Here is a 55200-nt window from a genome sequence, read left to right on the forward strand (position 1 = left end):
TCTAATTTTGTTATTCGAAAAAAGAATATACAAGTTCCAAAATAGTATTTTTCGCTATATCAATTTCCCCTCTAATATCTCCTCCGTCGATACCCCAGGTATCCAGCCCAACCCGCAAACGGAGCAGAGAACATGTCAGCAACAACCCAACTGCATGCGGCGGTGGACGATCAGAAGGTAGTGGCCGTCATCACTGAAGCGCTGCGAAGCATTCAGTTCGGTGCAGTGGAGATCACCCTGCACAACGGCCAGGTGGTGCAGATCGAACGGAAGGAAAAGATCCGTTTCCAGCCCCCGACCCGAGCGTCCTGACACCCGACCACGGGACAGTCCAACTCGCATTTTCATTACTGCCGACTGGATTACCAGAGGTGGCTTACAACATGGATCACATGGAGAGCCCCATGACACGGTGTGCCCTGAACAGTCAGACCAGCTCCTGTAGAAATCTGACCGCACGAATGTGCCGGTAACAGGAACGACTCGACCCGACTTCACATGAAACAGATTTCTACGAGAGTAATGAAAATGAAAAACATCCTGAAAAATACCCTGGCGGGCGCACTGGCCACCCTGATCGCGGGCTCCGCCCTGGCAGCTGACATCAACCTGCTCAACGTGTCCTATGACCCGACCCGTGAGCTGTACCGTGAATACAACGCGGCCTTCAGCAAGTACTGGCAGGCCGAGACCGGGCAGAGCGTCAATGTGCGCCAGTCCCACGGCGGCTCCGGCTCCCAGGCCCGTGCGGTGATCGACGGTCTTGACGCCGATGTGGTTACCCTGGCGCTGGCCTATGACGTGGATGCGCTGCGTCAGCACGCCGACCTGATCCCGGAAAACTGGCAGAGCCGCCTGGCAAACAACAGCTCGCCCTATACCTCCACCATCGTGCTGCTGGTGCGCAAGGGCAACCCGAAGAACATCAAGGACTGGGATGATCTGGTCCGTGACGACGTGGAAGTCATCACCCCCAACCCGAAAACCTCCGGCGGTGCCCGCTGGAACTACCTGGCCGCCTGGGGTTATGCCCTGAAGCAGAACGGCGGTGATGAGGAGAAGGCCTACGAGTTCGTGCGCAAGCTGTTCGCCAACGTGCCGGTACTTGACCCGGGTGCCCGTGGCGCGACCAATACCTTCGTGCAGCGTGGACTGGGTGATGTCTTCATTGCCTGGGAAAACGAGGCCTACCTGTCGGTGGAGCAGCTGGGCAAGGGTGAGTTCGAGATCGTGGTGCCCTCGGTGAGCATTCTGGCCGAACCGCCGGTGACCGTGGTGGACAAGAACGTCGACCGCAAGGGCACCCGTGAGGTTGCCGAGGCGTACCTGCAGTACCTGTACAGTGAGGAAGCCCAGCGGATTGCCGCGCGCAACTACTACCGCCCGAGCAACCCGGAGATCGCCAGGGAGTTTGCCGACAAGTTCGTCGATGTCGAGCTGTTCCGTATCGATGACGTGTTTGGCGGCTGGGAGAAGGCACAGAACGATCATTTCAACGACGGTGGCAAGTTCGACAGCATTCTGGAGAGTCTGACCAAGCGCTGAGGCGCAGGGTCCCGGCTGCCGTAGGAGCGCGGCAGTCGGATACACCAGCTGTTTGATGGATGCCAACCCGGACGCCAACGCCCGGGATCATTTCGAGGTGAACATGTCTACTGCCACCAGAAAACGTAGGGTCATACCCGGTTTCGGGCTGACCATGGGCTTCAGCCTTCTGTATCTGGGTTTCATTTTCCTCATCCCCGTCGGGGGCCTGCTGCTGTACACCTCGATGATGAGCTGGGAGGACTTCTGGAGAGCCGTCAGCCATCCCCAGGTCGTGGCCTCCTACAAACTGTCCTTCTCCGCTTCCCTGATCGGCGCCAGCATCAATCTGGTGTTCGGTGCGCTGGTCGCCTGGGTACTGGTGCGTTACAGCTTCCCGGGCAAGAAAGTGGTCGACGCCCTGGTGGATCTGCCCTTCGCGCTGCCCACGGCGGTAGCCGGGATCGCGCTGGTCACCCTGTACGCCTCCACCGGGTGGGTCGGTCAGTACCTGACCATCTTCGGCATCAAGGTCGCCTATACCCAGCTCGGGGTGGTGGTCGCGCTGACCTACATCGGACTGCCCTTTGTGGTGCGTACCGTGCAGCCGGTGCTGGAGGACCTGGAGGCCGAGCGTGAGGAAGCCTCCGCCAGCCTGGGCGCCAGCCGCTTCACCACCGTCCGCCGGGTGATACTGCCGTCGCTGCTGCCGGCACTGCTGACCGGCTACGCGCTGGCCTTTGCCCGCGCCGTGGGCGAGTACGGTTCGGTGGTATTCATCTCCGGAAACATGCCCTATCGCACCGAAATCACGCCGCTGCTGATCGTCGCCAAGGCTGAGCAGTACGACTATCCGGGTGCTGCCGCCATCGGCACCGTGATGCTCATCGCGGCCTTCCTGTTGCTGCTGCTGATCAATGGTCTGCAGTGGTGGACCCAGCGTCGCGGACTCTGAGGACGACCCCATGACGACACAGACACTTGTACATGTGGCCAATCCGGAGCTGGCCGCGCGCTGGCGCCGCGCCACCGAGGAGCCGGCCTGGGTGCGCTGGACCCTTATCGGCGTTGCGCTCACCTTCCTTGCCCTGTTTCTGGTACTGCCGCTGGCTGTGGTGCTGTACGGCGCCTTCGAGCAGGGCCTGCAGGTCTGGTGGGCGGCGATCAACGAACCCGATGCACTGGCGGCCATCCGCCTGTCGCTGATGGTGGTGCTGATAGTGGTGCCCATCAATCTGGTATTCGGTGTGGCGGCGGCCTGGGCCATCGCCAAGTTCGAGTTCCGCGGCAAGCCGATACTGATTTCGCTGATCGACATGCCCTTTGCCATCTCGCCGGTGGTGGTGGGCCTGATCTTCGTCATCCTGTTCGGCTCCCAGGGCTGGCTGGGCCCCTGGCTGGCCGCCCATGACCTGCGCATCATCTTTGCCGTGCCGGGCATCGTCATAGTGATCGCCTTCGGCACCCTGCCGTTCATTGCCCGGGAGCTGATCCCGCTGATGCAGCAGCAGGGCAAGGAGGAGGAAGAGGCTTCGCTGACCCTGGGCGCCAGCGGCTGGAAGACCTTCTGGTACGTGACCCTGCCGAACATCAAGTGGGGACTGATCTACGGCGTGATCCTGTGCAACGCCCGCGCCCTGGGCGAGTTCGGCGCGGTGGCGGTAGTCTCGGGACGCATCCGTGGCGAGACCAACACCATGCCGCTGCATATCGAGGTGCTCTACAACGAGTACATGTTCACCGCCGCCTTTGCCGTGTCCTCGCTGCTGACCGGCCTGGCGCTGGTCACCATCGCGGTCAAGAGTTTCATCGAGTGGCTGGACGAGCGTCAGCGCCCGGCCGGCGACAGTCATTGAGAGAGCCGACATGAGTATTGAAATCGATCAGGTAAACAAGCGTTTCGGTGATTTTGTCGCCGTCGACAATGTCAGTCTCAGCCTCAATGACGGCGAGCTGACCGCGTTGCTGGGGCCGTCCGGCTCGGGCAAGACCACCCTGCTGCGCATCATTGCAGGGCTGGAGCAGCCCGACAGCGGACGCATCCGCTTCCACGGCCAGGACACCACCGACCTGCACGTGAGTGATCGCGGGGTCGGCTTCGTGTTCCAGCACTACGCCCTGTTCAAGCACATGAGCGTGTTCGAGAACGTCGCCTACGGGCTGACGGTCAAGCCGCGCAGCCAGCGGCCGAGCAAGGCCGAGATCCGCCGCAAGGTCATGCACCTGCTGGAGATGGTGCAGCTGGACTGGACCGCCGACCGGCTGCCGTCGCAGCTCTCGGGTGGGCAGCGTCAGCGTATCGCCCTGGCCCGGGCGCTGGCAATGGAGCCCAGGGTGCTGCTGCTCGACGAACCCTTCGGCGCGCTGGACGCCAAGGTGCGGGCCGAACTGCGCCGCTGGCTGCGCCGTCTGCATGACGAGATCCACGTCACCAGCGTGTTCGTCACCCACGATCAGGAGGAGGCACTGGAAGTGTCCGACCGCGTGGTGGTGATGAACAAGGGCAGGGTGGAACAGGACGGCAGCCCGGAGGAGGTCTACGATAATCCGGCCAACCCCTTCGTCTACGAGTTCCTGGGTAACGTCAATCTGTTCCACGCCCGGGTGCAGGATGGCGTGGCACGTATCGGCAACCTGAATTTCTCGGCACCGGAGTATGCCGGCCAGCGCGAAAGCCGGGCCCTGGCCTACGTCCGTCCCCATGATATCGAGGTGCTGGGCGAACGCCGTGAGGATGCGCTGCACGCGCAGATCGAGCTGGTTTCGGTGGTCGGCCCGACCGTGCGCCTGGAGCTGCGCACCGACAACAGCGAGAACGTGGTGCAGGCGGAACTGAGCAAGCACCGCTACCGCGAACTGGGACTGGTGCAGGGCGGCGATGCCTGGATCCTCCCGGTGAACAGCCGGGTGTTTCTCGAGGACGGTGAGCTGCAGGCCGGCTGATCTGTTCCCCGGCCGGTGGCCTGTGCCGGCGGCCGGGGGTACCATGCTTCCCAAGAGTGTTGCCGGTCGATACCCGACCGGGCGCAAACCGGGAGGATCAGATGAGCAAAGACAGCTACGTACCACCACGGGTCTGGACCTGGGACAAGGACAACGGCGGCCAGTTTGCCAGCATCAACCGGCCCATTGCCGGGGCCACCCACGAGCGTGAGCTGCCGCGTGGCAAGCATCCGCTGCAGCTGTATTCGCTGGCCACGCCCAACGGGGTCAAGGTCACCATCATGCTCGAGGAGCTGCTGGAGGCCGGCTTCAGCGAGGCGGAATACGACGCCTGGCTGATCCGCATCAGCGAGGGCGATCAGTTCGGCAGCGGCTTCGTCGAGATCAACCCCAACTCCAAGATCCCGGCGATGCTCGACACCAGCATGGACCCGCCGCTGCGGTTGTTCGAGTCCGGCTCCATCCTGCTGTATCTGGCGGACAAGTTCGGCGCCTTCATTCCGCAGGACATCCGTGGTCGTACCGAGTGCCTCAACTGGCTGTTCTGGCAGATGGGCAGTGCGCCCTTCGTCGGCGGCGGCTTCGGTCACTTCTACGCCTACGCGCCGGAGAAGTACGAGTACCCGATCAACCGCTACACCATGGAAACCAAGCGTCAACTGGACGTGCTCGATCGGCAGCTGGCCAACAACCCCTATATCGCCGGGGACGAGTACAGCATCGCCGACATGGCCATCTGGCCCTGGTATGGCGGCATAGTGACCAACCAGGTGTACGGCGCCGCCGAATTCCTCGATGCGCAGAGCTATACCCACCTCATGCGCTGGGCCGAGAAGATCGCCGCACGGCCCGCGGTACAGCGCGGCCGCAAGGTCAACCGTACCTGGGGCGAGCTGGACGAACAGGTGCCCGAACGGCACTCCGCCGAGGACTTCGACTAGTTTGTTGTAGGAGCACCCGCCCCGGGTGCGAAGGGTGTAGGCTCGGTGGTTGGGGTTTGGCTCCGCTTTCGCACCGTGGGCGGTGCTCCTACATGAAACCGGGGCTGGCGCAGGAGGCCGGACGGTAGGAGCACCCGCCCCGGGTGCGAATGGGGGCGGGCTCGGGGGTTGTGGTTTGACTCCGCTTTCGCACCGTGGGCGGTGCTCCTACATAAACCAGAGCCGGCGCAGGACCCCGGACGGTACCCGCCCCGGGTGCGAAGGGGGCGGGCTCGGGGGTTGTGGTTTGACTCCGCTTTCGCACCGAGGGCGGTGCTCCTACATGAAACCGGGGCTGGCGCAGGACTCCGGAGGGTAGGAGCACCCGCCCCGGGTGCGAATGGGGGCGGGCTCGGGGGTTGTGGTTTGACTCCGCTTTCGCACCGGGGCGGTGCTCCTACATAAACCAGAGCCGGCGCAGGACCCCGGACGGTACCCGCCCCGGGTGCGAAGGGGGCCGGGGTCGGTGGTTGGGGTTTGATTCCGCTTTCGCACCGGGGCGGTGCTCCTACAGGAAACTGGGCTGGCGCAGGACTCCGGAGGGTAGGAGCACCCGCCCCGGGTGCGAAGGGGGCGGGCTCGGGGGTTGTGGTTTGACTCCGCTTTCGCACCGTGGGCGGTGCTCCTACATGAAACCGGGGCTGGCGCAGGAGGCCGGACGGTAGGAGCACCCGCCCCGGGTGCGAATGCGGGCGTGCGCGGGGGCTACCGGGTCTGGAATCGCACCGACTGCATTTCCCGCAAGCGGCTGAGGGTGCGCTGGAAGGGGAAGGTGAGGGCGCCCTGGGTGTACAGCTCGTCCAGAGGCACTTCCGCTTCGATGTACAACGGCACCCCACGGTCGTAGCACTCATCCACCAGGCCAATCAGCCGGCGCACGCTGTCATCCTGCCTGGACAGCGGAGGCAGCACCCGGTCGCCGGCCTGCACCTGCTCCACGGCATCCTCCGTACCCCGGGCGATACGCACTTCCCGGGCAGGCGCGCTCAGGCGCGGGACCTTGCCCAGCAGCACTGCCGGAAAGCGATCGCACAGGTCGATGAAGTCCAGCGCCGCCAGGGGCCTTTCGCACAGCTCGTCGAAATCGAACCACACAGCTCTGGCGCAGTGGTATCTGGGCCTGACCAGCTGGTGATTCAGCTCGATCGGCTCGTAGTTGCTGTCGATACCCTGGCTGAGCCGGCGGAAGGTCCTTTCCAGCGCCTCCGGGTTCTTTACCCAGTAACGCTGGACCTGCTCGGCCGGGTGCAGGCGGTGGTCCTGGCCGCCGTCCACATTGATCACCTGCATGTGCTTCTTGATGGCATCCAGCGCCGGCAGCAGACGTTCGCGGTTATGGCCGTGCTCGTACAGGCGCTCCGGAGGGATGTTGGAGGTCAGCACCAGCACCAGTCCCTCATCGAACAGGGTGATGAACAGCCGTCCGAGGATGCTGGCATCGCCGATGTCATTGATGAACAGCTCATCGAAGCACAGCACCTTCACCTCGGCGGCCAGTTCCCTGGCGATCACCTTCAACGGATCGACCGTGCCGGTCAGCTCGAACAGGCGCCTGTGCATCCACTGCATGAAGTGATGGAAGTGCTGGCGCCGACTGGGCACCTGCAGACTGCGGTGGAAGATGTCCATCAGCCAGGTCTTGCCCCGGCCGACCGGGCCCCACAGATAGAGGCCACGGCCCTTCAGCCGCCACTTGCCGTGGAGTTGCTGCTGCAGCTGGTCCAGGGCCAGCGCAGCCTGTTTCTGGGCCGGGTCTTCGACGAAGCCCTGTTCAATGGCGGCCTGCCAGCTCTGCAGCGGGCCGGGAATCTGGGTAAGTGCATTCATGGGGCGCTATGGTCGCCCAGGGCGGGAATAAAGCCAAGCGGATCCGGGTTGCAGGTAACGCACGACGGCCGCCCGCGCCGGGCGGACAGCCGTAGCTGCAAGCACGCCTCCGGTGCGAGGAAGTTAATCGCCATCATGGCCAGCGCACGTGTGCCCACTACCAGTGGACTCTCATCGCCGAAGAACGCCGGATTATGGTTGGGCGCGTGCAATGCAGGTTCCTGGCGGTCCCGGATGAGATTTTGCAGTACCATTCCCTTGAAGGTTGACCAGTCTAACCAATAGAAGTCCCGAGGTTTTGTCGGGGGAGTAACTGAATGTGTGAATTGATGGGCATGAGCGCCAATGTGCCGACGGATATCTGTTTCAGCTTTTCCGGGCTGATGCAGCGCGGTGGGCGTACCGGTCCGCATTGCGACGGCTGGGGAGTGGCCTTCTACGAGGGGAGTGGGGTGCGCTGCTTCCATGATCCGGCGCCCTGTCACAGCTCGGCCATTGCCCAGCTGATCGAGAGCTATCCCATCAAATCCGAAAACGTCATCTGCCACATCCGCCAGGCCAATGTCGGACGGGTCACCCTGGCCAATACCCATCCCTTCACCCGGGAGCTGTGGGGCCAGTACTGGACCTTCGCCCACAACGGGCAGATCAATGACTTCGCAGCGGGGGAGGGGCCCTTCCAGCCGGTGGGCAATACCGACAGCGAGGCCATCTTCTGCGATCTGCTCAACCGCCTGCGGGCGCGTTTCACGCAGCACCCGAGCCAGCAGGAGATTCTCGACTGCCTGACCGGCGCCTGTGCCGATTACGCCCGGCGCGGTGTCTGCAACCTGCTGCTGAGCAACGGCGAATGGCTGTTCAGCCTGTGCACCACCAAGCTGTCCTGGATCACCCGCAGGGCGCCGTTCGGCCCGGCGCAGCTACGCGATGTGGAGATGGTGGTGGACTTCCAGGAACACACCACGCCCAATGATGTGGTGACGGTGATCGCCACCGAGCCGCTGACCAGCAACGAGCAGTGGAATACCTGCGAGTCAGGGGAGTGGCGCCTGTGGCAGGGTGGTGAGACCCTGCAACAGGGCAATGTCCTCAAGGACTGATCAGTCGGTGCAGGGCCGGTTCTTCAGGCTGGCCTGGGATACGTTGCTGCCCGGCGGCAGACTGCGGGTAACCCAGACATTGCCGCCGATGATGGAGCCGGCACCTATGGTGATGCGGCCGAGAATGGTTGCTCCGGCGTAGATCACCACATCATCCTCGACGATCGGGTGGCGGGGCTGACCCTTGAGCAGCTTGCCCTCATCGTCAGATTCGAAACGCTTGGCACCCAGGGTCACCGCCTGATAGATGCGTACCCGCTCGCCGATGATGGCGGTTTCGCCGATCACCACACCGGTGCCGTGATCGATGAAGAAGCTCGATCCGATCCGGGCACCGGGGTGGATGTCGATGCCGGTTTCCGAATGAGCCAGTTCACTGATGATCCGCGCCAGCAGGGTCAGGCCTTCCCGGTACAGCAGGTGCGCGAAGCGATGATGGATGACCGCCAGCACGCCGGGATAGCACAGCAGCACCTCGTCCACCGACTTGGCGGCCGGATCGCCGCGGTAGGCGGCCATCACGTCGGTATCGAGGATACGCCGCAGGTGCGGCAGTTCGGCGGCGAAGCGGCGCACTATGTCCCGTGCCTGCTGCAGCAGATCATCGGGATCCAGCGGATTCTTGCGATGGGTGTGACGCAGCTCCAGCATGGCCTGTTGCAGCAACAGGTTGAGCGCCTGATCCAGGGTATGCCCCACATAGAAGTCTTCGTTGGCCTTGCGCAGATCCGCCGGCCCCAGCCGCATGGGGAACAGGGCTCCGGCCAGGGATTCGACTATGCTCTTCATCGCCGTCCGCGACGGCAGCTCACGGTCGCCCGGCTCGTGGGTTCGTCCCTGGGCGCTGCGCCATTCGGAACGGGCTTCGCGCAGCTGCTCGACGATGGTATCGAGCTGCCAGTTGTGGTCGTAGGTCATTTTCTCTCGTTTCTTCGTCGAAAACGTCCCATGGTAGTCACTCCGCAGCGCGGCGCAAAGGGGCGGCGGGCATCTGTTTCGCCCACGCCGGGTTGCGTCAGCGCGGGTCGATCTGGTTTTCCGGCCGGTTCAGCTCGTCGATCAGTTCGCGCAGCCGGCCCTGGGCCCGGGCGTTGAGGGCGAAGGTCAGATGCGCCAGGTGCTGCAGCTCCGGATCTTCCAGAGCCGGCTCGGCAAAGGGCTTCTGGGTAAAGCCACCGCTGGAGCAGATATCCGTGAAGCGGGTATTGAGCATGTCCAGCGCTTCGGGCGTGAGCGGGCGATTCAGGCGGATCAGGTACTGGTCGTTGTGCCAGCGCGATGAGTGGTAATTGCTGTAGAAATGTCGGATACAGTCCATTGCCTGCTCCGGGGAGTCCACCTGCTGCAGCAGCCTAAGGTCGCTGGCCAGAATGTAACCCTCGGCCAGCAACTGATGGTGAAAGAAGTCCAGCAGCGCTGACCAGTAGCCGCCGCCGGGGACGTCGAGCAGTATGATCGGCACCATGGGGCTCTTGCCGGTCTGCACCAGAGTCAGCACTTCCAGGGTTTCATCCAGGGTGCCGAAGCCGCCCGGGCAGAGGACGATGGCATCTGCCTCGCGTACCAGAAACAGCTTGCGCAGGAAGAAGAAGCGGAACGGCATGTCATGTGACGTGCCGGCCACCACGCGGTTGGGCTTCTGCTCGAAGGGCAGGGTGATATTGAAGCTCAGGCTGTTGTCCAGCTCGGCGCCCACATGCACGGCCTCCATGATGCCGCCTCCACCGCCGGTGATAGCCATGAAGTCGTCCTCGGCCAGCAGCCGGCCCATGTGCCGGGCTACGTTGTACAGCTCGCTGTCCACGGGCGTGCGCGCCGATCCGAATACGGTGACCTTGCGCCGCCGCTTGAACTGCTCAAGCCGCGCAAACGCCTCCTCCAATTCGCGGATGGTGTGGCGCATGATCTTGGCGTCCCAGCGGTTGCGGTCAGCCTGGGCCATGCGCACTATGCTCAGGAGCATGTCCTGATACAGCTGGCGGTTGTCGCTGCGGCCGTGGGCCAGATTCAGCAGCTCCTCAACCTTGTCCTGCAGGCCGGTACTCCCGGTCTGCCAGTGGCGGCCGAGATAGTCTGCCGCGTGGGTGTCCTCTGACATACCTGTCCCTTGTGTACTGCTTTCGGATTTCATCTGAACAGGCTACATCGCCTGGCAGTGATCCGCCACGAAACTCTGGGTCAGTATGGGCTGCTGGGTGTCGGTCAGCACGAAGTGATAGGTGAGGGTGGCGCCCATGTCCAGAAGCCGCCGAAAGCGCTGATCGGCACAGACGCTGGCCTGGAGCTGACTGCGCACCAGCAGGGGCTCGCTCTGCATACGGGTGGCGTAATCGGCATCGACACTCAGATGGTTCACCAGCTCCTTGCCCTTGGCGCTGAAGCCCTCGTCGGTAATATGCTCGTTCAGCTGGCGTGGCGTGTCCTTGCTGCTTTGCTGAGCCACGGTACGCAGCGTCTCCTCCAGTCGGGTATCACGCAGAGAAACGGAGTGGGCCGGCAGGGCAACGAGAACAGTGAGTACAGCTATCAGATAACGCATGGGGTCTCCCATCGGGGGCGGTTGCAGCTTGTGGATTACCACTGTGACCATGCAGGCGTGCTCAGGTTCTGCATGGCAACAGAGTTTTTTTCAGGCCTCCTGTGCCCGTCCCCGCTGAGCCTGTCTCTGCTGCCGGCGCTGCTGATAGATGGGCGCCAATTGGGCCACCAGCATGCCGCAGAGCATCAGACTGCAGCCGATGAGGCCGCGCAGACTCAGCATCTCGCCGAGAATCAGCCAGCCGGCCAATGCTGCAAACACGGCCTCAAGACTGAGAATGATCGCAGCATGGGAAGCGATGGCATCCTTCTGGGCCACCACCTGCAGGGTGAACCCTATACCCACTGCGAGAATACCGCCGAAGGCAATCGCCGGGGCTGCCAGCAGTATTGCCGTGAGGTCTGTTTCCTCCAGGGCGGCTGCCAGCATCAGGCTCACCGCAGCGCATACCGTGAACTGGACGAAGGAGACACGGACCGGATCATAGCGTGATGCCAGCATCCCTACCAGCAATACATGCACAGCCCAGCAGGCGGCGCTGGCCAGCTGCAGCACGTCACCCAGCGCCACGCGGTAGTCTGCGGTGACGCTCAACAGCAGCATGCCGGCCACTGCCAGCAGCGCGCCGCACCAGGTACCCAGACCGCTGCGCATGCCGACGATCAGACCGAATACCGGCACCAGGATCACATAGAAGCCGGTGATGAATCCGGAATTGGTGACCGTGGTGAACAGCAGGCCGATCTGCTGCAGGTTGATGCCGATGGTCAGCACCGCGCCGAGCAGCATGCTGCCCAGCAGCATGGGGCGGCTGAACCGGCGGTGCGCCTGCTCGGCGCCGCTCGGGCGGGCCAGCAGCACCAGCGGCAGTATCACCAGGCAGCCGAGGGCAAAGCGCAGCCCGGTATAAAGGAATGGGCCGATATGCTCCATGCCCAGACTCTGGGCCACGAAGGTGGTGCCCCAGATCAGGGCGGTCAGCAGCATCAGGGCATCGGCCCGGAGGGTACGGCGTTTCATCGAGTTCTCAGGTCCGGCGAAAAGCCGGGATTATGCGCCCGGCGTGGCAGGAAAGACAGTGCCGCCAACCGGCCGGGCCCGCGGCTTGGTTGACGGTTGGGGTCACCGGTGTCAGGCTTGTAACCCTGACATGATGGCTCACCTCGATACAGTCTGATAAGCGGGCAGGAAGCAAGGCATGGGGACAACCTACGAGATTCTGATCGCCGATGATCACCCACTTTTCCGTAGCGCGTTGTTTCAGGCACTCAACACCGGTCTGAACGGGGATATCCGTCTCACCGAAGCCGGTTCCATCGCCGAACTCCAGTCACTGCTGGAGCAGCGCAGCGACTGGGATCTGGTGCTGCTGGATCTGAACATGCCCGGTGCCCATGGCTTTTCCGGACTGGTGCTGCTGCGCAGCCAGTTCCCCCAGATCCCGGTAATCGTGGTCTCCGCCCAGGAAGAGGCGGCGGTGGTGCGCCGCGCCCGTGACTTCGGGGCCAGCGGCTTCATCCCCAAATCCTCCAGTCTGGAGATCATACAGAGCTCGGTTCAGGATGTGCTGGACGGCGATACCTGCTGGCCGTCCCAGGTCGATGATCAGGTATCGCCGCTGAGCAGCGAACAGGAAGCCATCAGCAGTCAGCTGGCCAGCCTGACGCCCCAGCAGTTCCGGGTGCTGAGCATGGTCTGCGATGGCCTGCTGAACAAGCAGATCGCCTATGAATTGCAGGTATCCGAAGCGACCGTCAAGGCCCACGTGACTGCCATATTCCGCAAGCTCGGCGTGCGTACCCGTACCCAGGCGGCGCTGGCGCTGCAGCAGATGGAACTGTCGCGCTCATAGCAGCCCATCGCGGGGCGGTAAACACGACGGCAGGGCGGTGCGCTTCGACTTAGGTCTGGGGGGTAACCTATGGGAAAAATGGTCGTCGCCTGCCAGACTATGCCGCCGTTACACGAGTTGAGATCCACCCCATGATGCTCTCCGGTGGGCTGGTTGCGTCCACGTTCCTCATTTACATAGCTTGCCTGTTCGCCATCGCCTTCTGGGGGGATCGGCAGACCGGGGAGTTCGGCCCGCGTCTGCGTGTGTGGGTCTACAGCCTGTCGATTGCCGTCTGGTGTACCAGCTGGACCTTTTTCGGCGCCGTCGGCATGGCCGCCGGTCAGATCTGGGACTTTCTGCCGATCTACATCGGGCCCATCATCCTGTGTTTCTTCGGCTGGCGTCTGATCGCCCGCATGCTTGTCATCAGCAAGCAGGAGAACATCACTTCCATCGCCGACTTCATCGCCTCGCGCTACGGCAAGTCGCAGGGTCTGGGCGTGATCATCACGCTGATCTGTCTGATCAGCGTACTGCCCTACATTGCCCTCCAGCTCAAGAGCATAGTGCTGGGCTTCAACCTGCTCACCGGCACCGGCGTATCGCTCACCGGCGGCGACAGTCGCAGTCCCGAGGAAACCGCGCTGGTGGTGACCCTGCTGCTGGCCCTGTTCACCATCCTGTTCGGTACTCGCAGCCTGGATGTGACCGAGCACCACCGGGGCATGATGCTGGCAATTGCCTTCGAGTCGCTGGTCAAGCTGCTGGCCTTCATTGCGGTCGGTATCTTTGTCACCTTCATGCTGTTCGGCGGGGTCACGGATCTGTTCGACCGGGCACTGAACAGTCCCGAGCTGACGGACTACTGGCAGCGCGAAACGCTGCATCTGAACCTGGTGTTCCAGACCTTCATCGCGATACTGGCGTTTCTCTGCCTGCCTCGGCAGTTCCAGGTTGCGGTGGTGGAGAACATCCGCTCCGGGGACCTGCGCGTGGCGCGCTGGGTATTCCCTGCCTATCTGCTGCTGGCGGGCATCTTCGTGATACCGATCAGTCTGGCCGGGCAGCTGAACTTCGGCACCGGCATCACACCGGATTCCTATGTGATCAACCTGCCGCTGTTCGAAGGCAGACCGATCCTGGCGCTGGCGGCGTTTCTCGGCGGTGCCTCGGCGGCAACCGGCATGGTGATCGTGGCGGCCATTGCCCTGAGTACCATGGTGTCCAACGATGTGGTCATGCCGCTGCTGCTGCGCCATCGCAAGCAGCAGAAGCGCTCCTATGAGGAATTCCGCGGCTGGATGCTCAACCTGCGCCGCAGTGCCATCCTCATCATCCTGCTGCTGGCCTATGTGGTCTACCGGCTGATCGGTTCCGCCGGCAGTCTGGCCAATACCGGGCAGATCGCCTTTGCCGCCATTGCTCAGCTGGCCCCGGCCATGTTCGGTGCGCTGATCTGGAAGCATGCCAACCGCACCGGCGTTTATGCCGGTCTGTTCGTCGGCATGAGCCTGTGGTTCCTGCTGCTGGTACTGCCGCTGCTGGGCATTGCCGCCGAGGGCGACTGGCCGGTGCTGAGTCGGCTCTACGAGGATGCCTTCGGCCTGCCGCTGGATGCCATTACCCTGGGCAGCATCATTGCCCTGAGTTGCAACTTCCTGATCTTCGTGGTGGCGTCCATGGTCACCCGTACCCGGGTGGTGGAGCACTGGCAGGCCAGCCGCTTCGTCAGCCTGGATGACGAGATGGACCGTGGCCCCAGCCGCGCCATGCTGCGGGTCACAGTCGAGGACCTGCTGATGCTCGCCGCCCGCTTCATCGGCGAGGAGCGGGCGCGGGCCGGCTTCGAGCGCTTTGCCGAGGCCCAGGAAGTGCCCTTCAACCCCGCCCAGGTGGCCGACAGCAACTGGATCACCCAGACCGAGCGTCTGCTTGCCGGGGTGCTGGGGGCTTCCTCGGCGCGGGTGGTGGTGAAGGCGGCGATCGAAGGCCGGGACATGCACTTCGAGGATGTGGTGCGCATCGTCGACGAGGCCTCCGAGGTGCTGCAGTTCAATCGTGGCCTGCTGCAGGGCGCGATCGAGAATATCACCCAGGGCATCAGCGTGGTGGACAAGGAGCTGCGTCTGGTGGCCTGGAACCAGCGCTATCTGGAAATGTTCCAGTATCCGGAGGGGCTGATCACCATAGGTCGGCCGATTGCCGATCTGATCCTGTGCAATGCCCGGCGCGGCCTCTGTGGTCCGGGCGACCCTTACATGCACATGGAAAAGCGCGTGAACTGGATGCGCCGCGGCACGGCCCACCGCTCCGAGCGTCTGTTTCCCTCCGGGCGGGTGATCGAGATCATCGGCAACCCCATGCCCGGCGGCGGCTTCGTCATGAGCTTCACCGACATCACCGCCTTCCGCAAGGCCGAGCAGGCGCTCAAGGAAGCCAACGAGAGCCTGGAGCAGCGGGTGGCCGAGCGTACCCGGGAACTGTCCGAACTGAACCAGGCGCTGACGGTGGCCAAGGCACAGACCGAGCAGGCCAGTCAGTCCAAGGGGCGCTTCCTGATGGCGGTCAGTCATGACCTGATGCAGCCGATGAACGCTGCGCGGCTGTTCTCCGCCTCGCTCATGCACCAAGCGAACCTGCCGCCGGAGGCCCAGCAGCTGGTGCGCCATCTGGATACCTCCCTGCGCTCGGCCGAGGACCTGATCTCCGACCTGCTGGACCTGTCCCGGCTGGAGTCTGGGCGGATCATCCCCGAGTGGAGCGACTTCGTGCTGACCGAGCTGATCGAGCCCCTGCGCATCGAGTTCGGCGCACTGGCCTCGGAGCAGGGCGTGGACCTGCGGGTGCACAGCAGCCGGTTGCGGGTGCGCAGTGATATCCGTCTGCTGCGCCGGGTGTTGCAGAACTTCATGACCAACGCCTTCCGCTATGCAGGCAATTCCCGGGTGGTGCTGGGCATGCGTCGTCTGCCGGATGCGGTGCGCATCGAGGTCTGGGATCAGGGCCCGGGTATCCCGCGGGACAAGCTGCAGACCATCTTCGAGGAATTCCAGCGTCTGGATAACCACCGCACCCAGGCGGAGAAGGGGCTGGGCCTCGGGCTGGCCATCGCCGATGGTCTGTGTCGGGTGCTGGGTCACGAGCTGGCGGTACGTTCCTGGCCGGGCAAGGGCAGCGTGTTCAGCGTCACCGTGCCGGTGGCGCGCTACGACCGCAACCCGCGCAGCGCTCGCACGCCCAGCGTGCCCGTGCTCAGCGGCGCCCAGATACTGTGCATCGACAACGAGGCGACCATCCTTACCGGCATGCAGAGTCTGCTCAGCCGCTGGCAGTGCAATGTCGCCGTGGCCCGCGACCGCGCCGAGGTGCAGGCGGTACTGGAGCGTGGCTTCGTACCGGAGCTGGTGCTGGCCGACTACCATCTGGATAATGGCGACACCGGCCTGGAGTTGATGGGCTGGCTGCGCGAGCAGATCAATCCGGAGTTGCCCGGTGTGGTCATCAGCGCGGATGGTCGTAACGAGCTGGTCACCCAGATCCGCCTGCACGGGCTGGACTACCTGCCCAAGCCGGTCAAGCCGGCGGCGCTGCGGGCACTGATCAGCCGCTACGTCAGTCTGTAGAACCCTCTGAGATGTAACGGGAGCAGAATGTCATCTTCTCGGCAGTTCCTGCTGGGCATGCGGGACACCATCCCCATGCTGGTCGGCGCCGTCCCCTTCGGCATTGTCTACGGCACGCTGGCGGTCGCCTCGGGCCTCAGCGTGGCCGCCACCCTGGCCATGTCCCTGCTGGTGTTCGCCGGCTCGGCGCAGTTCGTCGCCGCCAGTCTGGTGGCCAGCGGCACCAGCCTGACGGTGATCCTGCTGACCACCCTGATCGTCAACCTGCGGCACCTGCTGTACAGCGCCAGCCTGCTGCCCTTCGTCCGCCATCTGCCGCAGCGCTGGCGGGCGCCGCTGGCCTTCTGGCTGACCGATGAGAGCTTTGCCGTGGTGCACCGGCACTACCTGCTGGATGACAGTCCGGTGGAGCGCAAGCACTGGTACTTCCTCGGCTCCTGCCTGGCCATGTACAGCCTGTGGTTCGCCTGCACCCTGATCGGCGTGTTGCTGGGTCAGGCGCTGCCGAGCCTGGGCGACTGGGGCCTGGATTTCGCCATGATCGCCACCTTCATCGGCATAGTGGTGCCGCTGCTGCGCAACCGGCCGATGATCGTTGCGGCGCTGGTGGCCAGCGCGGTGGCGGTCGCCGCCCACGGTCTGCCGTACAAGCTTGGACTGATGCTGGCGGCGCTGCTGGGTGTCTGTGCCGGTGTGATCAGCCAGCGCCTGGCCGAGCGCGGCAAGCCGGCGCAGGAGGAGGCGGCATGAGCGGCTTCGAGATCGGGCTTATCCTGGGTATGGCGATCATCACCTTTGCCATACGCTATACCCTGTTTGCCGTGGGCCACCGGGTGCGCTTCAGCCCGCTGGTGGTGCAGGCGCTGACCTATGTGCCGGTCGCCGTGCTGTCAGCCATCGTCGTGCCGGTGATGCTGATGCCGGAGGGAGAAGGGCTGCAGCTGTCTTTGCACAACCACTATCTGGTCGGCGGAGTAGCCGCCATTCTCATCGCTGCACGCTGGCGCAATCTGCTGGCGACCATTGCCGGCGGCATCCTGTGCTTCTTCCTGTGGCGCTGGTTCTACGGCTGAACCCGCCTGCGGGTGCACATCAGCGCGACGGCGGCCAGTGAGATCAGCACGGTGAACCCCAGCATGCTGTTGACCATGCCCAGCCGGTCGCTGGCAAAACCCAGCCCCAGCACCACGGTGGCCATGGTCAGGTAGGCGGCGAGATAGAACGCCGAGGTCATGCCGCCGCGCTCGGCCGGCGGTGCCGAGCGGGCAATGGTGACGGTGGCGATCACACCTATGGTGCCGGCGCCGGTTGCGGTCATCACCGTGGCCAGGGTGAACAGCCAGACCGAGCCCAGCAGAACGGCGCCGGCCATGGCGGCCAGACCCATGATCAGCAGCAGCGGACCGGCAAGGATCAATCGGGTGAGCGGCTGGCGCTGGGCGGCAAACTGGGTGATGCCCGCCACCAGCTGCCAGCCGGCAGCAAACAGCCCGGCCAGCGCCAGATCACTGACACCCGCCAGTTCCCGCGCCATGCTCGGCCCGAGCGAGGAATAGAGGCTGCCGGTGGACCAGGCCAGGCAGATGGCCGAGGCGGCGAAGACGAACACACCCAGCAGCGGACGCGGCACCTTGATCGGTGTCGGCCGCCATTTGCGCAGCCGGAAATCCGGGTGGCGCTGACCAAGCCCCGCCGGCCAGGGCGCTTTCAGCAGCAGTATCAGGCACAGCAGCACCAGAGCGATGACTACCAGAAAGGGCCAGACATGGGCATGGCTGGTCCAGCGCAGGGCCAGCGAGCTGGTGGTCGGCCCCAGGGACGCGCCCAGGGTAAAGGCCAGCGCCGCAAAGGTTGCGCCCCGGGCCCAGTTACCATCGGTCATCATCTCCACCACGGCTGCGGTGGCGGCGCCGGTCACCAGGCCGGTGCCGATGCCGGTAATCAGTCGCGCCACGCCCAGATGGTTGATGTTGCCGGCGAACATGAACAGCGTCGAGCCCACCAGAATGAACAGCAGCCCGGGAATCACCATCTGCCGGCGCCCGATCTGGTCGGACAGCGAGCCCATGGTCAGCAGTGTCAGCACCACGCCCAGCACGTACACCGAAAACACCGCCGTCAGCGCAGTGGAGGAAAAGCCCCAGGCCTGCTGCCAGACGGCATACAGCGGTGTCGGCAGGTGGCTGGCGAAGATGGTGGTGAAGATCGCCAGCAGGCAGGCGCCCATTGCGAGGCGTGGCGACTGCATCATCGGCAGACAGCAGCCGACAGAGGCTGCGGGGCAGGGAAGAGGCTGGGCATACCTGTACGGTCTCCTTGTGGCCTGCACCGGGCAGGGCAGGTTGTCCGGCATGGGCGAGGGCCTGCCATTATCGCAGATCCCGCAATAGCATGAACATCACAGCCAGTATCAGGATCGCTTATGTACAGGCGCGGCACTTGTGTATAAACAGCATGTAAAAGTCTTTGGATCACGGCCTGCAATGCGGCTGTTATGATATGCAGGTTACGGCCCGGACCGGGTCAGCCACGGACAATGAAGGGAGCACATGAGCACACCCCCACCCCCATCGATAGTCCCGGCGCAATCAGCGGCGCGCTGGCTGCTGCTGCTGGTGATCGTCGCCGGCATCTACTTCTTCCATGGTTTCATCGTCCCGGTTCTGGCGGCACTGATCGTCGCCTTCGCCAGCTGGCCGCTGTACCAGCGCCTGCTGCGCCTGTGCGGCGGCAGGCGCTCGCTGGCGGCGGCCATCGCCATTCTGGTCATTCTGCTGGTACTGGTGGTGCCCCTGACCATGGCCCTGTCCTTCGCCCTCAGGGAGGCCCAGAGCTGGGTCGCCTGGTTGCTGGAGGCCAACCGCGATGGCGCGCCGGTACCCACCTGGATCGCCGCCTTGCCCTTTGCCGGCGAATGGCTGGCGATCCAGTGGAATGACTACCTGAACCACCCCCACGCCATCAGCGAGATCATCCAGATGGCCAGTGGTCAGCACCTGGGCAACATCTCCCGGGTGATCATGACCATGAGTGGCAAGGCCTTCTCCCTGGCGCTGGCGCTGCTGTTCATGCTCATTACCCTGTTCTTCCTGTACCGCGACGGGCACCACCTGGTTGCCCAGCTGGATCGGGTCGGGGAGGGCGTACTGCCGGCGCGCTGGCAGCGCTTCTCGCGCATGGTGCCGGCCACGGTTACCGCCACCGTCATCGGCATGGGTCTGATCGCCATAGGCGAGGGCATAGTGCTGGGTATTGCCTACTGGATCGCCGGCGTACCCTCCCCGGTGGCCCTGGGGGTAATCACCGGGGTCATGGCGCTGATCCCGGGTGGCGCGCCACTGGCCTTTACCCTGGTGTCGCTCTACCTGGTGGGCAGCGGCAACGTCTTTGCCGGCGTGGCGCTGTTCATCTGGGGGGCGGTGGAACTGTTCATCGTCGACAAGACCATCCGCCCGTCGCTGGTCGGCGGCCCGATCAAGCTGCCCTTCCTGCTGACCTTCTTCGGTCTGATCGGCGGGGTCACCACCATGGGTATCGTGGGGCTGTTTGTCGGCCCGGTGCTGATGTCGCTGCTGCTGGCCATCTGGCGCGAGTGGGTGCACAACGGCGACCCCCAGGTGCTGGTCACCGCCCTGCAGGACAAGAGCTAGTCGGCAGACTCGCTCACCGGTGCCCTGGCCAGCGCACCGGCAAGCCGGCCGATGGCAATGGGACGATCCTGACTCAGCGCCCGATCTCGCAGGGCCAGCAGATCCTCCAGCGGCGGCCGGCCCATCGGCCATTGTTCGACCGAGCTGATCAGCTGCACGTCCCCTTGCTCATCCTGCTCGGCGAGGGCGAAGCGGAAAGGGTGATAACCGGGCATGCCCAGGCGCAGATCGGTCACTACCCACTGGCCATCAATCAGGTCATAGCGCAGCAGATCATTGGTAAACCAGCGCAGCCGCGCATGCTGTGGTGACTGCTCCAGCGCCTGCTGGCCCTCACTGGCCCGGCGGGGAAGCCGCTCCAGCTCCATCGGACGCTGATCAAACCAGCTGACCAGCCCCTCGTAATAATCGTCCCCATCCACCGCCATCACCCGCCAGAGCACCGTATTGAAGGGTGTCGCGGCAACAAAGGTAGACTCGGCCTCGATGCCCCGCGCCGCCAGTGCCTGCTCCAGACGTTGCCCGGCCATCTGCTGACCGATCAGGGTGCTCCCCAGATACAGACTGCTCAGCAGCAGGGCCACGGACTGGGCACGCAACCAGCCGGTCCGATGCAGGCCGAACAGCAGCCCGCCCAGCGCCGCCAGCAGCAGCGGAATGGTGTACAGCGGATCGATGATGAAGATGCTGGAAATTGCCACCGGAGGCGTGCTCAGCGGCCAGAACAGCTGGGTGCCGTAGGTGGTAAAGGCATCCAGCAGGATATGGGTGGTCAGCACCAGCCAGATACACAGCCACAGGCGCATCGCGCTGTAGCCGGGGTGCGGACGATAGCGGCGCACCAGCCAGGCCAGCAGCACGCTGGCCGCCGCCGTCACCAGCAGGGAATGGCTGAATCCGCGGTGATAGGTCATGTCGGCCACGGCATCGCCGTAGTCGATGACCACATCCAGATCCGGCAGGGTGCCCAGTGCGGCGCCATACAGCAGCGCCTTGCGCCCCTGCCAGCGGCCCAGCAGCGCCCCCTGAACGGAAGCGCCGAGTACCGCCTGGGTTATGGAATCCATCAGAGGTTGTGGTGCTTGTCTTCGTCAATCGCCCAGTCCAGCAGCTCCAGCAGACCCTTGCGGGCCTTGAGCTTGGTCTTGCGGTGGGCTGTCATGTTCAGCTGGGTCAGCTGGCTGGCTATCGCCATTGCCTCGGCTTCCAGCTCCTCCGCCGGCACCGCACGGTCAAGAAAGCCCGCCTCCACGGCCTGCTCGGGCGAGAACATCTCGGCATTGATCACCGAGCGATTGAAGGCACTGTTGGTCAGCCTGGCCCGGGCCAGCTCGATGCCGGCATGGTGCATGGTCATGCCGATGGCAACCTCGTTCAGACCGATCTTGAACGGGCCCTGCACACCGATGCGGTAATCACAGGACAGCAGCAGGAATGCACCCTTGGCGATCGCGTGGCCGGTGCACACGGCAACCACGGGGTAGGGGTGCGCAAGCAGACGACGGGACAGAGAGGAACCGATGCTCACCAGGCCTTTCGCCGCCTCAGGGCTGGCGGTCATGACCTTCAGGTCATAGCCACCGGAAAAGATCCCCGGCTTGCCGGAGATGACCACCACCGCACGATCCAGCTCGGCACGATCCAACGCCGCATTGAGCGCCTCGAACACTTCCGGCGACAGGGCATTGGCCTTGCCGTTGTCCAGACCCAGACGGGCAATACCATCGGAAAAACTGTAGGAAACCAGCTCACTCATCACAGAACCCTCGTCGTTGGAAGCTACAGGCGCATCCCGGCCCGGTCTGGCAGTGTACCAGCAAATAAATGACTGCCGAGTCTGCAAATAGGGTTTGCCAAACCGCTCTGGTTTGGGTACATTAGCGCGCCTCGGAACTGGCAACGTCCAGTGACGGGAATCCGGAGAGGTGTCCGAGTGGTTGAAGGAGCACGCCTGGAAAGTGTGTATACGTTAATAGCGTATCGAGGGTTCGAATCCCTCCCTCTCCGCCAGACAAACGAAAAAGCCCAGCTCATGCTGGGCTTTTTTTCCATCCCGGGCTTTCTGTCGCCGCTTTATCCCAACTCACCATCGTCCTAAAATCCCCTGATCCCACCCATCCCAACCCGGAGCCTCCCCGATGTTCGACATAACCAGTCTCTGGCTCTTCATCGTTGCGGTCTTCCTGTTATCCGTTACCCCCGGCCCCGACCTGGCCTATGTGGTCGGGCAGAGTGTGGCGAACGGGCGGCGTGCCGGGGTGATTTCGGCGGCAGGGGTGGCGCTGGGCAGCTGTACCCACGCTCTGGCCAGTGTCGTCGGGCTTACGGCGCTGATTGCCGCGTCGCCCACGCTGTTCAATGTGGTGAAGCTGGCCGGTGCGCTCTATCTCATCTATCTGGGTACCAGGTTCATCCTCGGCACCTTCGGCAAGGAGCAAGCCGACGACCCAGAGCAGCCCCGGATCAGGCCCGAAGCGAGCCTGAGGAGTCTGCTGACCAGAGGCTTCATCACCACCCTGACCAATCCCAAGGTACTGCTGTTCTTCGTGTCTTTCTTTCCGCAGTTCGTGGTGCCCGGCGGCGAGCATCAGGTGGAGTCCTTCCTGCTGTTGGGTGTGGCCTATACCCTGGTGGCCTTTCTCACTGATGCGACCTTTGCGCTGCTGGCAGGCAGTGCAATGGGCGTGGTTTCCGGGAACCGCAAGCTGCAGAAGCTGATGGACCGTATCGTGGGTACGGCCTTTATCGGGCTGGGTATACGGCTGTCGCTGACCCAGCGGTGATCACCGCTGGGTCTGAGGGGCTTCAATCCTTGAAATGACCCGCGTAGGCGGTGAGAAAGGCCGCTTCCTGAAACTGCTTCAGGCCGGTGTCGGCAAAATGCACCGGCAGCGGATTCGCCGCGAGAATGGACTTGATCTGTGTGGCTGACAGCAGCTCCACCTCATAATCCGCGGGGATCAGCTGAATAGTGGCTTCCAGCTTGAAGCTGATCGCGCCGCCGGCGAACTTGCCCTTCTGCAGCCGCTCCTTGATCACTACACGCTGCACCTTGTAATCCCCCAGAAACTGCACCAGCTCCTTCTGGAACGCCAGCAGATCCTCGCGGGTGTGGTCCTTCTTCAGGGTCAGCTTGCGGGTGCGGCTGTCCGGCAGGTTGAACAACCCATCGTCCTTATCAAGCAGGCACACCACTGCATCATTACCGGTCAATTCAATGCCACAGATACGCATGCTCATTCTCCAATCCTGCGCTGTTGATGAAATTGTCTGTGCAACTCGTGAACCCTGGCGGCCAGCTCTTCGTCCGGCCCTGCGACAGGCGTATCCGAAATGACGTCGCCGATGGGCAGCGACCGCACCCGGGGAGCCGGTACGTCCAGCTCGGCCAACCAATGGCCCAGCTGCGCGCTGGAGCTCGCATAGACGATGCGCCCCAGTCTGACCCAGCCATGAGCGGCCGCACACATGGGGCAATGCTCGCCCGAGGTATATACCGTGGCACCGGCTCGGTCCTCGGGGCTCATGTTCTGCGCCGCCCAGCGGGCAATGGCGAATTCCGGATGCTGAGTATGATCACCACCGGCAACCCGGTTGCGATCCTCGAACAGCACCTCACCCTGAGCCGACACCAGCACCGAACCGAAGGGCTCATCGCCAGCGGCCAGTGCTTCCGCCGCCAGTTCAATGCACCGCTGCAGGTGCTTGCGATCCTGCTCATTGATCATGGTATTTCTCCATCAGACGTTGCCGGCCCATAAGGCAGACCGGTTTGGGATGAGGCTGCCACGTATTCAAAGCGGCAGCCTGCGGGGAAGGGCGCCCCTGGCAGATCAGGCTACGCCGAGTGCTCGCCAGGCCGCCTCGGCCAGTGTCTCACGGTAAACCCTTGGGCTGCTGGCAACTCTGCCTGAGAGCCAGGCCCTGCAGTAGCTTTCCGCCGGGCCAATGATCAGGGAAGGAACCAGCTCGTAGGGTAGGCTGGTCAGCTTGTCACCTGCACATGCTCGGGCGAACCACTCCTGCAACTGCTGGTTCCGGGCCCGGTTTCTTGCAACCAGTTCTTCCTTATGGGGACCGTTGGCAACCACAAAGCGGGCGTTGAACTGATAGCGTGCCCACTCGGGCTGGTCTGCAACCCAGTCAACGTAGCTCAGAACCAGGGCGCTTACTCCGTCTCGGGGCGTCTGCGCGGTTGCAAGATATTGCTGGCGAAGGGAGGCCTGATCCTCCATGGCGGCGAATAACAGAGCCGCGACCAGGCCCTCCTTGTTGCCAAAATGGTGGTAGATGGCCCCGACACTGGTGTCGCACCCGCTGCGAATCATCTCGATGGTTGTCGCTTCGATACCCTGCGCGTTAAAGCACTCAAGCCCTGCGCGCAGGATGGCTCTCTTGAGTTCCGCCCGCCTGCCGGGATAGCTACGCTCCAGAATATCCATCTACCGCATCCAAGTGATCAGAAGACGCCATGTTACCTCGCCGGACTCCGCGCGTGCAGCATTGACGCTGCCATGTGTACAGAATATAGTTCCGTAACAGAATAATGTTCTGTATCTGATCAAGGAGAAGTCATGAACCAGGTACTCAAGATGTTTCAGTCCGCCGGCCCCGAGGTCTTCAGCAAGATGGCATGCCAGATGGCACCGTACTTCAGCACCATCAGCCCGCTCATATCCGAGTTGGACGTCAACAGCTGCATAGTTCAGCTGCCCTTCGCCAAGGATGTCACCAATCATCTGGGTACAGTGCATGCGATTGCCATGTGCAATGCGGCGGAGCTGGCCGCTGGCATGATGACCAACGTGTCTATACCCGCAGGCGCCCGCTGGATACCCAAGGGCATGACAGTAGAGTATCTGGCCAAGGCGAAAACTGATCTGACCGCTGTAGCCAGCGGCGAGGGCGTGGACTGGAGTAGCGAAGGCGACAAGGTGGTGCCGGTTGTCGTTACGGATACCGAGGGCAAGACGGTTTTTACCGCGCAGATCACCATGAATGTGAAGCTGGGTTGAACCTGCTGCTTCGGATTCCCGGGACGTCCTGAATGGAATCCGAAGCCCGCTGAAGCGTTACCCCCTTCGTCGACGGCGAAACTTGCGCGATCTCCACGCCGTACCGGCAGCCCCAACGACGTACCCGGGCTCTCAATGATCTGACACAAACGGGCCTCGCTGGCTCAATGTGATTACCCTGTGATCAAGCGCACGACAAATGTCCCGCTAAAGCCATGCTTTACGCTTATGGATTGATATTCAACAGGGCTGATTGGTTTAACCATGCATGTTCGAGCGGCTTCTAGGCGTTAATGTAGGGCATACCGATCACTTGGATGAACCTGAGTCACTGCAGCATCCGACTGCCCGCATCGACTTATAACAACATACTGGGAAGGCGAACTGTCCATGAGAACCAACCATGCCATAGAAGGGGGAGCCCAGGGCCACTTGACCGGCTTCGGCTCCAAGGCGTACCGCAACTATGTGCTCTTTGCGCTGACATTCATTTACATTCTCAACTTCGTCGATCGCGCCCTGCTGGCGGTCGTCGGTCCCGACCTGGTACCTGATCTGGGACTGACGGACACCCAGTTCGGCCTTCTCACCGGATTCGGTTTCGCCTTGCTCTACACCACAGTGGGCATCCCGCTGGCGCGTTTTGCCGATGTCGCCAACCGCGTCTGGATCATGACCGTCTGCGTGGCCCTGTGGTCCCTGATGACGGCGCTTTGCGGCCTGGCGACGGAAGTCACCATCGGTTCGATCACCATAGGCGCGTTCTGGATTCTGCTGATGTGTCGCGTCGGGGTGGGTATCGGCGAGGCTGGCTGCACGCCGCCGGCCAACTCCCTGATCGCGGACTACTTCATTCCGCGTGAGCGGTCCCAGGCACTGGGTTTCTACGCCATGGGCGTAACCCTCGGCACCATGGTCGCCAACATCGTCGGCGGCTGGGTTACCGACATGTTCGACTGGCGCACCGCCTTCTTCGTTGTCGGCCTGCCGGGACTGCTGGTCGCCCTGGTGTTCAAGCTTACAGTCAAGGAGCCACCGCGGGGTTACACCGATCCGCCGCAAGCCGTGCAGAAGGAGCGCGCCAGCCTTGGTGAAGCCATCCATGAGCTGCTGGGCAAGCCGGCATTCTGGCTGATGACCGCCGGTGCCACCATCGCCGCATTCTGTGGTTACGGCATTTCCTCGTTCCAGTCGCTGTTTCTGGTGCGTACCTACGAAATTACCGCCGGCCAGGCGGCCATCTGGATCAACACGCCGGTCGCCCTGTCTGCTGCCATCGGCACCTTTGCCACCGGCTGGCTCGCAACCAAGATCTACAAGAAACACCCCGGCGCCATCGCCTGGGTACCGGCGGCTGGCCTGATGCTGTCGATTCCCTTCTATATCTTTGCCTTCACCACTGACAATCTGCTGTACGCCGCCATCGGCCTGATCATCGGCGGCTTCGTGAAGTACGGCTATCTGGCCGCTCAGTACACCATCGGCCAGGGCGTGGTGAGCATGCGCGTGCGGGCGATGGCCACCGCAGTCATGCTGCTGCTGGTCAACCTGATCGGTTACGGCTTCGGCCCGCTGTTCATCGGCCTGGTGTCCGACATCCTGTTCAATTCCGGTGCCGCCGAGTATGGCGTAGCAGCGGGCGATCTGGCTCGCAGCCAGTGCCATCCCGCCGTGATCGGTCAGCTTAGTGAAGATCTGCGCGAAGTCTGCGGTCAGGTCTACTCACAGAGCCTGCAGACCTCCATGGTCATCATGGCCTGCCTGTACGCGGCCAGCGCCCTGTGCTTCCTGCTGACCTGGACCCGCCTGGGCAAGGACATGGTGGACAGAGAGGGCAAGTAACCGGCCACGGCCTGAGCAACTGACCAGAGGGCGCATTGCGCCCTCTTTTGCGTTGGTCGCAGTTGCAACCCGATCAGTTGGCGCTGCCCTGACCTTATCCAGCGTGCTGAAGGGCAGTCAAAAGGACGCCACATGAAATAAATTAATGATTGACTGAATTAAGTTCAATGTTCCTCAGGCTGCAGCTTGCCTATGATGCGCTCCAATTCAGCAGAACGTAAATCATTGGGCAGGCTTGGCTTTCCCGTCATCAGGGGCTTGGGTGAAATGAGCAAGGATTTTACATTCAGTATCAAGAGCACTCGCTTCGACGAGGATTATCGCCCGTCGGACAACACGCGAATTACCACCAATTTTGCCAATCTGGCCAGGGGCGAGCGCCGAGAAGAGAATTTGCGCAGCACCTTGAGAATGATCGATAACCGCTTCAACGCCATGGCGCATTGGGATAACCCCAACGGAGACCGCTATGCCCTTGAACTGGATATCATCTCCGTCGAAATGGATGTTGAGGCGGGCGGCATCGGCAAAGGTATTCCGCTGATCGAGATACTGAAAACCAGTATCGTCGATCGCAAAGCCAACAAGCGCATCGAAGGGATAGTTGGCAACAACCTCTCCTCCTATGTGCGCGATTATGATTTCAGTGTGCTGTTGCGCGAGCACAACGAGGGCAAGGCCGACTTCAGCACGCCGGACGATTTCGGCGATCTGCATGGCAAGCTGTTCAAGTGCTTCGTCAACTCTGCCGCTTACCGGGAATGTTTCAGCAAGCAGCCGGTAATCTGCTTGAGCGTCGCCAGTGGGAGAACCTATGTGCGCACTGAAAATCAGCATCCGGTACTGGGTGTTGAGTATCGGCAGGATGCGTACTCCCTGACCGATGAGTACTTCGGCAAGATGGGGTTGGCGGTGCGCTATTTCATGCCTCCGGGCAGCGTTGCGCCCCTGGCCTTCTATTTCTCCGGTGACCTGCTGGCGGACTACAGCAACCTTGAGCTGATCAGCACCATAAGCACCATGGATGCATTCCAGAAGATCTATCGGCCGGAGATCTACAACGCCAACTCCGTAGCTGGAAAGGTCTATCAGCCCAGTTTGGATAACGATGATTTCTCACTGACGCGCATCGAGTATGACCGCGAAGAACGGAGCCGTCTGGCTATTGAGCAGGGCAAGTTTGTTGAAGAGGTTTTCATCAAACCCTATCAGTCGGTACTTCAGCAATGGGCTGCTGATTACGCAGCTTGAATAAAAGAATATCAAGGCCTTATACCATGCAAAAGTTGTTACCCACTTCAACCGCTGGCAGCCTGCCCAAGCCCTCCTGGCTGGCAGAGCCGGAAACCCTCTGGTCGCCCTGGAAGCTGGAGGGGGACGCGCTGCTCGAGGGCAAGCAGGATGCGCTGCGCCTGGCATTGCACGAACAGCAACTGGCCGGCATCGATATCGTCAGTGACGGCGAGCAAACCCGTCAGCACTTCGTGACGACCTTTATCGAGCATCTGGACGGTGTTGACTTCGAGAAGCGTGAAACAGTTCGAATTCGTGATCGCTATGATGCCAGCGTGCCGACGGTGGTGGGCGCGGTGTCGCGGCAAAAACCTGTGTTTGTCGAGGATGCCCGTTTCCTGCGTCAACAAACCAGCCAGCCGATAAAGTGGGCGTTGCCTGGCCCCATGACCATGATCGACACGCTGTATGACGCCCACTACAAAAGCCGGGAAAAACTGGCCTGGGAATTCGCCAGGATCCTCAATCAGGAAGCGCTGGAGCTGGAGGCGGCCGGTGTCGACATCATTCAGTTTGATGAGCCGGCGTTCAACGTGTTCTTTGATGAGGTGAACGACTGGGGCGTTGCGACGCTGGAGCGGGCACTGCAAGGGCTCAAGTGCGAGACGGCAGTGCATATCTGCTATGGCTACGGTATCAAGGCCAATACCGACTGGAAAAAGACCCTGGGCTCGGAGTGGCGCCAGTATGAGGAAGCCTTCCCCAAGCTGCAGCAATCCAGCATCGATATCATCTCGCTGGAGTGTCACAACTCCAACGTGCCCATGGATCTCATCGAGCTGATTCGCGGCAAGAAGGTGATGGTCGGGGCCATTGATGTGGCGACCAATACCGTGGAGACACCGGAGGAGGTGGCCGATACCCTGCGCAGGGCGCTGCGGTTCGTCGATGCCGACAAGCTCTATCCGGCGACCAACTGTGGCATGGCGCCGCTGCCGCGTGACGTGGCGCGCGGCAAAATGAAGGCCCTGAGCGCGGGCGCCGAGATTATTCGCCAGGAGTTGTCGGGCTGATGTCCGCACAGGAGCTCATCATCGAGCCTTCGCGCTTTCGCGAAGCGCTCGGTCACTTTGCCTCCGGTATCACGGTGATCACCTCGCAGCTCGATGGTGAGCCGCTTGGCTTTACCTGCCAGTCGTTCTACAGCGTGTCGATGAGTCCACCGCTGGTGTCGTTCAGTGTCATGTCCCGTTCGGCCAGCTACCCGAAGATTCGCCAGACGGGCCGGTTCGCAGTGAATATCCTGTCTGGTGATCAGGTCGCTATTTCCGACCAGTTCGCTCGGCGGGGTGCGGACAAGTGGCACGGCGTTGAATGGGCCACGTCACCGCTGGGCAATCCGCTGATTGGCGGCAGTCTGCACTGGCTGGATTGCGAGATTCAGGCAGAACATGTTGCGGGCGATCACCTGATCGTGATTGGTGAAGTAAAAGCCCTGAGCCGTCAGCAGGGGCCAGTGTCGCAGCCTTTGCTGTATTTCAAGGGGCAGTATTGCAGCCTCGGCGCGTCGACGGATTGAACAGTCAGCCGCTCGGCATCCCAGCTATCGTTTCGGAACTCGCAGATCAGGCATGGTCGAGGCGGCCTGCCTGTATCACCACTGATTCGGCGCCCATATCCAGCAACCGTTGTCTGATCCATTGCGCGTCGCTGTCGGCCAGCCAGTTGGGGTGAGCCGTGATGCGCAGTTGGTGGCTGACGCCGCTGTTGATGACCAGCTCGGCGCTTTGCCAGGCAGCGTTACCGCTGTCCCGGGTTTGGGTGATCAGCGGGTAGTCGTTTTTGCTGGCCTTGATATCCAGGCCTATCCAGTCGATCAGTGACAGCAGGGCCTGCAGTTTGCGTGGGTAGATGCCGGCGCTGTGCAGGCCGATCTTGAAGCCCATGGCGCGTATCTGTTGGATGGCCTGGGGCAGGGCTGACTGAAAGGTCGGCTCGCCACCGGAAAACACCAGCGCATCCAGCAGCCCGCGACGGCTGTGCATGAAATCGACGATCTGCTGCCAGGGGATTTCCGTGTCGCCCCGTGCTGGCAGCAGCTCGGGGTTATGACAGTAAACGCAGCGCCAGGGGCAGCCTTGCGTGAAAACCACCGCTGCCAGCTCCCCCGGATAGTCGATGCTGGTGAGGGGCACAAGGCCCCCCACGCGCAGTGATTCAGCAGCCATCGCTGGCTGAACTCTGGGGCTGGAAGAACTGCCGCTCGCGGTGCTCGGACTGCTTGCCGGGATTCCAGGAGGAGACCGGGCGGTGGTAGCCCATAACCCGGGTCCAGACTTCGCAGCGGACCCGTTCGTGGTCTTGCAGTGGGGTGGTGATGGATTGATTCATGCTGATACTCCCTGGTTTTTTGCTTTCTGCTGGAGGATGTCCTCATCACAGCGCGGGCAGAACTCATGCTCGCCACTCAGATAGCCGTGATGCGGACAGATGGAAAAGGTCGGGGTAACGGTCAGATAGGGCAGCCGATAGTTGGCCAGTGCCCGCTGCACCAGTCGCCGGCAGGTGTCTGCACTGGCCAGGGGTTCGGCCATGTACAGATGCAGTACAGTGCCGCCGGTGTATTTCTGCTGCAAAGGCTCCTGTCGCTGTAGCGCCTCAAAGGGATCGCTGGTGAAACCGACCGGCAGTTGTGAGGAGTTGGTGTAGTAGGGCTTATCCATCGAACCGGCCTGCAGTATGTCGGGGAAACGCTTGCGGTCTTCTCGCGCAAAGCGGTAAGTGGTGCCCTCGGCTGGGGTCGCCTCCAGGTTGTACATGTGCCCGGTGTGCTCCTGGAATTCGGTCATGCGCGCGCGTACGTGATCCAGCAGGCGAAGTGCCATGGCGTGTCCGTCGGGGTGGGTGATGTCCTGGGTATCACCGGTGAAGTTGCGGACCATCTCGTTGATGCCGTTGACGCCCAGGGTGGAGAAGTGATTGCGCAGGGTGCCCAGATAGCGTTTGGTGTAGGGGAACAGCCCGGCATCCATGTGCTGCTGGATCACCTTGCGCTTGATTTCCAGGCTGTCGCGGCCCAGCTCCAGCAAGCGATCCAGTGCCCGCAGCAGGGCGGTTTCATCGCCCCGGTACAGATAGCCCAGGCGGGCACAGTTGATGGTGACCACGCCCAGCGAGCCGGTCTGCTCGGCAGAGCCGAACAGGCCGTTGCCGCGCTTGAGCAGTTCGCGCAGATCCAGCTGCAGACGGCAGCACATGGAGCGCACCATGTTCGGCTGCAGCTCCGAGTTGAGGAAGTTCTGGAAGTAGGGCAGGCCGTATTTCGCGGTCATGGCGAACAGGCGCTCGGCGTTGTCACTGTGCCAGGGAAAGTCGTGGGTGATGTTGTAGGTCGGGATCGGAAAGGTGAATACCCGGCCTCTGGCATCGCCCTGACTCATGACCTCGATGTAGGCGCGGTTGATCAGGTCCATTTCCGCCTGCAGCTCGCCGTAGCAGAAGGGCATTTCCTCACCGCCGATCACCGGCACCTGCTCACGCAGATCATCCGGGCAGACCCAGTCGAAGGTCAGGTTGGTGAAGGGAGTCTGGGTGCCCCAGCGCGAGGGGACGTTGAGGTTGTGGATCAGCTCCTGGATATGCTGGCGCACCTGCGGGTAGTCGAGCTGGTCTTTGCGCACATAGGGGGCCATGTAGGTATCGAAGGAACTGAAGGCCTGGGCGCCGGCCCATTCGTTCTGCAGGGTGCCGAGGAAGTTGACGATCTGCCCTACCGCGCTGGACATATGCCGTGGCGGGACGGAATCGATCTGCCCGGGAATGCCATTGAGTCCCTCATTGAGCAGGGTGCGCAATGACCAGCCGGCGCAGTAGCCGCTGAGCATATCCAGGTCGTGGATATGCAGGTCGCCATCACGGTGAGCCTGGCCGATCTGCAGCGGATAGACGTGACTGAGCCAGTAGTTGGCGATCATCTTGCCGGCGCTGTTGAGAATCAGCCCGCCGAGGGAGTACCCCTGGTTGGCGTTGGCATTCACTCGCCAGTCCTGGCGATTCAGGTACTCGTCTATGGTGCTGGAGACATCCAGCAGAGTGCCGTCGATGGGCGCGGTTAAGGCCGGCGTTGTCATGCGATCCCTCATGCTTGTGGTGGGGCACGCTGGACAGGACGCAGCTTTCGCCGCCCTGATGTCCTGACGCGGGACCCGGGTTGCCGTCTGATGACGGAGAAAGGCAGGCATTCGGGCTCAGGGCTGTTGGTCAGCTCCATACCGTTGCGCGACAGCTCTGGATTCGCACCAGATTCCCCTGCGTAAAAGCGTTAAGCACAATATATAGTGCTTTAATCTGCTTGGTGGGCACTATATGGGCTGGTTTGGCAATCCTCTTTGACCAAGGTCAATTTCTCCTTGTTCTTGTATGCAGTCGCAACGGTGGCATCAGATGTCAGCAGAGCACCTGACCAGGACGGTGTAATACGGAGGGTATTCATGAGTTGAATTGCATGTCCCCATGAAAATCATGAGATTGTTTCATCATCAGGTGGCGCAGAGAATCCTTCCATCATTCATTGAGGGAGTATTGACCGATGGCTTTGGCACACAATCTGGGCTTTCCGCGTATCGGGCGTGACCGTGAACTGAAACGGGCGCTGGAGGCGTTCTGGCAGGGCGATCTGGACGAGGCTGGGCTGCGTGAGACAGGTGTGCGGCTGCGCGCTGAGCACTGGCAGCTGCAGAAGCAGGCTGGTATCGAGCTGCTGCCGGTCGGCGATTTTGCCTGGTATGACCAGGTGCTGACCCATTCGTTGATGTTCGGGGTTATCCCCGAGCGTTTTCGCAAGGCGGGCGCCCCGCGGCCGGATCTGCAGACGCTGTTTGCCATGGCGCGTGGTGCCACCGGCGGCTGCTGTGGTGGTCATGCCCAGGAAATGACCAAGTGGTTTGATACCAACTACCACTATCTGGTGCCGGAGTTCAGCGCTGACCAGCAGTTTGCCCTGAGCTGGGAGCAGCTGTTCGACGAGGTGAATGAGGCGCAGGCACTGGGGCACAGGGTCAAACCCGTGGTAATCGGGCCGCTGACCTATCTGTGGCTGGGCAAGGTCAAGGGCCGGGAGTTCGACAAGCTGGAGTTGCTTGAGCGGTTACTGCCCTTGTACGGCGAGATCTTTCAGCGACTGGCGGCACAGGGTGTGGAGTGGGTGCAGATCGATGAACCGATTCTGGTGCTCGATCTGCCGCAGGATTGGAAGAACGCGTTTGAGCGTGCCTATAACCTGCTGCAGAAGGAACCGCTGAAAAAGCTGGTCGCGACCTATTTCGGTGGTCTGGAGGACAACCTCGGGCTGGCGGCGGGCCTGCCGGTGGACGGCCTGCATATTGATCTGGTGCGGGCGCCCGAGCAGTATCCGGCCATTCTTGATCGTTTGCCGTCCTACAAGGTTCTGTCGCTGGGGCTGGTCAATGGCCGCAACGTCTGGCGCTGTGATTTGGACAAGGCGCTGGAGGTGCTGCGCCATGCCCATGAGCGTCTGGGCGAGCGGCTCTGGGTAGCACCGTCCTGCTCGCTACTGCATAGTCCGGTGGATCTGCAGCGGGAGGATCAACTGGATGCCGAGCTGCAAAGTTGGCTGGCCTTTGCGGTGCAGAAGTGTGAGGAGGTGGCGACACTGGCCCGCGCCTTGAGTGAACCGCAGGCCGCTGACGTGCAGGCAGCACTGGAGCAGAGCCGGGCGGTGCAGGCCAGTCGAGCCGCTTCCCCGCGTATCCATCGACCGGAGGTGCAGGCCCGCCTGGCGGCAATCCAGCCGGGTGACAGTCAGCGCCAATCAGCCTTTGCCGAGCGTATTGGACAGCAGCGGGCGCGGTTGAATCTGCCGGCCTTCCCGACCACCACCATTGGTTCCTTCCCGCAGACATCGGCGATCCGTCTGGCGCGTCAGGCGTTCAGACAGGGCAAGCTGAGCGAGGCGGAGTACACCGAGGCCATGCGCAGTGAAATTCGTAATGCGGTCAAGGTGCAGGAGCAGCTGGGGCTGGATGTGCTGGTGCACGGCGAGGCCGAGCGTAACGACATGGTGGAATACTTCGCCGAGCAGCTGGATGGCTATGCCTTTACCCGGTTCGGCTGGGTGCAGAGCTATGGTTCGCGCTGCGTCAAACCCGCCATCATCTTTGGTGATTTGAGTCGCCCCAAAGCCATGACTGTGGACTGGATCAGCTATGCTCAACAGCAGACCGACAAGGTAATGAAGGGCATGCTGACCGGTCCGGTGACCATGTTGATGTGGTCGTTTCCGCGGGAGGATATCAGCCGCGAGCAACAGGCCCGGCAACTGGCGCTGGCGATCCGCGATGAGGTGACGGATCTGGAAGCGGCTGGCATCCGCATCATCCAGATCGATGAGGCGGCGTTCCGCGAGGGCCTGCCGCTGCGCAGATCAGGCTGGCAGGGCTATCTGGATTGGGCCACCGAGGCGTTCCGCCTGACCGCCAGCGGGGTGCGTGATGAAACGCAGATTCATACCCATATGTGCTACAGCGAGTTCAATGATGTGATCGAGTCGATCGCGGCGATGGATGCCGATGTGATCACCATTGAAACCTCCCGCTCGGACATGGAGCTGCTGGAGGCCTTCGAGCAGTTTGCCTATCCGAACGAGATCGGACCGGGGGTGTACGATATCCACTCGCCGAGGGTGCCGAGCACGGCGCAGATGGTCAGCCTGCTGCGCAAGGCCGCGCAGCGGATTCCGGCGCAGCGCCTGTGGGTCAACCCCGACTGCGGCCTGAAAACCCGCGCCTGGCGGGAAACCAGAGAGGCGCTGGCCAATATGGTGGCTGCGGCGCGTGAACTGCGCGCGGCGGGCTGAAGGCTGGTCGCAGCGGGATGCTCCGGCGTCCCGCTGCCTCGACGTTATCGGGAGTCAGACGTTCTTGCCGTAACTGCGACTGATGAACTCCGGCTCCACCAGCCCACGGCGCTGGTTTATTACCAGGGTCAGCACAAAGAAGAAGTTGCACAACATATTGCACATGCGCGGCAGCAGCATGGGCACCTCTTTTCCTTCCTGATCGATTTTGACCATGACGCGGATGGCCTTTTTGCAGGCCGAGCGGGCCAGGTGCAGCTGCGGAATCGGCAGGCTGCCGCGGGGCAGTACGAAGCCGTTCAGGCGTTCGGGCACTTCTGCCTTGTAATGATTCAGGCGTTGCTGCAACCAGGCCTGATCTTCCTCGCTGACGGCCAACCGGCCACGGATCGAGCCGTTGATATGAAAGGCCAGCGGCTGGATCTGCTCAAGGTCAGCGGCGATATCAGGCATGTCCTCGGGCAGGTGGGAGATGATGGCGCCGATATGACCGCACAGCTCATCGGTGATGACCTCGAAGTCGCACAGCGACGAGCTTTCGTACATGAAGGGGTAACACATCTCGTCAATGTTCTTGCCGAACTTGAAGGCCATGGGACGTTACCTCGGAATGATAATAGGAGGATCGCTGTCCAGGTCGATATGAGCATCGATCTGGAAAGCTTGCTGCAGGTGAGCGCTGGTCAGCACCTCGGCGGGCTTCCCCAACGCCAGCAGTTGACCTTCATGCAGCAGACACAGGCGGTCGCAGTAACGGGCGGCCAGTGACAGATCATGAACCGACAACATCACCGCGCGGCCGCTCTGGGCGTAGCGGCGCAGCAGGCGCAGCACGTTCTGTTGCTGGAACAGGTCGAGGCTGGCGACCGGCTCGTCGGCCAGTATCACCCGGGGCTGGCCGGCCAGTACCCGGGCCAGCCAGACCCTGGCCTGCTGGCCACCGGAGAGCTGGTCTACCTGGCGGTCCAGCCAGGCATCCACGCCGGCTGCTGCGGCGGCCTGGGCGATGGCGTCGGCGTTGTCGTCGCCCCAGGGCAGGCGCCCAAGGCTGATTACATCGCGCACGGTCAGAGCCCAGGCGCTGGAGCTGCTCTGCGGCAGAAAGCCCAGTTGCTGCGCGCGCTGGCGCTCGGGGATGGTTCTGATCGCGGTCCCGGCCAGGTGTATCTCGCCCTGATGATCCTGAATCCCTGCCAGACAGTGCAGCAGGGTGGACTTGCCTGCACCGTTGGCGCCTATGACGCCAAGCATTTCTCCGGCTTTCAGGTTCAGGTTGATGTCCATCAGCCGCTGGCCGACGCCCAGGTGCTGAATACTGATCAGATCCACCGTTTGCGCTCCTTCCATACCAGCCAGATGAATAGCGGCGCGCCCAGCAGGGAAGTCAGCACGCCCAGCTTCAGCTCGCGGCCGGGGGGCAACAGGCGCACGCCGATATCCGCCAGGCAGACCAGAATGGCGCCGGCCAGCGCCGCCGGAATCAACAAGCGCTCGGGGCGATGCTGCACCAGCGGGCGCAGGATATGCGGCACCAGCAGACCGACAAAGCCGATACTGCCAGCCACTGCCACCGATGAACCCACCAGCATGGCCGCGCCCAGCACCAGCATGATGCTGCCGTAGCGCACGTTCAGGCCCATGCTGCGGGCCACCTGGTCGCCCAGACTCAGGCCGCTGAGCAAGCGCCGCTGGCTGAGTATCAATGCGCTGCCTGCCAACAGGGCGGGTACCAGTAGCCACAGGTGTTCCAGGCCACGCTCGGATACCGAGCCGAGCAACCAGAACACCAGCTCCTGCATGGCGTAGGGGTTGGGCGCAAAATTGAGCACAGTGGCCAGCGCGGCGCCGCATAGGGTGGAGATGGCCAGACCGGCCATGATCACCATGTGCGAGCGGGCAGAACCGGCCAGCATGAGCATCAGAGTCAGCGCCACGGCAGCGCCAATCAGGCCGGCTACTCCGGGTGCGGCGGCGCCCAGTGACGGAAACAGGCCGAAGTAGAATACCCCTGCGGCGCCCAATGCCGCGCCCTGGCTGGCACCGGTCAGGCTCGGCTCGGCCAGCGGGTTGCGCAGCAGGCCCTGCAGGGCCGCACCACTCAACCCCAGAGCGGCGCCGACGCACAGGGCGATCAGCGTGCGTGGCAGGCGGATCTCACCGATAACGATGGCGTCCAGCCCGGGCTGGCCGGTGAGAAAATCATACAGGCCCGGCAGCACCGCCACTGAGGTCGAGCCGATCGCCAGCGACAGCAGAAAGGTCGCCAGTAACAGGACCAGCAGGGCAGGGGTAATCATTCGAGCCATTGGTTGAGTTGCCTTATCAGATCCCAGGTCCAGGGGCCGGGACATTGCCAGCGCCAATAGTCGGTGCTCAGCCAGCCGTCGACGGGCACGCTGCGGCGCAGTACCGGGTGCTCGGCAAAGCGGTTGGCCAGCGCCTGATGTTCCGGTGCGGCAAAGAGTATGGCATCCGGCGGGTTGCTGGCGATCTGTTCCAGATCCAGCCGTACCAGACCCTCTTGTTGCAGGTAGTTCTGCCAGCCGGCCTGCTCGAGAATCTGGTGTTCAAAGGTGCCGGTGCCGGTGCCAATGGCATTGGCGTCCAGCAGCAACAGGCGTTTGGCATCGGCTGCGGGGGTGGAGGGTGTGGGCGCAGGTGAGGTGCGCCGGGGATCGCCACCGATCAATGTCAGCAGGGTGCGTTCATAATTTTCTACCTCGGCAAAGGTCGACGGCAATGGCAGTACCTCGACCCGGTAACCCAGGCTGCGCAGGCGTTCGCGCAACAGCAGGGCACTGTACTGTCCGGCCAGTACCAGATCAGGCTGCAGCTCAACCACCTGTTCCAGCGTACCGTCGTGGCTCGGCCAGGCTGCCTCGATCCATTGGATCGGATAGCGCTGGTGCATGGGTGACAGCGCTGCCACCTGCGCCGGATCGGCATGGTGGGCCAGGATCCAGTCCATGCACAGGTCGAGGGAGACAATACGCGCTGGCGTGCCAGGGGCCGCCAGCGCAGGGAAAGTGGTCGCCAGAAAGATGGCGGACAGGCAGAGCAGCCCCCGGTGCAGCCAGTCCCTGAATCCGATCAGGGACTGGCTGCTTTCCGCATTGGATTGGTGGCTGTCAAGGCTGCTCATTCAGATTCAGAAATTGGGTGTCCAGGTTACGCCGACCATCGCTGCGAAGGGCATTTCCTGATAACCATAATCCTGTCCGTTGTGGTTGTAATTAAGCCGGCTGTAATCCTTGTCCAGCACGTTGGCCAGCTTGAGGTCGAAGCCCAGCTCATCGTTGGCCTGCCAGTTGGCGCGCAAATCCAGTACACCATAGCCCGGCAACTCGGTGTTGTTAGCGCCGTCAGCATAGCTGTTGCTGGCTGCGGCGAAAGTGGCGCCCACACCAAATGCACCGAATTGCCGATCCAGATTGAACGTCAAGGTGCGCTTGGCGCGGTTGGGCAGGACGTTGCCGGTGCCGCGGTTGCGGGGGTCGATGATGCTCAGTCCCAGCTCGCCATGCCAGCCGAACAGTTGCTGCTTCAGGGTGGCTTCAAAGCCGTTGACCCGCGCATTGTCCACGTTGTCCATGGTACCGATCCAGGTAGTCGGATCGCTGACATAGACGATCAGGTCGCGGAAGTCGGTGCGGTACAGCGAGGCTTCCAGCTCGGTGGTGGCGGTAAGCTGACTGCGCCATTGCAGTTCATAGCTGCGGGATTTTTCCGGGCTGAGATCGGGGTTGCCACCATAGGAACCGTCAAAGGGCCAGTACAGGTCGGCAAAGGTGGGCACGCGGAAGCCTTCAGCATAGGACAGGATCAGCTTGTTATCGGCGTTGACCTGATAACTCAGGGCGCCGTTAAAGGTGTTTTCACTGCCGAATTGCTGGTTGTCATCGTGGCGTACGCCCAGCTCGGTGCCAAAGCGCTCACCCTGATAACTGTGCTGGATGAAGGCCGCCTTGTTGTCGCGGTTGCTGACAGCGAAGTCATTGCTGCTGCGCACCTTGTCGTTCAGGTAGTCCAGCCCCAGACGCAGGCTGTGACCGTTACCCAGAGTCAGGGTGTTAAGCCAGTTCGCGGAGTCCCGGTAGGTATTGTTCACCGTGCTGCCAGGGAACAGCTTATCGAAGTTTTCCTGTTTGTCTTCGCTGTGACCCAGCTCGATGCGACTGCTCCAGATGTCATTGATCGTGCCATCCAGCCACACCGTGCTGGTGCTGAGCGCGTACTCGTCATAGGGTTTGGCGGGAAATGGTCCGCCCCAAGGAAAATCTGTTTCGTAGCGACCGAAGGGGTTGTCGTACTCGGTCTTGCCGCGTTGATCCAGCACGGTGAAGCCCGCTTCCAGCTGATCGCTGAAACGGTGGCTCAGGCTCAGTGCGAGTGAGCGGTTCCGGTAGGCGTCATCATCCGCATCAGCAGCGTAAGAGGTGCGGGTGCGGTCGATGCCAGCGGTTTCTTCCAGCCCCGCTGTCAGGCTGAAGCGGGTACGCTCATTACCGCCAGACAGCCCGAGAGTGCGCTCGAAGGTGCTGTCGCTACCAGCGGCCAGCCGTACGTAAGGGCGCAGTCCCTCTCCATCACCCCGGCGGGTAAAGATCTGGACTACCCCGCCCATGGCGTCGGCGCCGTGAATGGCTGAGCGCGAACCACGCAGTACTTCTATACGTTCGATCTGATCGACGCTGAGAAACTGCAATGCGGCGCTGCCCATGGTGGCGGAACCTGCGCGAACACCATCGATAAGCACCAGGGTCTGATTGGTATTGCTGCCGCGAATATAGAGGCCGAAGTTGGCGCCCCGTCCACCATAGTTGATCATCTGCACCCCCGGCACCTGGCTCAGCAGGTGTGGCACGCTGGCCGGACGCAGCCGCTCGATATCGGCGCGGGTGAATACCGTGCTGGCGGCGCTGCTTTCGCTGCGTTGCTCTACTGTGCGGTTGGCGGTAATCAGGGTATCGGAAAGTTTCAGTGCCTGCTCATGGGAGACAGGTTGGGCAGCCAACGCGAGGCTTGGAGCCAGCGCTACAGCCAGGGCAATACGGGACAATTTCATTTTGAATCCTCAAAAGGTCGGTGAGACTTTCGAGGAGGGCAGATAAGCAAGTGCAGGCGGTGACGTTGGCAAGGCACAGACAGTCGGCGGCACTTGACGGTGCCGCCCTCCGCAACACCAGTCGACATTGCATGCGGGCCGGCCTCCGGACTCTTGACGCCCATCCGCTCACCTTCCCATGCTCATGGCACAGTGGTCTTCGAGCGGACGCCGATACGGGATCGGGGTCAATTACCGTTGCGGGGGCAGTGTCGGGATTGTTCGCCAAGTGGGCGGTACGCACCGACTTTCCGTTTCACGCCTGTCAATCCAGGCGCACCAGCATGAAATAGCGGGGCGATGGTATGCTTACCGGCTGTTAAATACAAGCTGGGTGCCACCATCTGCCGCACCCGGCGTAGCCCTTGCCGACGACCGAGATGTTGTTAACGTCTTCCAAATACCCCTTCAGTGAAACCCTGGTAGCCGAGCAGCGTGATTACGTTGAGTGGCATCGTGGGCGTGCCCGCTACGGTGTGTGGATTGTGCCGATCGAGTGTCCAGAGCTGCTGGAGTACATAGACTGCCTGACAGAGCAGCTTGGTGATCTGCTGCATCCCAGTCGTCGGCAGCCGCATATCACGCTGTTTGTCTGTGGTTTCGATCAGCCTCACAGAGTCCATGATGATGACTTTACGGCGGAGCAGTTGCAGCAGCAGGTGCAGGGCCTCGAAAGCCTGGAAAGATCGCCCTGTACCTTGCAGATAGGCGCGGTTGACAGCTTTGCCAGTGCCGCCTTGCTGAGGGTGGCCGATCCGGGAGGGCACCTGGCATATTGGCGCAGTGCGCTTGCGCCCCATTGCACCGAGGTTCGGCAGACGGCCTATGTACCGCATCTGACCCTCGGGCTGTACAGACGTAGCGCAAGTGCCGATGAGTTACGCCAGCGGCTGGCTACTTTGTCGCAGGTGGATAGGCTGACGGTTCCGGTATCATGCCTGGACTACGTCACTTACAGTAGTTTTGATATGTTCGGGCCGTTGAGTCGCGAAAAGCGTATTTGTTGGCAATAATATAAGCATTAATCAGGTTGATAAGTTTTTTTGCTTGGCCTTGCCTGAATTTTTGAACAATCCTTGCCCACCCCATGTTATGGATTCAAACAATCAAAGGAGTGCCTAATGAAAACTGTGGCCCAGGTAATCCAGACCAAGCAGATCAAGCAGGTGCATACGGTGGATGCGGATGACACCGTACTCAATGCCTTGCAGGTGATGGCCGATCATAATATTGGTGCACTGCCGGTGACCGAGAACGGCAAGGTGATCGGCGTGGTCAGTGAGCGGGACTATGCGCGCAAGTGCGTGCTCAAGGGTAGGGCTTCGGTGGGCACCATGGTGCGTGAGATCATGAGCAGCCCGGCGATCAGCGTGAACTCGAAAATGAGCGTTCAGGAATGCCTGTCGCTGATCACCGATCGCCACCTGCGTCACCTGCCGGTACTGGAAGACAACCAGCTGGTGGGTCTGGTGTCCATTGGTGACCTGGTCAAGGAAACCATCGCCGAGCAGGAACAGCTGATTCGCCAGCTGGAGCAGTATATCCGCGGCGAAGTCTGATCACACCGCTGAAAGCGACGGCACTCCATACGCTTTCAGCGGCGCTCTGATGGGTCAGTTGCTGTCCAGACTGCCCATATCAATGACAAAGCGGTACCGCACATCCCCCTTGAGCATGCGCTCGTAAGCTTCGTTGATATCCTGGATCGGGATCATTTCGATGTCCGAGACGATATTGTGCTCGGCGCAGAAATCCAGCATCTCCTGGGTCTCGGCAATGCCGCCGATCAGTGAACCAGCCAGCTTGCGGCGTTTGAAGATCAGCCGGAATACCTCGGGCGATGGATGCGGCTCGGCCGGTGCGCCGACCAGGGTCATGGTGCCGTCACGCTTGAGCAGGGACAGCAGGGCGTTCAGGTCATGCGGTGCAGCCACGGTGTTGAGGATGAAATCCAGGCTGTTCATCGCGCCGAGCATCTGTCGGGTATCGGTGGAGATGATCACTTCATGGGCACCCAGGCGCAGGGCGTCATCGCGCTTGTTCGGTGAGGTGGTGATCAGCACCACATGCGCGCCCATGGCCCGGGCCAGCTTCACTCCCATGTGGCCGAGTCCGCCGAGGCCGACCACGCCGACCTTCTGCCCGGGGCCGACGCTCCAGTGACGCAGCGGTGAGTAGGTGGTGATACCGGCGCAGAGCAGCGGCGCCACCGCCGCCAGGTTTTCCTTGTGGCGGATATGCAGCACGAACTCCTGACGCACTACTATGTTGTCCGAGTAGCCGCCGTAGGTGTTCTCGCTGCCGCCGAAGGCGTGGCCGTTGTAGGTGCCGACAAAGCCGTTGTCGCAGTATTGCTCCAGGCCTTCAGCGCAGGATGAGCACTGCTGGCAGCTGTCCACCATGCAACCGACGCCGACGATGTCGCCGACCTTGAATCTGTCTACCTGATCGCCTACGGCCGCTGACGCGGCCGACGATTTCATGGCCCGGTACCGAGGGGTAGAGGGTGTTGTTCCACTCGTTGCGCACCGTGTGCAGATCGGAGTGACAGACGCCGCAATAGAGAATGTCGATCTGCACATCCCCGGCTCCCGGTGCCCGGCGCTCGAAGTGGAAGGGCTGCAAGGGTTGGTCACCGCTGTGCGCGGCATAGCCCCTGGTCTTGATCATCGGTCTGCTCCTGTAATGAGACGGTTCCTGTCAGAGGCTCCAGCATAGTCCAGCTGAGGGGCCAGGTAAGCCGGAGCGTGATTGAGGTGGGAAATGCCCAAACTTCTCGGGCCATGAGCCGTCAGAATCTGTGAATGGATCGGGTGAGGAATACCATGTCTTTTCTGCAATTGCGTAATGCCGGTGTGTGGGAAGTCATCAAGCGTACGGCCAAGGGGTTCAGTGAGCATGACCTGTCCACCTATGCGGCGGCGCTGGCGTACCGCGCGCTGTTTTCGATATTTCCCTTCATTCTGTTTCTGCTGGCGCTGCTGGGCTTTCTGCACCTGCCGGATTTCTTCGACTGGCTGCGCTCCCAGGCAGACCTCCTGCTGCCACCGGTGGCCATGGAGCAGGTCGGTCCGGTGATCGATCAGCTGCAGGACAGTCAGGGCGGGCTGATGTCCTTCGGTATCCTCCTGGCGCTTTGGACCGCGTCCATTGGTGTTCGCTCCCTGATGAATGCCATGAACCGCGTGTATGCGGTCGAGGAGAGCCGCCCGAGCTGGAAGCTGGTGCTGCTGTCGGTTGCCTATACCGTCGGCCTGGCGGTGATGCTGCTGCTGGCGGCGGGCTTCATGACGCTGGGACCGCAGGTCATGAGCTGGCTGGCCTCGCAGATCGGCATGGAACAGATGCTGGTCACCCTGTGGACCTGGATCCGCTGGCCGCTGGCGATCCTGCTGATGATGCTGGCGGTAGCGCTGATCTACTACGCCACCCCGGATGTCGAGCAGGACTTTCGCTTCATCACTCCCGGTTCGGTGGTGGCGGTGATCGTCTGGCTGGCGGCCTCGATCGGCTTCGGCATCTACGTGCAGAACTTCGGCAACTACAACGCCACCTACGGCAGCATCGGTGCCATCATCGTACTGCTGCTGTACTTCTACATATCCGCGGCGGTGCTGCTGCTCGGTGCGCAGCTCAACGCTACCATCGAACATGCCTCGGCGGAGGGCAAGGACGTGGGCGACAAGCAGCTGGAGGACTGACGTCGCCCGCTGCGGTCAACGGCAGTTGCCGGCCTTGCGATAGCCCTGGGCGACCGCTTCGGCTTCGCTGTCGAACCACCTGACGTTGCTGTCGCTCATCTGGCTGTAACCGGGGCAGCCCTGGGGCAGGTGATAGACCTTGCTGCGCTGGTTACCCTTGATCCGCCCCGCGCTGCTGGTGCTCCGGGCAGCCGGGGCCGGCAGGCTGCTCTGCAGCCCGGCACGGCTGTTGCGGTGGTTGAGTGTCCACTGCCGCTCGCCGGTGACGAAGGGGTTGGCGTGGCCCATCAGGCGGCTGATGCGCCGGTCACGCTCGCGCTCCCAGGTGCTGGGTGGAAACTGTCGGTCCCAGGCCATCAGCAGGCGCTGCTGGGCGTTGGACATGCGCAGGTCGTAGTGGTCGTGCATGTAGAACCAGACCCGGGCAATCTTGCCCTTCACCTCGTCGCGGGGCTCCACGGTCCGCTCGCTGAATTCCACCTTGAAGTCGCACTGGCCATGGCGGTAGCCGGTACCCGGCAGCATGCCGAAGCGGAAGTTGCTGCGGTCGGCATTGAGCTCGCCCACCGCCGGGGTGAGGTTGTGCAGGTTGGCTTCCATGGCATTGAACACCGGATCGGTATTCTTGCAGTTGCTGCGCCCACCCTGTTGCCAGCACTGGCGCTGCTGGCCGAACAGCGAGGCGGGCACTATGTGTTCCCATTCGATGCGGGCGGCACGATTGGCCTGGGCGCGGGTCTGGTAGCCGCAGCTCTGGTGGTCGACCAGCCCGCCGGAGCGGCCGGCCCATTCCCAGCGGCAGCCGCAATAGAAGGTGCCCTGGTCCGCGCGGTCGTGGTAGACCTGCTGACGGGCGAGGACCTTGGCGGCCTCGAAGCTGGTGGGTGCGGCAAGAGCGGCGGGAAGATGGAAAATACAGGCAATAACAGCCAGAACGGTACGACAGGATCTGAACATTGAACAACTTATAGCAATGGAGAACCGGGAAATCCGACACTACGGCGGGGGGATTGTACGGCATTCCACTCGGGGGTGGGAGGGTCAGTATTCATACTGTGAATGCCCTACATGGGCAGGTTTTTCATTCTATTGAACAGGGCTTTTGCGTAATGTATTGGCCACTCAATTCAAACAACGGAGAAGGGCAGTCATGGCTTCATTCGAGGACATCAAGAAGGTCGGTGTGATTGGTGCCGGTACCATGGGCCGGGGCATTGTCATGAACTTTGCCAACGCCGGTTACCCGGTGGTCTGGCTGGATGTGAACGGCGAGATGCTGGAGAAGGGGCTGGTCGAGATCGACGGCGTCTACAAGCGTTCGGTGGCGCAGCAGCGTTTTGATGATGCCGAAGCCAAGGCCCGTCTGGCCCGTATCAGCACTACCCAGAATTATGCCGACCTGAAGGACGTGGAGCTGGTTGTTGAAGCCGTGTACGAGAACATGGATCTGAAGAAGACCATCTTCGCCGAGCTGGACAAGGCGACCAAGCCGTCCGCCATTCTGGCCACCAACACCTCCTACCTGGATATCGACGAGATCGCCTCGGCGACCCAGCGTCCGGCCCAGGTGCTGGGTCTGCACTTCTTCAGCCCGGCCCACATCATGAAGCTGCTGGAAGTGGTGCGCGGCAAGGCCACTGCCCAGGACGTGCTGGATGCCTGCCTGGCGGTCGGCAAGAAGATCGGCAAGGAAGCGGTGCTGGCGGGCAACTGCCACGGTTTCATCGGCAACCGCATGCTGTCCATGTACTCGCGCCAGTCCCGCGAAGTCGTACTCGAAGGCGCCACTCCGTGGCAGGTCGACCAGGCGCTGCAGGGCTTCGGCATGGCCATGGGTCCGTACCGTATGTACGACGTGGTGGGTGTGGATCTGGGCTGGCGCTCCCGTCAACTGGCCGGGCTGGGCCGTGGCGAGCCGATCGTGTGGCTGGATAACCGTCTGTGTGAGATGGAGCGCTTCGGTCAGAAGAGCGGCCATGGCTTCTACCGCTACGAGCCGGGCAGCCGTCAGGCCATTCATGATCCGGAAACCGACATGATGGCCCGGGAAGTAGCCGAGGAGGCCGGTTACACCCAGCGCGATGTGAGCAACGAGGAAATCGTTCAGCGCTGCATTCTGGCCCTGGTCAACGAAGGTGCGCGCATTCTGGATGAAGGCTTTGCCGAAAGCGCCGAAGACATCGATCGGGTCTACCGCTTCGGCTACGGCTTCCCTGCCGAACGCGGTGGCCCGATGGCCTATGCCGACAGCCTGGGACTGGATGAGGTGCTGAAACAGATCCGTGAGCTGGAAGCGGCCCAGGGCGAGTTCTGGAAACCCGCTGCAGGTCTGGTTCGCCGTGCCGAGGCGGGTGAGAAGTTTATCGGCTGATTGAGCTGCTGTTCCCTGCCATTGCGGTGCCGCCCGGCACCGCAATACCTTTCCTGTCTTAGCCGCCACTACTCGCTTCTTTACTTGCTTGCGGAAAACTCCTAGGCTCGCGACTGCCTTCTTCCGCCCATCACGGCGGTCCGTGATTCGCTGCAGCATATGGGGTAACCGATTGATCGAACTGATTCTGGGCGGTGCCCGCTCCGGCAAGAGCCGCCTTGCCGAACAGCTGGCCAGTGCCTCGGGGCTGGAGGTGGTGTATATCGCCACCAGCCAGCCCCTCGATGACGAGATGCGCCAACGTATCCAGCACCACCGGCAGAGTCGGCCGGCCCATTGGCAGACGATAGAAGAGCCGCTGGCACTGGCGGGGGTGTTGCAACAGCAGGCTGCTTCCGGACGCTGCCTGCTGGTTGACTGCCTGACCCTGTGGCTGACCAATCTGTTATTGCACGACGACGGGCAGCGCCTGGAACAGGAGCGCCGACAGCTGCTGAATACGCTCGGCAGCTTGCCGGGACATATCATTCTGGTCAGCAATGAAACCGGTATGGGGGTCGTGCCCATGGGGGAATTGAGTCGCCGCTATGTGGATGAGGCAGGGTGGCTGCATCAGGCATTGGCCGAGCGCTGCGACCGGGTGCAGTTCTGCGTTGCCGGCTTGCCGATGCTGCTCAAGGGCGCAGACAAATGATCCTGGGAGAGTGAGATGACAACAGCATGGTGGCTGGAGCCGGTGGCTCCGGTAGATCTGGTGGTACAGCAGCAGGCCTGGCAGCGGCAGCAGCAACTGACCAAGCCTGCGGGTGCGCTGGGGCAGCTGGAGAGGGTAGCAGTACAACTGGCCGCCTGGCAGGGTGACCCGGCTCCGCAGATGCAGCGGGTGTGGATCAGCGTGTTTGCCGGCGACCATGGTGTGGCCGTGGAGGGGGTGTCTACGGTGCCGCAGGCGGTGACCGGACAGATGCTGCGTAATTTTGCCAACGGTGGTGCGGCCATCAGCGTCATGGCGCGGCAGCTGGGGGCGACCCTGGATCTGCGGGATCTTGGTCTGGCTGTGCCCATCGAGCCGTTGCCGGGCGTACATCACCTGAACCTGGCCCCGGGCAGCGCCAATCTGCTGCGTGAACCGGCCATGAATGCAGTGCTGTGCCGACAGGCAATGCAGGCGGGGCGTCAGGCCGTGCTGGATGCGCTCGAGCAGGGCACGCAACTGTTCATCGCCGGTGAGATGGGGATCGGCAATACCACGCCGGCCTGCGCCATGGCCAGCGTGCTGCTGGACAGGCCGGTGGCAGAACTGGTCGGGCCGGGTACCGGGCTGGATGCCACTGGTCTGCAGCACAAGACCCGGGTGATTGAAGCAGCGGTTGAGTTGCATCGACCGGACTGCCGGGATGCCTTTGATATTCTGCGCTGTCTCGGCGGGCTGGAGGTTGCCGCCATTGCCGGTGCCTACCTGGCCGCTGCCCAGCAGGGTATCCCGATGCTGGTGGATGGTTATATCTGCTCCACCGCGGCGCTCTGTGCCGTGCGGCTGAATCCCGGCGCACGGGATTGGATGCTGTTTGGCCATCGCAGTGCCGAGCCCGGTCATGCTGCGGTACTGCAAGGGCTGGGCGCCGAGCCGCTGCTGGATCTGGGCATGCGCCTGGGTGAAGGTACCGGTGCGGCGGCTGCGGTACCCCTGCTGCGCATGGCCTGCGCTCTGCACAATGACATGGCCACCTTTGCCGAAGCCGCCGTGGCCGCCGGGTCTGCTCAGTGTTGACGCTGGATCTGCTGCGCCACGGTGAGACCGAGCTTGGCGGCGGCTTCCGCGGCAGTCTGGATGATCAGCTTACCCCGACCGGCTGGCAGCAGATGCGTCAGGCCACCGCCCGCCCGGAGCATTGGGATGCCATCGTCAGTTCCCCTCTGCGCCGCTGTGCCGACTTTGCCTTTGAACTGGCCGAGCAGTGCCATCTGCCGCTGATGTTGCAGGACGGATTGCGGGAACTGCACTTTGGCGACTGGGAAGGCAGGCATGCCAGCGAACTCATGCAGGAACATGCCGAGGATCTGGGGCGGTTCTGGGCTGCACCCTATGAGTTCACCCCGCCGGGTGGCGAACCCATGCTGGCGTTCGAGGAACGGGTACTGAATACCGTCAATGAGCTGTATCAGCACCGCGCCGGAGAACATCTGCTGCTGGTCACCCATGGCGGGGTGATGCGCTTGCTGACTGCCCGGGCTCGCCGACTGGAGCGGGATCAGTTGCTGCAGGTCGAGGTAGGTCACGGCCAGCGGCTACGTCTGCAACTGGACGCCCGGGGGGAGTTTCACGAATGCCATTGTTGATTGCATTGCAGTTTCTGACCCGCTTGCCGGTGCGTCTGCCCGGGCTGCCGACGGCACAGGAGAACGGACGCTCGCTGCTCTGGTATCCGCTGGTTGGGCTGCTGATCGGCAGCTTGCTGGTACTGGCGTGGCTGCTGTTGCAGGGCGTGTCGACCGGGCTGCAGGCCGCGCTGCTGCTGGCAATCTGGGTCTGGCTCAGCGGTGGGCTGCACCTGGACGGTCTGGCTGACACGGCCGATGCCTGGGTCGGTGGCTATGGCGACCGCGAGCGGACTCTGGCAATCATGAAGGATCCGGCCTGCGGCCCGATCGGGGTGATCACCCTGGTATTACTGTTGTTGCTCAAGTGGGCAGCGTTGGTTGCCCTGCTGGAGTCGGGTCAGTGGTTGCCCTTGTTGTTGGCGCCCTGGTTGGGGCGCTGGATACTGCCTTTGCTGCTGCTGACCACAGCTTACGTGCGACCCGGCGGGATGGGGCATACCCTTGCCGAGCATATGCCCCGAGCCAGTCTACCCCTGCTGCTGACGGTGCATGCGTTGGGCATGTTGTTATGCGGCTGGTACGGGTTGCTGGCGCTGCTGCTGGCGCTGCCGGTCTGGCTGCTGGTACGCCATTACCTCCGCGCCCGGCTCGGCGGAACTACCGGAGATACGGCAGGCGCATTGGTGGAACTGGTGGAGGTGGTGGTGCTGATAGGTTGCGCCATTGCGTGATATTACGGACCGTCTGATTGCCAGAGACTTGGCGCCGTGCCAAGCTGCGGCCACGGGGTCTCCGGCGCGCACTGGATTGCCGCGCTTCGCTCGCAATGACGGGGTGTGCTGAGCTGAGCGGTGCCGTTGCCCCCTATCGTCATTGCGAGGAGCGTAGCGACGTGGCAATTCACGGGCCCGGGCATTCCCCGCACCCACTGGATTGTCGCGCCTTCGGCTCGCAATGACGGTGGATGTGTACGGTGTTGGGTGACGCGGTTCAACCTCAACGTCATTGCGAGGAGCGCCAGCGACGTGGCAATCCATGGGCTCGGAGTGTCCGGCTCGCTCTGGGTTGCCGCGCTTTGCTGGCAATGACGGAATAGTCGGGAATCAGTCCTGTCTTACCGGTGCGCCGACCACCGGTTGCCCGTCCATGGTCGCTTCCTTGAGCACTATCTGATAGTGCTGCCCATCGGTTTCCACCTGACTCAGACGCACCAGCAGGTAGTTCCAGTCCTTGGCGAACCACAGGGTGGTTTCCCGGCGGGCGTCGGGTTCGCGTACTCGCTGCACTTCCACCGCGTCAAACTGGCCGTTACGCGTGGTGACTCTGTCCTCGCCGGTCACGCGGAACTGGTACTGCTCTATCTCGTCGCCATCAAGCACCAGATAGCTCATCTCGGTCTTGCCGGCCATCAGATCGCGCTGCAGCGCCAGCTGGTAGGTGGTCTTGTCCAGCAGGCCGGGCTGGGTCGGCAGGGTGAACTCTTCCTTCTTGTGCACGCCCCGTACTTCGCCATTGGCCCAGTCAAACTGCTGGGTGGTTTCCCGGCTGCGGCCCAGGCCCTTGCGCTGGTAGCGGTAGGTGAGGGGGACGACCTCCTCGCCTTCGAGGCGCAGGGTGCTTTCCTCGGTCAGTCGGGCGACGAACATGCTGGCGTGAAAGTTCAGCGACCAGGTGCCATCGGCGTTCTGAGCCAGACTGTGCACGGCTTCACCATTGACCGGGATGTTCTTCATGTCCGCCGCGTAGCTGGCGGTAAAGGGCTGGAAAGGTTGGGCCAGGGCCAGGCTGCTGCCCAGGCTCAGTACCGCAGCCATCAGCCAGCGGCCCGGTCTGCGGCACAGTGAGGAGAGCTTGTCAGTCATTGCGGTTACCTCGCATGTCCATTTCAAATTGGTCCAGCCGCAGGCCGCTGGCCGGCAGGGGCGAGCCGTCCAGCAGTGCCCGGCCATTCTCCAGGCGCAGACGTCCTTCGATGTACAGGCTGGCAGCCAGCGGGTAGAGACGGTGTTCGGTGTTGCGCACGCGCTCGGCCAGACTGTCGGCCGTGTCATCGGGCAGTACCGGTACGTGGGATTGCATGATTGCCGGCCCGCCGTCCAGTTCCTCGGTAACGAAGTGTACGGTGGCGCCGTGTTCGCTGTCACCGGCTTCCAGGGCACGCTGGTGGGTATGCAGCCCGGTGTACTTGGGCAGCAGGGAGGGGTGGATGTTCAGCAGGCGGCCCAGGTAGTGGCTGACGAACCCGGGGGTAAGAATGCGCATGAAACCGGCGAGTATCACCAGCTCCGGCTGGTAGCTGTCGATCAGCGCCGCCAGCGCCTGATCGTAGCTGGCGCGGTCCGGGTAGTCCCTGTGGCTGAGCACGGCATGGGGGATGCCGGCTCGGGCCGCCCGCTCCAGTCCATAGGCATCGGCGCGGTTGGAAATGACCGCGACGATGTCAGCCTGCTCGGGGTGCAGGGTATCGATGAATGCCTGCAGGTTGCTGCCTGATCCGGAGATCAGGATGACGGTGCGGCAACCCACGTATCAGTTGCCGCTGCGCAGTACGACGGCCTCGCCACTGGCGTCGGCCTGTTCGATGGCACCGATGACCCAGGGCGATTCCCCGGCGTCACGCAGCACCTGCAGGGCGCGCTCGGCCTGGTCTGCGGCGACGCAGATGACCATGCCCACGCCGCAGTTGAGCACGCGGTGCATTTCGGTTTCGTCGACGTTGCCCTGCTCCTGCAGCCAGTTGAACACTGCCGGGCGCAGCCAGCTGCTCAGGTCGATGCTGGCACTGGCGCCCTGGGGCAGTACGCGGGGAATGTTCTCCAGCAGGCCGCCACCGGTGATGTGGGCCATGGCCTTGACCGCACCGGTCTCACGGATCAGCTGCAGCAGTGCCTTGACGTAGATGCGGGTGGGGGCCATCAGCAGCTCGGTCAGGGGCTTGCCGTCGAGCTGGATGTTCTGGATGTCGGCACCGGCGACCTCGATGATCTTGCGGATCAGCGAGTAGCCATTGGAGTGCGGGCCGGAGGAGGGCAGGGCGAGCAGCACGTCGCCGGCCTGCACCTGGCTGCCGTCGATGATCTCGCTCTTTTCCACCACCCCGACGCAGAAACCGGCCAGGTCGTAGTCATCACCTTCGTACATGCCGGGCATCTCGGCGGTCTCGCCACCGACCAGCGCACAGCCGGCCAGTTCGCAACCGGCACCGATACCGGTGACCACCTGGGCGGCGACGTCCACATTGAGTTTGCCGGTGGCGTAGTAGTCGAGGAAGAACAGCGGCTCGGCGCCACATACCACCAGGTCGTTCACGCACATGGCCACCAGATCGATACCGATCTGGTCATGCTTGCCCAGATCCATCGCCAGGCGCAGCTTGGTGCCCACACCGTCGGTACCCGATACCAGCACCGGCTGCTTGTAGCCGGCGGGAATCTCGCACAGCGCGCCGAAGCCGCCGAGGCCACCCATGACTTCCGGGCGGGCGGTGCGTTTGGCGACGTGCTTGATACGATCTACAAGCGCATTGCCTGCGTCGATATCGACACCGGCGTCCTTGTAACTGATGGAAGGCTTGGAGGGCGTTTGGCTGCTCATGCGTGGGTCTCGAGTCATCAAAGGGAGGAGGCGAACAGACCCGCAAGGGGGTGTCGCGATATAGCGCGCTAGTGTAGCAAATTCCAGCGCTGCCCGACCATGCCCGGACAACTTTGCGCGCTGCGGTTGCCGCCGCAGCGGTGCTTGTTTAATGTATGCGCTTTACGACCGCTGTAGCAGGCCGTTTTCGGCGCGGCAGCATCATCATATGGAATGACCATGGGTTTCAAGCAAGGCATCCGCGCGCTCCTGTCAGGCATGGCTCTTGTGGCCGCGCTCCACGCTCCGGCCGCTGTACTGGATAACCTCTACCAGGTTCAACTCACCCAGCAGGAAGATCAGCGCCGTGATCAGGCTCTGCGTGAGGCCACCGTGGTCATGTTGCAACGCCTGGCCGGCCAGAACGTTGATCTGAAGCACCAGGCTATCGCCAACGCCCTCAAATCTCCCCAGGAATTGATGAGCCGGATCGCCACCGCTGAAGGCGGGCAGCTGCGCATCCAGTTCGAGCCCGATGCCCTGGGGCGTGTACTCAAGCAGTCCGGTCAGCCGCTGCTGGGGCCCAACCGGCCGGGCATACTGCTGTGGGCCGTAGAAGCCGGGGAACTGGGCGACAGACTGCTGAGCCCCGTGGCTCCCCGGGCATTGCTGCTGAAGCAGGCAGCACAGCATCGTGGGGTGGCCCTGAGCTTTCCCCTCGCTGATCTGCAGGACCTGAGCCTGGTCAGCGAGCAGACCATCCGTCAGGCCAGCAGCCAGGAGCTGCTGGAAGCCAGCAAGCGCTATCCCGCCGATGGCACTCTGGCCCTGGTTGTCGGCGGGTCCGACGAGAACACCGAGTTGCAGTGGACCCTGTGGCTCAATGATCAGCACAACTCCGGGACGATCAGCGGCCCTGCCACCCAGGCAGCCGACGAGCTTATGCAGGCCCTGGCCGCCCAGGTCTTTGCCCAGTACGCCATTCCTGCTGCAGCCACCGGCGAGCATGCCGAGTGGCGTCTGCATGTGCAGGGTGTCGATGGCGTGGGCGCCTACTCCTCCCTGCTGGGTATGCTGCGCCGTCTGGGCACCCAGCAGCAGCCGCGGCTGCTGAGCATCGAAGGGGATGAAGTGGTGCTGCAGGTCAGCTTCCCGGGCAGTGAGGAGCAGCTCGAACGCATGCTGGGGCTGGATATGCGTCTGCAGCGGATCGAGGAGCCGGTGCGTGAGCCGGAGCCCGAGCCGGAGTTCGAGTCGGTTCAAACGGAACCGACAGATCTGCCCCTTGTCGAGCTGGACCCCGATGCCCCCGAGTCGCCGGTAGCCGAGGCGGAGTCAGCCGAAATGGCAGCTGCAGATGAGGAAGATTCGGCCGCGCCGGACGTGGCGGCCACTCAGCAGCCGGTCGAACCGGCTGCCCCGGCGCTGCCCACACTCTATTTCCGTTGGCGCGGTTAAGGCGGCCCATGGGTAATGCGGTCACTGTCGTGACGGGGCGCCTCTGATGTCCGGTCAACCCATGCAGCTGCCTCTGGGCGTCAAGCTCAGGGACGAGGCAACCTTCGACAGCTTCTTCGGCGGCCCCAACGCCGGGGTGCTGGATGTCCTGCAGCGCCTGTCCGATCCGCTGCAGAGCCCCGAGGAGCACTGCGTCTACATCTGGGGTGCCCCGGACAGCGGGCGCTCCCACTTGCTGCAGGCGGCCTGCCACCGCATGGCCGAAGCCGGTTCCCTGGCCATGTATCTGCCCCTGGACGAGGTGATCGACCATGGTCCCGGCCTGCTCGAGGGCATGGATGAGGTTGACCTGCTGTGTCTCGACGGTCTGGATGCGCTGGCCGGGCACAGTGACTGGGAAGAGAGTCTGTTCCATCTCTACAACCGCATTCAGCAGCGTCAGGGCCGCCTGCTCATGGCCGCCGGTGCGGCGCCCCGGGTGCTGGGGTTCCAGCTGCCGGATCTGGTGTCACGCCTGGGCTGGGGGCTGGTGTTCCAGCTGCAGTCGCTGGACGACGAGGCCAAGCAGCAGATGCTGAAGATGCGTGCCGAGCGCCGCGGGCTGCAGCTGCCCGACGAGGTAGCGCGCTACATCCTCAGTCGCGGTGCCCGGGGCATGGGCGAGCTATTTGCCGCGCTGGAGCAGCTGGATCAGGCCTCCCTGCAGGCCCAGCACAAGCTGACCATTCCCTTCGTCAAGCGGGTAATGGGCTGGTAGCGCCGGGCCTGTTATTGCGCGGCGCTGCGTAGCTCGTCGTTCATTTGGAATACCAAACTTCACTCCTCGCGCCTTGCTCCGCACAATAACAGACTCCGGCGAGCCGGGCGGCGGTGAGTTCAGCCTGGCTGGTGCTGCGCTGCAACCGCCGTGTTGCGCACCCGCTGTGCCTGATAACTCCAGCGCACATAGCCCAGCGCGGCGACGAAATACAGCACGCTGGTTGCCACCAGTATCCCCCCATACAGCTGCTTGCCCGGTACGAAGCAGGTCTGCACGCCGTAGATGAAATACAGGTTGATGGCAAAGCACAGCCAGGCATGGGCGCGCACATTGCCCAGCGCTATGCCCGGGAGGAAGATCAGCAGCGGCACGATCAGCACGCTGACAATGACCAGCGGGTTGGCGCCGTGCAGGTCGGCGATGAAGGCGTTGTAGATGAACAGGCAGGCCAGCAGCCCGGCATAGCCCAGCGCCGCCAGCAGGCGGCTCAGGCGGATGCGCGGTTGCAGGTAGCTCAGCGGCGGCAGCGGCTTGTCAGCTCTGGACATGGGCAGCTCCTGCCAGCAGCTGCCGGGTAACCGTGCCCACACGCTTGCCCAGCGCCCGGCACAGGGTGCTTTCATGCTGGTCGAGCGGGCGGGAGCCGTCCGCACCGGTATGGTGGCTGGCGCCATAAGGCGTGCCGCCGCCGCGGGTTTCGGTCAGTGCGCTCTCGCTGTAGGGCAGACCCACCAGCAGCATGCCGTGGTGCAGCAGCGGCAGCTGCATGGACAGCAGGGTGCTTTCCTGCCCGCCGTGCAGGCTGGCAGTGGTGGTGAAGACCGCGGCGGGCTTGCCGGCCAGGCTGCCCGACAGCCACAGGCTGCTGGTGCCGTCGATGAAATACTTGAGCGGCGCGGCCATGTTGCCGAAGCGGGTCGGGCTGCC

Annotated in this window: 53 protein-coding genes, 1 tRNA gene, 2 pseudogenes and 2 riboswitches (1 of these 58 only partly in view); of the genes and pseudogenes, 30 read left to right on the forward strand and 26 right to left on the reverse strand. The window is 62.6% G+C overall.

Annotated elements, in window-relative coordinates; genetic code table 11:
* Window positions 1-132: 132 nt before the first annotated feature.
* From VF673_RS00005 to yghU, 6 genes are all read left to right on the forward strand, one after another.
* Window positions 133-312 (forward strand): DUF2292 domain-containing protein, encoded by a 180-nt coding sequence (locus VF673_RS00005; protein ID WP_090538251.1) that lies wholly within the window; start codon window positions 133-135, stop codon window positions 310-312.
* A gap of 216 nt (window positions 313-528) precedes the next feature.
* Window positions 529-1545 (forward strand): sulfate ABC transporter substrate-binding protein, encoded by a 1017-nt coding sequence (locus VF673_RS00010; RefSeq protein WP_218150007.1) that lies wholly within the window; start codon window positions 529-531, stop codon window positions 1543-1545.
* Window positions 1546-1648: 103 nt separating this feature from the next.
* Window positions 1649-2479 (forward strand): sulfate ABC transporter permease subunit CysT, encoded by an 831-nt coding sequence (gene cysT / locus VF673_RS00015; protein WP_090538426.1) that lies wholly within the window; start codon window positions 1649-1651, stop codon window positions 2477-2479.
* A 10-nt stretch (window positions 2480-2489) separates the two neighbouring features.
* Entirely contained in the window at window positions 2490-3380 is an 891-nt protein-coding gene (gene cysW / locus VF673_RS00020; RefSeq protein WP_090538247.1) for a sulfate ABC transporter permease subunit CysW, read from the forward strand.
* Between the two features lie 10 nt (window positions 3381-3390).
* Window positions 3391-4467 (forward strand): sulfate/molybdate ABC transporter ATP-binding protein, encoded by a 1077-nt coding sequence (locus VF673_RS00025; protein ID WP_440290448.1) that lies wholly within the window; start codon window positions 3391-3393, stop codon window positions 4465-4467.
* Between the two features lie 101 nt (window positions 4468-4568).
* Window positions 4569-5408: a glutathione-dependent disulfide-bond oxidoreductase gene (gene yghU, locus VF673_RS00030; protein ID WP_320331788.1), complete on the forward strand. Its 840-nt coding sequence runs from the start codon at window positions 4569-4571 to the stop codon at window positions 5406-5408.
* A gap of 744 nt (window positions 5409-6152) precedes the next feature.
* On the opposite strand, the gene zapE is transcribed toward yghU, so the two are convergent.
* On the reverse strand, window positions 6153-7274 hold the full coding sequence (gene zapE, locus VF673_RS00035) for a cell division protein ZapE (protein ID WP_440290449.1): 1122 nt from the start codon (window positions 7272-7274) through the stop codon (window positions 6153-6155).
* Window positions 7275-7591: 317 nt separating this feature from the next.
* Between zapE and VF673_RS00040 the strand changes: the two genes are divergently transcribed.
* Complete coding sequence (locus VF673_RS00040; protein ID WP_440290450.1) at window positions 7592-8374, forward strand: class II glutamine amidotransferase; 783 nt, start codon at window positions 7592-7594, stop codon at window positions 8372-8374.
* Here VF673_RS00040 and epsC read toward each other — a convergent pair whose 3' ends face one another.
* From epsC to VF673_RS00060, 4 genes are all read right to left on the reverse strand, one after another.
* Window positions 8375-9292, reverse strand: coding sequence for a serine O-acetyltransferase EpsC (gene epsC, locus VF673_RS00045; protein WP_320331787.1), 918 nt, complete (start codon window positions 9290-9292; stop codon window positions 8375-8377).
* Between the two features lie 97 nt (window positions 9293-9389).
* On the reverse strand, window positions 9390-10472 hold the full coding sequence (locus VF673_RS00050) for a TIGR00730 family Rossman fold protein (protein ID WP_440290451.1): 1083 nt from the start codon (window positions 10470-10472) through the stop codon (window positions 9390-9392).
* A 42-nt stretch (window positions 10473-10514) separates the two neighbouring features.
* Window positions 10515-10913 (reverse strand): PA3611 family quorum-sensing-regulated virulence factor, encoded by a 399-nt coding sequence (locus VF673_RS00055; RefSeq protein ID WP_440290452.1) that lies wholly within the window; start codon window positions 10911-10913, stop codon window positions 10515-10517.
* A 90-nt stretch (window positions 10914-11003) separates the two neighbouring features.
* Entirely contained in the window at window positions 11004-11933 is a 930-nt protein-coding gene (locus VF673_RS00060; protein WP_440290453.1) for a DMT family transporter, read from the reverse strand.
* Window positions 11934-12111: 178 nt separating this feature from the next.
* On the opposite strand from VF673_RS00060, the gene VF673_RS00065 reads away from it, so the two are divergent.
* The 4 genes from VF673_RS00065 to VF673_RS00080 all read left to right on the forward strand — a co-directional run bounded on the left by VF673_RS00065 (window position 12112) and on the right by VF673_RS00080 (window position 17443).
* Window positions 12112-12765, forward strand: coding sequence for a response regulator transcription factor (locus VF673_RS00065; protein WP_090538229.1), 654 nt, complete (start codon window positions 12112-12114; stop codon window positions 12763-12765).
* 131 nt (window positions 12766-12896) lie between these two features.
* Window positions 12897-16370: a hybrid sensor histidine kinase/response regulator gene (locus VF673_RS00070; RefSeq protein ID WP_440290454.1), complete on the forward strand. Its 3474-nt coding sequence runs from the start codon at window positions 12897-12899 to the stop codon at window positions 16368-16370.
* Window positions 16371-16397: 27 nt separating this feature from the next.
* Window positions 16398-17120 carry an AzlC family ABC transporter permease gene (locus VF673_RS00075; protein ID WP_090538225.1) on the forward strand — a complete coding sequence of 241 codons (723 nt, stop codon included), beginning with the start codon at window positions 16398-16400 and terminating at the stop codon, window positions 17118-17120.
* Window positions 17117-17443 (forward strand): AzlD domain-containing protein, encoded by a 327-nt coding sequence (locus VF673_RS00080; protein ID WP_320331783.1) that lies wholly within the window; start codon window positions 17117-17119, stop codon window positions 17441-17443. Before VF673_RS00075 ends, VF673_RS00080 begins: the two co-directional genes overlap by 4 nt.
* On the opposite strand, the gene VF673_RS00085 is transcribed toward VF673_RS00080, so the two are convergent.
* Window positions 17434-18621: an MFS transporter gene (locus VF673_RS00085; protein WP_177197812.1), complete on the reverse strand. Its 1188-nt coding sequence runs from the start codon at window positions 18619-18621 to the stop codon at window positions 17434-17436. The two genes, VF673_RS00080 and VF673_RS00085, sit on opposite strands and share 10 nt — an antisense overlap.
* 298 nt (window positions 18622-18919) lie before the next feature.
* Here VF673_RS00085 and VF673_RS00090 point away from each other — a divergent pair, with 298 nt between their 5' ends.
* Window positions 18920-20020, forward strand: a complete 1101-nt coding sequence (locus VF673_RS00090) for an AI-2E family transporter (protein WP_440290455.1) — start codon at window positions 18920-18922, stop codon at window positions 20018-20020.
* Here VF673_RS00090 and VF673_RS00095 read toward each other — a convergent pair.
* Both VF673_RS00095 and VF673_RS00100 read right to left on the reverse strand, forming a co-directional pair.
* Window positions 20017-21087, reverse strand: coding sequence for a metal-dependent hydrolase (locus VF673_RS00095; RefSeq protein WP_440290456.1), 1071 nt, complete (start codon window positions 21085-21087; stop codon window positions 20017-20019). The two genes, VF673_RS00090 and VF673_RS00095, sit on opposite strands and share 4 nt — an antisense overlap.
* On the reverse strand, window positions 21087-21776 hold the full coding sequence (locus VF673_RS00100; protein WP_440290457.1) for a crotonase/enoyl-CoA hydratase family protein: 690 nt from the start codon (window positions 21774-21776) through the stop codon (window positions 21087-21089). Before VF673_RS00100 ends, VF673_RS00095 begins: the two co-directional genes overlap by 1 nt.
* A gap of 163 nt (window positions 21777-21939) precedes the next feature.
* Between VF673_RS00100 and VF673_RS00105 the strand changes: the two genes are divergently transcribed.
* Both VF673_RS00105 and VF673_RS00110 read left to right on the forward strand, forming a co-directional pair.
* Window positions 21940-22030 (forward strand) — tRNA-Ser (locus VF673_RS00105).
* Between the two features lie 128 nt (window positions 22031-22158).
* Complete coding sequence (locus tag VF673_RS00110) at window positions 22159-22803, forward strand: LysE family translocator (protein WP_440290458.1); 645 nt, start codon at window positions 22159-22161, stop codon at window positions 22801-22803.
* Window positions 22804-22825: 22 nt separating this feature from the next.
* Here VF673_RS00110 and VF673_RS00115 read toward each other — a convergent pair whose 3' ends face one another.
* The 3 genes from VF673_RS00115 to VF673_RS00125 form a co-directional block, all read right to left on the reverse strand.
* A complete protein-coding gene (locus VF673_RS00115; protein WP_320331836.1) occupies window positions 22826-23254 on the reverse strand; it encodes a DUF3010 family protein in 429 nt (142 codons plus the stop codon).
* Window positions 23255-23256: 2 nt separating this feature from the next.
* Window positions 23257-23748 carry a nucleoside deaminase gene (locus tag VF673_RS00120; protein ID WP_320331777.1) on the reverse strand — a complete coding sequence of 164 codons (492 nt, stop codon included), beginning with the start codon at window positions 23746-23748 and terminating at the stop codon, window positions 23257-23259.
* 105 nt (window positions 23749-23853) lie between these two features.
* Window positions 23854-24462, reverse strand: coding sequence for a TetR/AcrR family transcriptional regulator (locus tag VF673_RS00125; RefSeq protein ID WP_235818582.1), 609 nt, complete (start codon window positions 24460-24462; stop codon window positions 23854-23856).
* A 132-nt stretch (window positions 24463-24594) separates the two neighbouring features.
* Between VF673_RS00125 and VF673_RS00130 the strand changes: the two genes are divergently transcribed.
* From VF673_RS00130 to VF673_RS00150, 5 genes are all read left to right on the forward strand, one after another.
* Entirely contained in the window at window positions 24595-25035 is a 441-nt protein-coding gene (locus tag VF673_RS00130; RefSeq protein ID WP_273125275.1) for a hotdog fold domain-containing protein, read from the forward strand.
* A 390-nt stretch (window positions 25036-25425) separates the two neighbouring features.
* Complete coding sequence (locus VF673_RS00135; protein ID WP_440290459.1) at window positions 25426-26877, forward strand: spinster family MFS transporter; 1452 nt, start codon at window positions 25426-25428, stop codon at window positions 26875-26877.
* Between the two features lie 267 nt (window positions 26878-27144).
* The gene (locus VF673_RS00140) at window positions 27145-28128 is read left to right on the forward strand and encodes a DUF1852 domain-containing protein (protein ID WP_440290872.1); all 984 of its coding nucleotides are present in this window, start codon (window positions 27145-27147) and stop codon (window positions 28126-28128) included.
* Between the two features lie 26 nt (window positions 28129-28154).
* Window positions 28155-29183, forward strand: a complete 1029-nt coding sequence (locus tag VF673_RS00145) for a methionine synthase (RefSeq protein WP_440290460.1) — start codon at window positions 28155-28157, stop codon at window positions 29181-29183.
* Window positions 29183-29689 (forward strand): flavin reductase family protein, encoded by a 507-nt coding sequence (locus tag VF673_RS00150; protein WP_440290461.1) that lies wholly within the window; start codon window positions 29183-29185, stop codon window positions 29687-29689. The genes VF673_RS00145 and VF673_RS00150 overlap by 1 nt, the downstream gene beginning before the upstream one ends.
* Window positions 29690-29735: 46 nt before the next feature.
* Here the strand turns inward: VF673_RS00150 and VF673_RS00155 are convergent, their stop codons facing one another.
* From VF673_RS00155 to VF673_RS00165, 3 genes and pseudogenes are all read right to left on the reverse strand, one after another.
* A complete protein-coding gene (locus VF673_RS00155) occupies window positions 29736-30305 on the reverse strand; it encodes an anaerobic ribonucleoside-triphosphate reductase activating protein (protein ID WP_440290462.1) in 570 nt (189 codons plus the stop codon).
* A 22-nt stretch (window positions 30306-30327) separates the two neighbouring features.
* Window positions 30328-30501 carry an anaerobic ribonucleoside-triphosphate reductase gene (gene nrdD, locus VF673_RS00160; RefSeq protein ID WP_440290463.1) on the reverse strand — a complete coding sequence of 58 codons (174 nt, stop codon included), beginning with the start codon at window positions 30499-30501 and terminating at the stop codon, window positions 30328-30330.
* Window positions 30498-32204 (reverse strand): annotated as a pseudogene (locus VF673_RS00165) (ribonucleoside triphosphate reductase); the annotation flags it as partial. The gene nrdD and the pseudogene VF673_RS00165, both read right to left, overlap by 4 nt.
* Window positions 32205-32325: 121 nt before the next feature.
* Window positions 32326-32458, reverse strand: a riboswitch (cobalamin riboswitch).
* Window positions 32459-32698: 240 nt separating this feature from the next.
* Here VF673_RS00165 and metE point away from each other — a divergent pair.
* On the forward strand, window positions 32699-34984 hold the full coding sequence (metE, locus tag VF673_RS00170; RefSeq protein ID WP_440290464.1) for a 5-methyltetrahydropteroyltriglutamate--homocysteine S-methyltransferase: 2286 nt from the start codon (window positions 32699-32701) through the stop codon (window positions 34982-34984).
* Between the two features lie 54 nt (window positions 34985-35038).
* On the opposite strand, the gene VF673_RS00175 is transcribed toward metE, so the two are convergent.
* From VF673_RS00175 to VF673_RS00195, 5 genes are read right to left on the reverse strand one after another with little or no spacing between them, the layout of a single operon-like run.
* Window positions 35039-35578 carry an ATP:cob(I)alamin adenosyltransferase gene (locus VF673_RS00175; protein ID WP_440290465.1) on the reverse strand — a complete coding sequence of 180 codons (540 nt, stop codon included), beginning with the start codon at window positions 35576-35578 and terminating at the stop codon, window positions 35039-35041.
* A 6-nt stretch (window positions 35579-35584) separates the two neighbouring features.
* Window positions 35585-36313, reverse strand: coding sequence for an ABC transporter ATP-binding protein (locus tag VF673_RS00180; protein ID WP_440290466.1), 729 nt, complete (start codon window positions 36311-36313; stop codon window positions 35585-35587).
* On the reverse strand, window positions 36304-37290 hold the full coding sequence (locus tag VF673_RS00185; RefSeq protein WP_440290467.1) for a FecCD family ABC transporter permease: 987 nt from the start codon (window positions 37288-37290) through the stop codon (window positions 36304-36306). The genes VF673_RS00180 and VF673_RS00185 overlap by 10 nt, the downstream gene beginning before the upstream one ends.
* On the reverse strand, window positions 37278-38126 hold the full coding sequence (locus tag VF673_RS00190; protein WP_440290468.1) for an ABC transporter substrate-binding protein: 849 nt from the start codon (window positions 38124-38126) through the stop codon (window positions 37278-37280). Before VF673_RS00190 ends, VF673_RS00185 begins: the two co-directional genes overlap by 13 nt.
* 6 nt (window positions 38127-38132) lie before the next feature.
* On the reverse strand, window positions 38133-40049 hold the full coding sequence (locus VF673_RS00195; RefSeq protein WP_440290469.1) for a TonB-dependent receptor domain-containing protein: 1917 nt from the start codon (window positions 40047-40049) through the stop codon (window positions 38133-38135).
* Between the two features lie 119 nt (window positions 40050-40168).
* Window positions 40169-40387, reverse strand: a riboswitch (cobalamin riboswitch).
* Window positions 40388-40453: 66 nt separating this feature from the next.
* Between VF673_RS00195 and VF673_RS00200 the strand changes: the two genes are divergently transcribed.
* Both VF673_RS00200 and VF673_RS00205 read left to right on the forward strand, forming a co-directional pair.
* Window positions 40454-41101: a 2'-5' RNA ligase family protein gene (locus tag VF673_RS00200; protein WP_440290470.1), complete on the forward strand. Its 648-nt coding sequence runs from the start codon at window positions 40454-40456 to the stop codon at window positions 41099-41101.
* A gap of 108 nt (window positions 41102-41209) precedes the next feature.
* Window positions 41210-41647, forward strand: a complete 438-nt coding sequence (locus VF673_RS00205) for a CBS domain-containing protein (RefSeq protein ID WP_440290471.1) — start codon at window positions 41210-41212, stop codon at window positions 41645-41647.
* 54 nt (window positions 41648-41701) lie between these two features.
* Here the strand turns inward: VF673_RS00205 and VF673_RS00210 are convergent.
* Window positions 41702-42758 (reverse strand): annotated as a pseudogene (locus tag VF673_RS00210) (NAD(P)-dependent alcohol dehydrogenase).
* Between the two features lie 155 nt (window positions 42759-42913).
* Between VF673_RS00210 and VF673_RS00215 the strand changes: the two are divergent.
* Window positions 42914-43789: a YihY/virulence factor BrkB family protein gene (locus VF673_RS00215; protein WP_440290472.1), complete on the forward strand. Its 876-nt coding sequence runs from the start codon at window positions 42914-42916 to the stop codon at window positions 43787-43789.
* A gap of 15 nt (window positions 43790-43804) precedes the next feature.
* On the opposite strand, the gene VF673_RS00220 is transcribed toward VF673_RS00215, so the two are convergent.
* Window positions 43805-44746 (reverse strand): endonuclease, encoded by a 942-nt coding sequence (locus VF673_RS00220; protein ID WP_440290473.1) that lies wholly within the window; start codon window positions 44744-44746, stop codon window positions 43805-43807.
* A gap of 193 nt (window positions 44747-44939) precedes the next feature.
* Here VF673_RS00220 and VF673_RS00225 point away from each other — a divergent pair, with 193 nt between their 5' ends.
* From VF673_RS00225 to VF673_RS00245, 5 genes are all read left to right on the forward strand, one after another.
* On the forward strand, window positions 44940-46160 hold the full coding sequence (locus tag VF673_RS00225) for a 3-hydroxyacyl-CoA dehydrogenase NAD-binding domain-containing protein (RefSeq protein WP_440290474.1): 1221 nt from the start codon (window positions 44940-44942) through the stop codon (window positions 46158-46160).
* A 172-nt stretch (window positions 46161-46332) separates the two neighbouring features.
* Window positions 46333-46854, forward strand: coding sequence for a bifunctional adenosylcobinamide kinase/adenosylcobinamide-phosphate guanylyltransferase (cobU, locus tag VF673_RS00230; RefSeq protein WP_440290475.1), 522 nt, complete (start codon window positions 46333-46335; stop codon window positions 46852-46854).
* A 15-nt stretch (window positions 46855-46869) separates the two neighbouring features.
* Window positions 46870-47931: a nicotinate-nucleotide--dimethylbenzimidazole phosphoribosyltransferase gene (cobT, locus tag VF673_RS00235; protein WP_440290476.1), complete on the forward strand. Its 1062-nt coding sequence runs from the start codon at window positions 46870-46872 to the stop codon at window positions 47929-47931.
* Window positions 47925-48500 (forward strand): alpha-ribazole phosphatase family protein, encoded by a 576-nt coding sequence (gene cobC / locus VF673_RS00240; protein ID WP_440290477.1) that lies wholly within the window; start codon window positions 47925-47927, stop codon window positions 48498-48500. Before cobT ends, cobC begins: the two co-directional genes overlap by 7 nt.
* Window positions 48488-49213: an adenosylcobinamide-GDP ribazoletransferase gene (locus VF673_RS00245; RefSeq protein ID WP_440290478.1), complete on the forward strand. Its 726-nt coding sequence runs from the start codon at window positions 48488-48490 to the stop codon at window positions 49211-49213. The genes cobC and VF673_RS00245 overlap by 13 nt, the downstream gene beginning before the upstream one ends.
* A 372-nt stretch (window positions 49214-49585) precedes the next feature.
* Here the strand turns inward: VF673_RS00245 and VF673_RS00250 are convergent, their stop codons facing one another.
* Genes VF673_RS00250 through purM form a run of 3 tightly spaced genes read right to left on the reverse strand, consistent with a single transcriptional unit; the run spans window position 49586 to window position 52076 of the window.
* Window positions 49586-50344 carry a DUF3108 domain-containing protein gene (locus VF673_RS00250; RefSeq protein ID WP_440290479.1) on the reverse strand — a complete coding sequence of 253 codons (759 nt, stop codon included), beginning with the start codon at window positions 50342-50344 and terminating at the stop codon, window positions 49586-49588.
* Complete coding sequence (gene purN, locus VF673_RS00255; RefSeq protein WP_320331764.1) at window positions 50337-51008, reverse strand: phosphoribosylglycinamide formyltransferase; 672 nt, start codon at window positions 51006-51008, stop codon at window positions 50337-50339. The genes VF673_RS00250 and purN overlap by 8 nt, the downstream gene beginning before the upstream one ends.
* A gap of 3 nt (window positions 51009-51011) precedes the next feature.
* Window positions 51012-52076: a phosphoribosylformylglycinamidine cyclo-ligase gene (purM, locus tag VF673_RS00260; RefSeq protein ID WP_440290480.1), complete on the reverse strand. Its 1065-nt coding sequence runs from the start codon at window positions 52074-52076 to the stop codon at window positions 51012-51014.
* 219 nt (window positions 52077-52295) lie between these two features.
* Between purM and VF673_RS00265 the strand changes: the two genes are divergently transcribed.
* Window positions 52296-53513, forward strand: coding sequence for a DUF2066 domain-containing protein (locus VF673_RS00265; RefSeq protein WP_440290481.1), 1218 nt, complete (start codon window positions 52296-52298; stop codon window positions 53511-53513).
* A 46-nt stretch (window positions 53514-53559) separates the two neighbouring features.
* Window positions 53560-54270 carry a DnaA regulatory inactivator Hda gene (gene hda / locus VF673_RS00270; protein WP_440290482.1) on the forward strand — a complete coding sequence of 237 codons (711 nt, stop codon included), beginning with the start codon at window positions 53560-53562 and terminating at the stop codon, window positions 54268-54270.
* Between the two features lie 119 nt (window positions 54271-54389).
* Here the strand turns inward: hda and VF673_RS00275 are convergent, their stop codons facing one another.
* Window positions 54390-54821, reverse strand: a complete 432-nt coding sequence (locus tag VF673_RS00275; protein ID WP_090538168.1) for a DUF2069 domain-containing protein — start codon at window positions 54819-54821, stop codon at window positions 54390-54392.
* Window positions 54808-55200 carry the 3' portion of an NAD(P)H:quinone oxidoreductase gene (gene wrbA, locus VF673_RS00280; RefSeq protein WP_440290483.1) on the reverse strand. Its footprint extends 225 nt past the window's final position, so the window shows 393 of its 618 coding nt (coding positions 226-618); its start codon lies off the right edge, out of view; the stop codon is at window positions 54808-54810. The genes VF673_RS00275 and wrbA overlap by 14 nt, the downstream gene beginning before the upstream one ends.

The sequence above is a fragment of the Halopseudomonas sp. Lyrl_26 genome, assembly GCF_051948695.1.
Lineage (GTDB): Bacteria > Pseudomonadota > Gammaproteobacteria > Pseudomonadales > Pseudomonadaceae > Halopseudomonas > Halopseudomonas formosensis.

What these genes read in the sequence shown, in the direction of transcription:
- VF673_RS00005 (WP_090538251.1), top strand. Translation starts at nt 133, where the DNA reads ATGTCAGCAACAACCCAACTGCATGCGGCGGTGGACGATCAGAAGGTA.
- VF673_RS00010 (WP_218150007.1), top strand. Translation starts at nt 529, where the DNA reads ATGAAAAACATCCTGAAAAATACCCTGGCGGGCGCACTGGCCACCCTG.
- cysT (WP_090538426.1), top strand. Translation starts at nt 1,649, where the DNA reads ATGTCTACTGCCACCAGAAAACGTAGGGTCATACCCGGTTTCGGGCTG.
- cysW (WP_090538247.1), top strand. Translation starts at nt 2,490, where the DNA reads ATGACGACACAGACACTTGTACATGTGGCCAATCCGGAGCTGGCCGCG.
- VF673_RS00025 (WP_440290448.1), top strand. Translation starts at nt 3,391, where the DNA reads ATGAGTATTGAAATCGATCAGGTAAACAAGCGTTTCGGTGATTTTGTC.
- yghU (WP_320331788.1), top strand. Translation starts at nt 4,569, where the DNA reads ATGAGCAAAGACAGCTACGTACCACCACGGGTCTGGACCTGGGACAAG.
- zapE (WP_440290449.1), bottom strand. Translation starts at nt 7,274, where the DNA reads ATGAATGCACTTACCCAGATTCCCGGCCCGCTGCAGAGCTGGCAGGCC.
- VF673_RS00040 (WP_440290450.1), top strand. Translation starts at nt 7,592, where the DNA reads ATGTGTGAATTGATGGGCATGAGCGCCAATGTGCCGACGGATATCTGT.
- epsC (WP_320331787.1), bottom strand. Translation starts at nt 9,292, where the DNA reads ATGACCTACGACCACAACTGGCAGCTCGATACCATCGTCGAGCAGCTG.
- VF673_RS00050 (WP_440290451.1), bottom strand. Translation starts at nt 10,472, where the DNA reads ATGTCAGAGGACACCCACGCGGCAGACTATCTCGGCCGCCACTGGCAG.
- VF673_RS00055 (WP_440290452.1), bottom strand. Translation starts at nt 10,913, where the DNA reads ATGCGTTATCTGATAGCTGTACTCACTGTTCTCGTTGCCCTGCCGGCC.
- VF673_RS00060 (WP_440290453.1), bottom strand. Translation starts at nt 11,933, where the DNA reads ATGAAACGCCGTACCCTCCGGGCCGATGCCCTGATGCTGCTGACCGCC.
- VF673_RS00065 (WP_090538229.1), top strand. Translation starts at nt 12,112, where the DNA reads ATGGGGACAACCTACGAGATTCTGATCGCCGATGATCACCCACTTTTC.
- VF673_RS00070 (WP_440290454.1), top strand. Translation starts at nt 12,897, where the DNA reads ATGATGCTCTCCGGTGGGCTGGTTGCGTCCACGTTCCTCATTTACATA.
- VF673_RS00075 (WP_090538225.1), top strand. Translation starts at nt 16,398, where the DNA reads ATGTCATCTTCTCGGCAGTTCCTGCTGGGCATGCGGGACACCATCCCC.
- VF673_RS00080 (WP_320331783.1), top strand. Translation starts at nt 17,117, where the DNA reads ATGAGCGGCTTCGAGATCGGGCTTATCCTGGGTATGGCGATCATCACC.
- VF673_RS00085 (WP_177197812.1), bottom strand. Translation starts at nt 18,621, where the DNA reads ATGATGCAGTCGCCACGCCTCGCAATGGGCGCCTGCCTGCTGGCGATC.
- VF673_RS00090 (WP_440290455.1), top strand. Translation starts at nt 18,920, where the DNA reads ATGAGCACACCCCCACCCCCATCGATAGTCCCGGCGCAATCAGCGGCG.
- VF673_RS00095 (WP_440290456.1), bottom strand. Translation starts at nt 21,087, where the DNA reads ATGGATTCCATAACCCAGGCGGTACTCGGCGCTTCCGTTCAGGGGGCG.
- VF673_RS00100 (WP_440290457.1), bottom strand. Translation starts at nt 21,776, where the DNA reads ATGAGTGAGCTGGTTTCCTACAGTTTTTCCGATGGTATTGCCCGTCTG.
- VF673_RS00110 (WP_440290458.1), top strand. Translation starts at nt 22,159, where the DNA reads ATGTTCGACATAACCAGTCTCTGGCTCTTCATCGTTGCGGTCTTCCTG.
- VF673_RS00115 (WP_320331836.1), bottom strand. Translation starts at nt 23,254, where the DNA reads ATGCGTATCTGTGGCATTGAATTGACCGGTAATGATGCAGTGGTGTGC.
- VF673_RS00120 (WP_320331777.1), bottom strand. Translation starts at nt 23,748, where the DNA reads ATGATCAATGAGCAGGATCGCAAGCACCTGCAGCGGTGCATTGAACTG.
- VF673_RS00125 (WP_235818582.1), bottom strand. Translation starts at nt 24,462, where the DNA reads ATGGATATTCTGGAGCGTAGCTATCCCGGCAGGCGGGCGGAACTCAAG.
- VF673_RS00130 (WP_273125275.1), top strand. Translation starts at nt 24,595, where the DNA reads ATGAACCAGGTACTCAAGATGTTTCAGTCCGCCGGCCCCGAGGTCTTC.
- VF673_RS00135 (WP_440290459.1), top strand. Translation starts at nt 25,426, where the DNA reads ATGAGAACCAACCATGCCATAGAAGGGGGAGCCCAGGGCCACTTGACC.
- VF673_RS00140 (WP_440290872.1), top strand. Translation starts at nt 27,145, where the DNA reads ATGAGCAAGGATTTTACATTCAGTATCAAGAGCACTCGCTTCGACGAG.
- VF673_RS00145 (WP_440290460.1), top strand. Translation starts at nt 28,155, where the DNA reads ATGCAAAAGTTGTTACCCACTTCAACCGCTGGCAGCCTGCCCAAGCCC.
- VF673_RS00150 (WP_440290461.1), top strand. Translation starts at nt 29,183, where the DNA reads ATGTCCGCACAGGAGCTCATCATCGAGCCTTCGCGCTTTCGCGAAGCG.
- nrdD (WP_440290463.1), bottom strand. Translation starts at nt 30,501, where the DNA reads ATGAATCAATCCATCACCACCCCACTGCAAGACCACGAACGGGTCCGC.
- metE (WP_440290464.1), top strand. Translation starts at nt 32,699, where the DNA reads ATGGCTTTGGCACACAATCTGGGCTTTCCGCGTATCGGGCGTGACCGT.
- VF673_RS00175 (WP_440290465.1), bottom strand. Translation starts at nt 35,578, where the DNA reads ATGGCCTTCAAGTTCGGCAAGAACATTGACGAGATGTGTTACCCCTTC.
- VF673_RS00185 (WP_440290467.1), bottom strand. Translation starts at nt 37,290, where the DNA reads ATGGCTCGAATGATTACCCCTGCCCTGCTGGTCCTGTTACTGGCGACC.
- VF673_RS00190 (WP_440290468.1), bottom strand. Translation starts at nt 38,126, where the DNA reads ATGAGCAGCCTTGACAGCCACCAATCCAATGCGGAAAGCAGCCAGTCC.
- VF673_RS00195 (WP_440290469.1), bottom strand. Translation starts at nt 40,049, where the DNA reads ATGAAATTGTCCCGTATTGCCCTGGCTGTAGCGCTGGCTCCAAGCCTC.
- VF673_RS00205 (WP_440290471.1), top strand. Translation starts at nt 41,210, where the DNA reads ATGAAAACTGTGGCCCAGGTAATCCAGACCAAGCAGATCAAGCAGGTG.
- VF673_RS00215 (WP_440290472.1), top strand. Translation starts at nt 42,914, where the DNA reads ATGTCTTTTCTGCAATTGCGTAATGCCGGTGTGTGGGAAGTCATCAAG.
- VF673_RS00220 (WP_440290473.1), bottom strand. Translation starts at nt 44,746, where the DNA reads ATGTTCAGATCCTGTCGTACCGTTCTGGCTGTTATTGCCTGTATTTTC.
- VF673_RS00225 (WP_440290474.1), top strand. Translation starts at nt 44,940, where the DNA reads ATGGCTTCATTCGAGGACATCAAGAAGGTCGGTGTGATTGGTGCCGGT.
- cobT (WP_440290476.1), top strand. Translation starts at nt 46,870, where the DNA reads ATGACAACAGCATGGTGGCTGGAGCCGGTGGCTCCGGTAGATCTGGTG.
- VF673_RS00245 (WP_440290478.1), top strand. Translation starts at nt 48,488, where the DNA reads ATGCCATTGTTGATTGCATTGCAGTTTCTGACCCGCTTGCCGGTGCGT.
- VF673_RS00250 (WP_440290479.1), bottom strand. Translation starts at nt 50,344, where the DNA reads ATGACTGACAAGCTCTCCTCACTGTGCCGCAGACCGGGCCGCTGGCTG.
- purM (WP_440290480.1), bottom strand. Translation starts at nt 52,076, where the DNA reads ATGAGCAGCCAAACGCCCTCCAAGCCTTCCATCAGTTACAAGGACGCC.
- VF673_RS00265 (WP_440290481.1), top strand. Translation starts at nt 52,296, where the DNA reads ATGGGTTTCAAGCAAGGCATCCGCGCGCTCCTGTCAGGCATGGCTCTT.
- hda (WP_440290482.1), top strand. Translation starts at nt 53,560, where the DNA reads ATGTCCGGTCAACCCATGCAGCTGCCTCTGGGCGTCAAGCTCAGGGAC.
- VF673_RS00275 (WP_090538168.1), bottom strand. Translation starts at nt 54,821, where the DNA reads ATGTCCAGAGCTGACAAGCCGCTGCCGCCGCTGAGCTACCTGCAACCG.